Genomic DNA, 57671 nt, shown 5'->3' on the forward strand with positions numbered 1-57671 from the left:
CTGCAATGCGTGGAATTCATTGAGTTCACCGACAGACCATTGACCGTCCTCGCTGACCGTAACGCGCAGCATTTCATGGCGAACAAAGAGCGTGTGAACCGCCGCAGCCAGTCGCGTTTCATCGATCCCCCGCCCCTCAAATTCGACATACAAATGGGCCGCATCGCCAGCCCTTGGTGTGGTGGATTGCCTGCCGACCCAATAGGCCGCCTGTAACGTTGTCATCTCGTGCATGATGCTTTCAACACGCCTCTTGTTGTGTTTGGGTTCGTCGTGATTCACCATTATTGTTACAATTAAACACACGTAATGACAATAATTATCATTTACATTAACCGCACAAAACATCTCACCATAGCGACAAAGGGCATTAAAATCATGGCGTTAAAATTTAGTCGCTTGATTCACTTTCCCCTGTTTTCTCGCCTCAACATCACACTTCTGCGTGAATCGCCGCTTGACAACAAAACCAAGCGTTGTTGATAATCGCCAAACTCAAAATTGATAATAATTATCATTTTCACAATATAATAACGACCATTCCGCCCATATTTACTGCCCGTCTTGAGGGGGACGAATGCATATGCTCAACAACGTCATGCGCTCAACCACTGTCGGCCAACTGCCGTTTGTCGAAACACTGCTTGGCTCAATTCCCACCAACGCCACTCAGCAAGCGCTGATTCACCAACGCCGCCAAGCGATCGCCGCCATTCTGGAAGGCCAAGATCCACGCCTGCTGGTGATTGTCGGCCCATGCTCAATTCACGATCCACAGCAAGGGCTTGAATACGCGCGCAAACTCGCGGCTGTGCAAGCCGATTACGCCGACCAACTGCTGATTGTGATGCGCACCTATTTTGAAAAGCCGCGTACGCGCACTGGCTGGAAAGGCTTGATTGTTGATCCCGACCTCGATGGCGCGCACAACATGGCGAAAGGGCTGAGTGTGGCCCGCACGTTTTTACGCGACGTGACCGACTTAGGACTGGCGACGGCGACCGAATTTCTCGACACCACCGTTTATCCGTACATCAGCGATCTGATTTGCTGGGGCGCAATTGGCGCGCGAACCACCGAGTCACAAATTCACCGCCAGATGGCTTCCGCACTGCCCTGCCCGATCGGGTTTAAAAACGGCACCGATGGCAACGTGTCCATCGCGATTGATGCTATTCATGCCGCGCAGGCCGAGCACGTGATGAGCGTCGCGGGCACTCAAGGCGCGCCAGCCTTGGTGATGACACACGGTAACCCGCACGGACATGTGATTTTGCGCGGCGGCAAAGTACCCAACTATCACAGCGATGATGTGGTGTCGGTGTCGAAACAACTGGAAGAAAGCGGCCTCAATCCGCGCTTGATCATTGATTGCAGCCACGGCAACAGCCTGAAAAAAGCGCACAATCAACTCGGCGTGGCGCAAGATATCGCGCAGCAGTTGCTGGCGGGCGAAACCTGCATTGCTGGCGTGATGTGCGAAAGTTTTCTCAAGCAGGGCAATCAGAGCTTGGCGAACGGGGACTTGGAACCGGGGCTGTCGATTACCGACGAATGCCTGAGTTGGGACAACACGGTACAACTGTTAGATACGCTGGCAGAAGCAATGAATGGCGTGCTCTCGCAGCGCTATTCCACCGTTGCCTGATTGGGCCGTTTCACGCACAACAAAAACCCCGCGAATGCGGGGTTTTCTTATCTGTACGGGATTTTCTTATGGGTGTGAAAGGCCTCAGTTGTCGAGCGTCGCGCCGCCATCGACGCGCAAATCGTGCATGGTGATGTGATTGGCCGCATCCGAGAGCAGAAACAGAATGGTTTTGGCAATGTCTGCCGGCTCTGCGATTTTCTGCAGCGGGATCCCGAGGCGATAACTGCCCGCATCTCCAGCGATGGCATTGGCTTCGCCATAATGTTCATTCCACAATTGCATTTGCATTTCAGTGCGCGTGGAGCCCGGGCTAACAATGTTGCACCGCACACCAAATGGCGCCAGCTCAATCCCCATGCATTTCACCAGCATGTGCAGCGCCGATTTCGACGCCCCATACGCGCCCATATTCGGACGCGGCGTGTTGGCCGCGTTCGAGCCGATGACCACCATCGCGCCGCGTTTGGCCGCTTTCATCGACGGGCTGAGTGCCTGCATCACACTCAGAATGCCAAAGGTGTTGACCATAAATGTCTCCTGCACCTGAGCAAACGGCATGTCATTGAGAGCGCCCAAATGCAAAATCCCCGCGCAACTGACCAAATGATCGATCGGTCCGTGTTGCTGCTGCAGCGCCCCAATGACGGCCGCTGTTTTGTCCGTTTGGGTGACATCCAATTCGGCACATTGCAACTTCTCCCCATACTGGGCACGCAACGCCTCGGTGTGACTTAACAGGGTTTCGATGCGCACATCGGTGGCCACCACGCGCGCGTTTTGCGCCAGCAAATGTTCGACAACACAGAAACCAATCCCTCTCGCCGCGCCCGTGACCAAAACCGTTTGCTCATTTAATGACAAATCCATCGTTATAACCCTTTATTTAGTATGAATATAACCAGCAATTACTGACTGAACTGTGAATTATTCACAGCGTAAATCGTGATCTTGAATCAATAATGATATTTATTATCAAATAGTAATGATAAACGTTATCATTAAAAGTGGTATAAATGTATCGATTGCCCAATGAAATGGCAAATGATCTCGACCTCGGTGGTGGGGCGCTGTGCATGACGCGGCCGACCGCTGAGTCGCCTCAGAAAGTCATAAATAGTCACGTCAGAAAGTAAAAGAGGGATTCAAAATGCAACGTGAAGTGATTGGCTATACAAAAATGGAGAACGAACTGCTGAGCGATCAGCTAGACCGTGCGCCGTTTTTCTTCGCTTCTCCTAATAATACGATGCTGGGTATCGGCATCGAGCAAGAAATCCACCAGCCCATGCCCTTTGCTCAGTTGGCAGAGCGGGCGCAAACCATGCTGCAAGCCGCGAAACAACACGAATCGGATAATCCGGTGCTGTTTGGCATCGTGCCATTTCGTGAAGAAAACCCGACCCGATTTGTGATTCCGCAGCAGCTGTTTGTCTCCAGCAGCACACGCGGCTCCGCCAACGCGGCGGCCAACCAAGCGGCGCAGGCCAAGGTCATTTCCTCCCCGTCCGGCCAGCATTACCGCCAAGGCGTGAGCGATTTGCTCAATCTGTTCGCCACCACCGACCTCGCCAAAGCGGTGCTATCGCGTGCGGTGGAAGTGGAAACCGACACCGACATTCACCTGCCGGGCCTGCTGCGTAACTTGCTTGCGATCAACGCCAAAGGCTACACCTTTGCCGCCGACACCCTGCCGGGTGTGAAGCTAATGGGCGCAAGCCCGGAGCTACTGGTGGCGAAAAAAGGCAGCTACGTGGTGTCGAACCCGTTGGCAGGCTCACGTCCGCGCTCAGCCAGTGAGGCACAAAACGACGATTCGCGCCTGTCGCTGCTCAACACACAAAAAGATTTGCACGAACACGGCTTGGTGGTGGAAGAAGTGGAACGCGTGCTGAGCCAGTACTGCCACAACCTGTATGCGCCGATGATTCCATCGGTGATCGAAACCCAAACCATGCTGCATCTATCGACGCTGCTTGAGGGCCAAGCGAACGACGCCAACCTCAATGTGCTGAAGATTGCGGCCGATTTACACCCGACGCCAGCGGTGTGCGGCTATCCGCGCGCCAATGCTTATGAAGCGATTCGTAACATTGAACAGTTTGATCGCGGCTATTTCACCGGCATGGTGGGCTGGTGCGATTCGCGAGGAAACGGCGAATGGGTGGTCACCATCCGCTGCGCCGAAGTGCAAAAACGCCAAATGAAGGTATACGCCGGTGCGGGCATCGTCCACGAATCTGTCCCGCAAAGTGAACTGGATGAAACCGGCGCCAAGATGGGCACCATTTTATCCGCCGCTGGCATTCAACTGAACGAACTCCTCACCGCCTAGGACGCCCCATGAACGCACAACGAGAATTAGATTACACCCCTTGGCCGCAGGAACTGGCCGACCACTACCGCGCGCTGGGATACTGGCAAGAGAAAACGCTGTTGGATTACCTGCTGGAAACCGAAGCCAAGTTTTCGCAGCGTGAGGCCATTGTGTGCGGCCAACGCGCGATCAGCTATCGCGAACTGGTCGACAGCGCGGCGCAACTGGCGGCGGGATTTCGTCAGCTCGGTTTGCAGCGCGGCGACAACGTCGTGTTGCAAATGACCAACATTGCCGAGTTTTATCAGTGCTTCTTCGCCCTACTACAAATTGGCGTGCGCCCGGTGCTTGCACTACCCGCCCATCGCCAAATGGAAATCAGCTACTTCTGTCAGCACGCCGATGCCAAAGCGTATCTGATTGATGGCGAGGCGAGCAGTTTCAATTATCAAGCATTGGCAAGCGACATCGTGGCGCAGTGCCCGACCATTGAACATGTGATTGTTCGCGGCCAAGTCACGGTGGACGACCGCCGGTTCGTGGCGCTCGATGACTGCTTGCAACCTGCGCTACAAGAACAAGATGCCGATGCCAGTGAGGTCGCGTTTTTCCAGCTGTCGGGCGGCACCACAGGCACACCGAAACTGATTCCGCGCACGCACAATGATTACGCCTACAGTGTCACCGGCAGTGTAGAGATTTGTCATTTCGACCACATGACGCGCTTTTTGTGCGCGCTGCCAGTCGCGCATAACTTTCCACTCAGCTCTCCGGGCGCGTTGGGCGTGTTCTGGGCGGGTGGCTGCGTGATTCCCACCCAAGATCCAACGCCACAACATGCGTTTGAGATGATTGAGCGTCACCGTGTTACAGTCTCTGCGCTAGTGCCACCACTGGCACTGCTGTGGATGGATTACGCCGAGAAAGCCACGCACGACATTTCCAGCTTGGAACTGCTGCTGGTTGGCGGCGCTAAGTTTAGCGAAACGGCGGCGCGTGAGCTGCCAAGTCGACTACACTGTCGCCTGCAACAAGTGTTTGGCATGGCTGAAGGGTTGGTGAACTACACTCGGTTTGACGACAGCGATGAGGTGATTGCAAGCACCCAAGGCCGCCCGATTTCACCGCACGATCAAGTGCGCGTGGTCGATGAGGACGGGAACGATGTCGCCGTCGGCGAAGAGGGATTTCTGCTCACGCAAGGGCCGTACACCATTCGCGGCTATTATCGCGCGCCAGCGCACAACGAACGTTCGTTTACCCCAGACGGCTTTTATCGCACTGGCGATCTGGTCAAACGCACCGCAGCAGGCAACATCATTGTGACCGGGCGCGACAAGGATCAGATTAACCGCGGCGGTGAAAAAATCGCGGCAGAAGAGATTGAAAACTATCTGCTGCGCCACGAGGCGGTGCACGACGCGGCGCTGGTGGCGGTGCCGGATGATTATTTGGGCGAGCGCAGCTGCGCGGTGATCGTCAAGCGCGAAGGGTATCAGGTGAAAGGATTGGCGCTGAAACGCTTTCTGCGTGACTTAGGCTTGGCGGATTTTAAACTGCCGGATCAAATCCAATTCATCGATGTGTTGCCAAAAACCTCCGTCGGCAAAGTCGACAAAAAAGGACTGCGCGCGCTGTATAGCTAAGCCGTCAACGCAGGACAATCAACGCAGGCAAAAAGCTCGGTTAACCCGGGCTTTTTCATGCCTCTTCTTTCTCTCTATGCCACTATATCAGCAGCATTGGCTGCGTCTGCTCCGCCCTTATCTATTTCGCCGATAAAAAAGGGCTTTGCCAGTGGTAAACTCGCAAAGCCCATCAGCCGTTTTGGCTGCCATGACATTACGCCATCGCAGGTTCCGCCGCCGTTTGCGTGGTCGGTTCGCCGATGAGCGCCCACCACTCGTGCAACGTCACTTTCTCAATCAGTTGCGCGAACGTCACATTCACACCGTACGGACGCCACTTCTCCAGCAGCACCATGGCACGAATTGAATCTAAACCAAGAAACAGTAAGTTCTCGTTCACATCGACTTCATCAAGATCCAGCGACAGCGCTTCAGCCACATCGACACACATTTGATCCAGCGTCAGGGATGGCTTGCGAGTAAGCGCTTGCTCTACCGCGTGCACGGTTTGCACACTTGCAGCGCGACCGGCCAGATAGTTAAGAGTATGAATGTGATCTTGCTGGCTAAAATCGGCAATCGCATCGCCAATCACAAACGGTTTGATATCCAGCATGAACGCTTCGAGTGCGGTCGATAAAATGCCGATGTGGCCGTACACGCCGCAAATGATCAGTTGATCTCGGCCCTGCGCCTGCATATCGTCCAGCAGCGAGGTTTTCTTAAATGCGCTGTAGCGCCACTTCACGTATTCCACATCGCCGGCCTCTGGTGCTAACGTGTCCAGAATCGCGGTTTCTTCTTGCAGCCCCGGCCCCCAGAAATCGGTCAGCAACGCGCGCTCGGCCGGATCTTGATTGGCCGGTTGTGCGGTATACACCACGGGAATCCCCGCCTGTTTGGCCGCCGCTTTCAAACGTTGAATGTTGCGGATGATGTCGCTCATCGGCGACTGAGTGATCTCAAAGAAGTTAACGAAATATTCCTGCATATCGTGAACCAGCAACACCGCCTTGGCGGGATCAATCTGCCACTGCGTTTTGTTGAGCGGGTAGTGTTCGCTGGCAGGCAGTGTGTAACCTGCAATTCTTGGGATTGCCATTAATCCGAATCCTTAATGCTTGTGGACCTCGCCCCTTCAAACAGGCCGCGCGCTTCGCGGTCATTCAAATTGGACAGATCTCTTTTTTTAGACGCTGACGTTGTTAGCACGCCCGCCTTGTTGCCTTAAAGCATTCTTCGAACGCCTCAAAACTTCAGCCACAACAAGGCGGTGCGTTAAGCTGTGTGCATACTAACAATCGAACTCATTCATGTAAACGATATTCATTCTCATTATTGTTTGGCGTGAGTTCAAAGTGGCAATTTTGGAATCAGCATGGCGTTTTGGCGTTCACCCTGTTGCAATCACACGCAGGCATAAAAAAAGCAGCCACGGGGGCTGCTTTTTCGGATTTGAACGATTAGCGAATCGACGGGAATTTTTTCAACAGCACCAACATCAGCACCAGCGCCACCAGCGCAAAGCCGGAACCGACGTAACCAATGGCGTCGAGCGAGCTAAAGTGAATCACTTTCGCACCAATCAAGGCGCCAGCCCCGATACCTAAGTTGATGATCCCCGAAAACATCGACATGATCATGTCTGCCGCATTGGCATCAATATTGAGCACTTTCACCTGCATCGCCAAACAGACGATCATCAACGCGGTGCCCCACAGAAGCAGGAGCGTACTGATGCCCCACGGATTCGTCGCCGAAAACAGCAACGCCACCATACACAACATGACCACCGCGGTGTTGCACACCAAGAGTTTGCTGTTGGCCCGTTCGCCCCAGTAACCAAAAATCACACTGCCCAAAATCCCTGCGCCGCCAAAGAGCAACAGCAAGAAGGTGGTGAAGTTTTCGCTCACCTGCCCCACCACTTTCACAAATGGTTCAATGTAGCTGTAGGCCGTGTAATGGGCAGTAAATAGCAGGAAGATGAACAGGTACAAGCCAAGCAGCGTCGGTTTGCGCAGCAGCTCTGGCAGTTTTTTCATCGAACCAGAGAACAAACTTGGCAAGGTTGGCAACAAACGGAACAGCGCAAACATAATCAACAGCGCGGTGACCCCGATGACACCAAACGTCACGCGCCAGCCTAACCATTGACCGATAATCCGACCGAGCGGCACGCCCAAGACCATCGCCAGCGAGGTACCGGTTGCCAGCACACTCAGCGCCAACGTTTTCTTGCCCGGCGGGGCCACGCGAATGGCGATTGACGCGGTGATCGACCAGAACACCGCATGCGCAAACGCGATGCCAATCCGACTCGCCACCAGCATTTCAAAGTTCCAAGCAATCACCGAGAACCCGTGGCTGATGATGAACAAGGTAAACACGCTCAGCAGCAGCGTCTTGCGCTCCATTTTGCTGGTCAGCATCATCATCGGCAGGGACATCGAGGCTACGATCCACGCGTAGATGGTCAGCATCCAGCCCGCGGAGGCGAGTGGTACATCGAAATCTTGCGCGATGTCCGTTAACAAGCCAACCGGCACAAATTCTGTGGTGTTAAAAATAAACGCACTAAACCCCAGTGCAAAAACACGTAAATATTGATTGTGGCGCGAATTATCATTCGGTGCCGAAGCGGTTTGAGTCATATGCAAACAGAAATGTTCAACGAAAAGGACAAAGAGTGATCATTGTCTCGCTTTTCTTACATAAAGGAAAGAATTTATACAACTTATTTTATATCTATTCATTTTCTTCACATTGACCCGGCTGATATGAATTTTTCGCGAAAGAAACCGCTGTCAAATAGTTGTCAATTCTCGCCAAAACGTAAATATTCATTTGAATGCATTAGCAATTTGGATAACTATTTTAACACGCTCAATCACATCTAAAATTCTATGACCAGCCAACGTATTTTGATCCTCTACGCGCACCCTTGTCAGCACAAGAGCGAGGTGAATTCGCGCCTGTTTAAAGCGGCCCGTTACGCCCGCAACGTCACCCTCGTCGATTTGTATGGCGAATATCCGACGTTCAATATTGATGTCGACAAAGAGCAACAACGTTTGCTGGAACACGATGTGATCATTTTTCAATTTCCGATGTACTGGTACTCCACCCCGTCGATTCTCAAAGAGTGGCAGGATCTGGTGCTGGAATACGGTTTCGCCTACGGTCAGGACGGCGAAGCGCTGCACGGCAAAACCCTGCTGTGCATCACCTCCGCTGGCGGTAAATCGGAGAGTTATCAAGCCAGTGGCTATAATCGATATAGCGTGCGTGAACTGCTGCGCCCAATTGAGCAGATGGCCGCAATGACTGGCATGAATTACCTCGCGCCACTGGTGCTGTTTGATGCGCGATCCGCATGCGACGACGAACGTCTCGATGCGCACATCAAACGCTACATGCAGGTGCTGCAAGCATTGAGCGACAACACCATTGATGTAGAACGCGCCAGCGAGCTGCCCACACTAAATCAGTACTTCCGACCCATGGAGCTAAGACACTCTGCATGACCAGTTATTTTATTCAGGCTTTTATCTACCTCGTTGCGGCAGTGATTGCCGTCCCGCTTGCGAAACGCTTTGGCCTCGGCTCGGTGCTGGGATATTTGATGGCCGGCGTGGTCATCGGCCCCGTGGTGGGACTGGTTGGCGATGAAACATCCACCATTCAGCATTTTGCGGAATTTGGTGTGGTGATGATGCTGTTTCTGGTCGGTTTGGAGCTAGAGCCGAAAATGCTATGGGCGATGCGCACGCGCCTGCTGGGCTTGGGCGGCTTGCAAGTTGGCGTCACCACGCTGGCGACCATGGGCATGTGTCTGCTGTTCGACATCACTTGGTCAGTCGCGCTCACCATCGGTTTGATTTTCTGCCTCTCCTCCACTGCGATTGTGCTGCAAACCTTTAACGAAAAACGCCTCAATCGCACCGAAGGGGGACAAAACGCGTTCTCTGTGTTGCTGTTTCAAGACATCGCGGTCATTCCGATGTTGGCGTTTATTCCGCTGTTAGCGCTGCCCGAGTTGATTGAACAAGCGCAAACCGCCGCCAATGCCGCCGCCGCTCATCAGGAAGAACTCAACTTAATCGCCGATTTGCCGGGCTGGGCCTACGGCATCATCATCACTGCCGCAATTGCCACCGTGGTGGTGGGCGGTCACTATCTCAGTCGCCCGCTGTTTCGCTTTGTGGCCAGTGCCGGGGTGCGCGAAATCTTTACCGCCACAGCACTGATGTTGGTGGTTGGCATCGCCACATTGATGAATGTGGTCGGGTTATCCCCCGCGCTAGGCACCTTCCTCGCGGGTGTCGTACTGGCCAACAGTGAGTTTCGTCATGAGCTGGAAGCCAACATCGAACCGTTGAAAGGCTTGCTGCTGGGGCTATTTTTCATCACCGTGGGCGCGGGCATTAAGTTCGATATTCTGTTTGGCCACTTCTTTATTATTTTAGGCGCGACCTTGGGTGTCATGCTGCTCAAGGCGGTCGTGCTCTATCTGCTGGCGATGATCTTTCGCATCCAAGGCAGCAACCGCTGGCTGTTCACGTTGAGCTTGGCGCAAGCGGGTGAATTTGGTTTTGTGCTGTTAACCTTTACCCAGCAACGCCACGTGTTACCGGCGGATTTAGCGCAGATTCTGTCTCTGGTGGTCGCGTTGTCGATGTTCCTGACGCCGGGGCTGTTTATTCTGTTCGACAAAGTGATTCTGCCGCGGTTTGAACACGTCACCAATGAGCGCGACAGCGACACCATCGATGAACAAGGCACCGTGATCATCGCCGGGATCGGTCGTTTCGGCCAAATCGTCAACCGCTTGTTGGTCGCCAACGGCGTCAAAACCGTGGTGCTTGACCACCAAGCGGTTCAAGTGGACAACTTACGACGCATTCACACCAAAGCCTACTTTGGTGACGCCACTCGCCCAGATTTGCTTCACACTGCAGGCATTGAAGACGCCAGCCTACTGGTGGTGGCGATCGACAATCAAGAGAGCAGCGTGGAGCTGGTCAAATACGTTAAGCAAACTTATCCGCACGTGAAAGTGCTGGCGCGCGCGTTTGACCGAGGCCACGGCTACCGATTGCGCCAAGCAGGCGTCGATATGGCGGTTTCGGAAACCTATCATTCCGCACTCGAAGTGGGCGCAGCGGCGATGAAAACCCTCGGCTTTCACCCATTCTTTGTCGAACATCAGAAAAACACATTCAAGAAAGTGGAAAGCACGCATTCAGATGGTTTGTATGCCGCGTGGAATGCAGAGACCTTTGGCAAGGAGCGGCTCGATAACAACTACATCAAGCTGTTTGTGGAACTGGAAGAGCGCTTAAAAGCAGAAATGGCATTTGATCGCACCGACCGCCGCTTTGACAACGAGCGTCACTGGACGCCGCCACCCAAAGATTCTGCCATGCACGACCCATCGAAATAAGCAGACCTGACATCAAATAACGTTTAAGCCATGTTAATGCGCTTAAACGTTATTTTCATTGCCGCCCTTCAACACCCCGCTTGGTTTTATTTTCAGTACATCTTTCTTGATCGGTTTATTTCTCTATTGATTTATTCCTGCATTGATTTATTTGTGCATTGATATTGCGGTGATATCCATAGACATAAACACACTGTTAATCACGCGACCACTCAATAAAATTGATATTATTTTTGATTGAAAATCAATTATTAAGATTATTTCCAATATTTACACGGCGCTGCTTTTACAGCGAATGAAAGGGCAACCATACTCACACGAAAATTCATTTGATTCGCATCAACAAACTTATTCGAAATAATTGTTCATCATCGCCAAAGGCGTCGGTGCAACTCGTTGGTCGTTTACTGCTAAGTTAATAAAAAACCACTCGGAAAACTCATGATGAAAGCACGATTGAATGGATTAGATTCACTATTCGACAAAGACGACTTAGGCAAACTCATCCTACGCGTCAGTTTCGGCGTGATGTTCTTACTGCACGGTATTCATAAACTGTACGGTGGCACCGAGTTTATTCAGGGGCTGTTGGTGAACCATGGTTTGCCTGCGTTCGTAGCCTATGGCGTGTATGTGGGCGAGGTCATCGTGCCAATTCTGATCATTCTTGGCGTGCTCACCCGCGTGTCGAGTATCATTTGGATTGGCACCTGCTTGATGGTGATTTGGCTGATGCATGCCGACAACCTATTTACCGTGAACAAAGTCGGCGCATGGGCCGCCGAAGGCATTGGGGTATATCTGTTTGCAGGCATTGCCATCCTGCTGTTGGGGCCTGGCAAATACGCATTAGAATCGCGCAGCAACTAGCGCCCGGCACACGCGCCCATCATCCAAGCTTCGCTCAGGCGAAGCTTTTTTATTAGCCTTTTTATTGCCTTGTTTAATTAGCAGAAATTGTATCGATACTTCTGTTCATCTATGCCACCTCTTCCATCGGTTTCACCAATAAAGCCCATGCGGTTTGACCCATCTCATGATGAAGCTCACATTTTGTGGGTAACATGACGGGGTTTTTAGCGACCCTCGGAGTTTTTGACGTGTACACCGAACAAGTCATGATGCTACTCGCCGTGTTTGAACGCGCCGCTTTGATGCTGATGACACTCTTCATTTTGACGCGCACCCACCTGTTTCAGCGCATCGTCATCAAACGTCACCGCAGCCCCAAAGAGACCGCGATGATTTCGTTGCTGTTTATCTTTTTTGCGGTCTTTAGTACCTACACCGGCGTCAACGTGTATGGCTCGCTGGTCAACGTGCGCATCATCGCCATTTTATCTGGCGGCATTTTGTTTGGCCCGTGGGTGGGCATTCCGGCTGGGTTGGTCTCGGGCATTCACCGCTACTGGATTGACATGGACGGCCCCACCTCCATGGCGTGCCTTATCACCAGTATACTGGCGGGGCTTCTGGCGACGTGGATTCACCTACGCTGCCCGAAAAAACGCTTTGCCATGATGGGCATCGCCGCGGGCGTGCTGTGTGAAGTCACCACCATGTCGCTGATCATTGTGCTCAATGACAATACGGCGCTGTCGCATTCCATCGTCGAGCAGATCAGCATTCCGATGATCTTGGGCGTGATGTGCATTGGCTTAATCATCACCTTGGTGCAAGATCTCGACGATGAAAAAGACATGATCGCCGCGCTGCAAGCCAAACAAGCGCTCAACATCGCCAACAAAACCCTGCCCCATTTCAGACAAAACGACCGCGATTCGTTGCAAAAAGTGTGCGCCATTATTCGCGACGAAACCGAAGCAGATGCGGTGGCGATTACCGACACTCAAGATGTGTTGGCCTACATCGGCGTCGGTCAGGAAAACTACCTCGATGCGTACCACAAAATCAGCGACATGACGCAACAAGCGGTCAAGCTGGGCAAACAGATCATCAGCAATGACCTCAATGTGCATGAATTCCATTCATTGCTGATCATTCCGCTATGGGAAAACGGCAAAGTGACCGGCACGCTCAAGATTTTCTATTGCCAACCGCACCGCATTCGCGGCGCGCTCAAAGAGATGGCGATTGGTTTATCGCAATTGATTTCTACCCAAATCGAGATTTCACGCCTTGAGCAGCTCAAAACTATGGCGAGTAAAGCTGAGTTTTCTGCACTGCAAAACAAGATCAATCCGCACTTCCTGTTTAACGCGCTCAACGCCATCTCAACCTTAGTGCGCATTCAGCCCGATAAAGCGCGGCAATTGATCGCCAATCTCGCCGATTTCCTGCGTTTTAATTTGGAGAAAAACGACGGCCTGATCGACATTCAAGAAGAGATTCAGCAGGTGCGAGATTATGTGGCAATCGAACAAGCCCGCTTTGGCAGCAAACTCACCGTGACGTTTGATATCGATCCGATCCACAAGAAAGTGCCATCGCTGTTGATCCAACCCTTGGTCGAGAACGCCATTCAGCATGGCGTCGTGCCCGGCAAAGGCCCAGGAGAGGTGATCATTCGCGTGAAACAAGTGGGCGACGTTGTCAAAGTAACCGTTCGGGATAGCGGTGAAGGCATCAGCCAGCAGGTGATCGACAAAGTGAATCAAGGCACGATGGGCAGCCACCGAATCGGGTTGGTGAACGTCCATCAACGCCTTGCGCTGCTCTACGGCAAAGGACTCACCATTCAACGTCTGTCCCCCGGCACAGACATTTCTTTTGATCTCAATTGATGGTTATTTCCCTATGTTAAAAGCAATCATTGTGGAAGATGAATATCTGGCACGTGAAGAACTCAGCTACCTGATTCGCACATACAGCCAGATTCAAGTCATCGATTCATTTGATGATGGACTCGAAGCGTTCAAGTTTTTGCAAAGCAACAAGGTCGACATCATCTTTCTGGACATCAATATTCCGTCGATTGACGGCATGCTGCTGGCGCGCAACATTCATCAGTTTTCGCAAAAGCCGCAAATCGTGTTCACCACCGCGTACAAAGAGCATGCTGCCGAAGCGTTTGACTTGGAAGCCTTTGATTACCTGCTCAAACCGCTCAATGAGGAGCGTGTGAAACGCTTGCTGACCAAATTGGAACAGTTCGCGCTTCCGCAGCCGAGCGCGGCCAACCCAGTTGAACCAAGCATGGCGGCGAGCGCCGCGACCATCAACTTGGTGCGCGACAATCGCATTCGCGTCACGCCCATCGATGACATTGCCTATGCCGAAGCCAAAGAGAAAATCACATTGGTGTACACCCACGATGGTGAGTTTGTTGCGCCGTGTTCGATTAGCGAACTGATTGAAAAACTGCCAGCGCAGCAATTTTTCCGCTCCCACCGCTCGTTTTGCGTCAACACGCGCCACATTCAGGAAATCATTCCGTGGGTGAACAGCACCTACCTGCTGAAAATGTCGGATGTCGAGGGCGATGTGCCCGTCAGTCGCAGCAACATCAAAGCATTTCGCGAGCTGATGCACCTGTAATTCATGCCCGTATAATGCAACTCATGCACCGTGAGTTGCATTTCATTTTTTACTTGTTTCAAGCCCTTGTACCGTTGCTCAAACGCCGTATGTTGGGGGTATTCGGAATGAACACCCTGCTTCATTCCAACCCTGATTATTTTATCTGGAGCGTGCGTTATGAGTGTAACCGTAACCAAAACCCAACGGTTGATGACATTAGCCGGTACCATCATTACCCAGTTTGCACTGGGCTCTGTTTACACGTGGAGCCTCTTTAACTCACCGTTAGCCAATAAGCTGGAAGAACCCATCAGCCAAATCGCGTTCTCATTTGGTATTTTGAGCTTGGCACTGGCGGTGGCGTCATCCATTTCCGGCAAACTGCAAGAACGCTTTGGGGTTCGCAATGTCACACTGGCGGCAGGCGTGTTGCTTGGCGGGAGCTTGCTGCTCACCGCACATGCATCAAACCTGATGTTGCTTTACGTCTTCGCGGGTCTCTTGGTCGGTTTTGCCGACGGTACGGGTTACTTGATGACCCTGTCGAACTGCGTGAAGTTTTTCCCACAACGCAAAGGGTTAGCCTCCGCGTGTGCGATTGGCGCTTACGGTTTGGGCAGTTTGGGCTTTAAATACATCAACATGTACTTGCTGACACACATGGCGCTGGAACAAACCTTTGAAATTTGGGGCGCCATTGCGATGGTGATGGTGATTATCGGTGGCCTGATGATGACCGACGCGCCAAAACAAGTCAGCGCGACTGCGCAAGCAACGACCGACGACAACGACTTCACGCTCAATGAAGCGATGAAAACCTCACAATTCTGGATGCTGGCAGTCATGTTCCTGACCGTGTGTATGAGTGGTTTGTACGTGATTGGTGTGGCAAAAGACATCGGTGAAAACTACGTGCACCTGACCATCGCCACCGCCGCCACTTCCGTTGCCGTGATTGCGGTCGCGAACTTAGGGGGCCGTCTGGTGCTGGGTATTTTGTCTGACAAAATGGCGCGCATTAAAGTATTGGCCTTTGCCCTGTTCGTCTGTTTGGTCGGCACCGCATCGCTGCTATTCCTGCACTTGCACAGCCTGAGCTTCTACTTCGCCGTGGCATGCATCGCGTTTAGCTTTGGCGGCACCATCACCGTGTTCCCTTCATTGGTGAGTGATTTCTTTGGCCTCAACAACCTGACCAAAACCTACGGGGTGATCTACTTAGGATTCGGCGTCGGTAGCTTTGCAGGCTCGATGATCGCCTCCACCTTGGGCGGTTTCAGCGCCACCTTCTACGTGATGTTCGGTTTGTTGATTATCTCGCTGGTCATGGCCGCCTTGATCAAATTCCCACAACACACACAACCTCGCATGCATTCAGACCTGATGGCGCACAGCAACAGCTAACCCGCCATCCCAAGCTCAACACACGACAAAGGTCACCTCGGTGACCTTTTTTTATGGACGGCGAACCACGCTGTTAGGCAGCCACGGATTGATTTTCGATCCCATCGTGATAGGTGATCCCATCACGCTTGTGGTACATCACGCATTGAGATGTTCGGAACCGTTAAACGAAAACATGCGCACCTCATCGCGCGCGCACCAACCCAGTTTCTGATAGAACCCTTGTGCGCTGTGATTGGTTTGATACACAAACAGGTGGGTTTTATGAATCCCCAGCGCGGCCAGTGCATCAACGGTTGCGTCAACCAATCGCTCACCAATGCCTTGGCCGCGCAAGCGACTGCTGACCGCCAAATGTTGCAGATAGCCACGGCGACCATCGGTGCCAGCCAGCACCGTCCCAACGATCACACCGTCCTTGATGGCGACAAAACTGCAGCCCGGGTTGCGGGCCAAATACGCCGCGATGCTGTCGCGCGAATCGACATCACGCAGGGATAAATGCTCGGTTTCACGCCAAATCGCGATGACTGCATCGTAATCTGAGATGTCCATTTCTCGAATAGTGACCACATAAGCTCCTGATTTTCTGAAGATGCGCGTTTGCGCCTCAATGCATCATGGCATAATTCCACGCCATCAGTATAGCGTCACACCTTGATTTTATTGGGCTGCAACCTAGTTCGCTGGGAAAAAGATGCTCGAAATCACGCGCCAATGATGTTCAAATAGTGACCTTTGCGTGATCCATTCCACTTATTAAACAGAAAAACATCATTAGTGGAGACACGCCCCTTGCTTTAAGGGGGAAAAAGCCTAATAAAGGGGAAATGAGGCAGAAAACGTGCTTTTCATGAATTCTTGATTCACCGCATTACACCTTCTTCCCTGCCCGATTTAGTATTCGCTTCGGTATCGAAGCACCATTCAAAGGATCATTAATATGTCTGACCTGACGACGAGCATTGACTCTATCCAACCTGTTGTTGAATCTTCCGGCTCCTCTATCTGGGGCTACGTGATCGGCGGCATCGTCATCGTTCTGGCTGCTGGCTACTTTGGTTTCAAAAAAATGAACCAACCTGCTTTCGTGATTAAGCAGCTGCGTAAACGCAACCGTAAAGAGATGCAAAAACAAGGCGTTGAAAGCGCAGAATCGATGGCAGACCTGGATCTGCTCCTTGACGCGGTTCAAAAATACGCGACTGAGAAAAAAATGACCGGCACCGCGATGGTGCAACTGCTGGCGCCGATGAACGATAAATCGAAAGTGAAATCGGGCACAGATTTCTACCACGCACTGGCGTACATCGCGAAAAACATCGACGATCCGCAACTGGCGCGTAGCTTCCAAAACAAATCCAAACAAGTGAAATCCAGCTCTCCGCTGATGGCGGGTCTGCTGAAACGCGCAGGCGTGTAACCCTCACCGAAAGATGATTCGATAACCCGCCGCGTGCGGGTTATTTTTTACTTTCGTTTCAAGCGTATACCGAAGATCTATCACTTTCTGCATATCAAGCCCCAATTCCTCATGGCATTTCGAACGCTTTGCCAGTACCGTCATCATTCCTGCATAAGAAAAATGAAAAGGATGTCATGACCAGTCTTGTGAAACGCCTCAAATCCAGCCCGAAACATACCATTTGGATCACACTTGGTTTGCTTGCCCTGCCACCGCTCTTCTGGGCGGGGAACTTTATTGTCGGCCGCTCGGTGCGCGGCGATATTCCACCGCTCACGTTGTCGTTTGATCGTTGGTTGATTGCCAGCCTGATCTTGCTGCCGTTTACCTACAAAACTTTGCGCCGTGAGTGGCGGCTTTACTGGCAATACCGCACGCGGATTGTCATCGCTTCCATTACCGGCGTCGCGGCGTTTAACTCGCTGATCTATCTTGGTTTACAAACCACCACCGCCAGCAATGCGTTGATCCTGAACTCGTTCATTCCGCTGCTGATCATGCTGTTTGGCTCGCTGTTTTTTAAACTCACCCTCAGCGCCAAACAGTGGCTGGGGATGAGCATTTCGTTTGTCGGCGTACTGAGCATTATTTCGCGCGGCGAGTGGTCGAATCTCACCTCATTGAGCTTTAATCAGGGCGACATGGTTGTGTTTCTAGCGATGGTCAGTTGGGCCATCTACACGTTGGTGATTCAGCGTATGCCAAAAGAAATGAACCGGATTGGTTTGATGTCGGTGCAGATGTTCCTTGGCTTGTTGGTGGTGCTGCCGTTTTACCTGTGGGAAGTGCATTCTGGCGCGTTGCCAAACTGGAACAACCACACGCTGCTTGCGCTGGCTTACGTGGGGATTGTGCCTTCGGTGCTGGCGTATCTGCTCTACACTGCGGGCGTCGAACGTTTGGGGCCAGCTAAAGTCGGATTATCCATTCACCTCATTCCAGTATTTGGCGTGTTGCTCTCCATCGCGCTGCTCGGCGAGAGTTTGCATTTGTATCAAATCAGCGGCATGGCGCTGATCTTCCTCGGCATTCTGCTCAGTTAGCGCTGACAGGAAGATTTTGCCCAATAAAAAAGTCCCCGGCGAAGCCTCTTGCCGGGGACAAAGAGCTAAAAGTAAGCTCTATACTTCGGTTAAGCCCTGAGACCGGCTGCGGTCATCAAGGCTCGAAACAGCGTCGCGACAATGCCCAGCGCGGCCACACTGACACACCAAATGCCCGCCAGCCACAACCACTGTTTCCATGTCGTGGGCGTCTCAGACGCCTGATGTGGTTTGTTCAATGGTACGCCTCCCCGTCTTTCACTTTGCCGCCAAACACGGCATAGCTCCAAAAGGTGTACATCAAAATAAAGGGAATGATGAACAGCGCGCCCACCAGCATAAAGCCTTGGCTTTGCGGCGGTGACGCGGCCTGCCACAACGTGACCGACGGCGGAATGATGTTCGGCCACAGGCTGATGCCCAAGCCAACAAAGCCCAGCAGCACCATGCCCAGCGTGGCGACAAACGGCAGGCGATCCGCATGGCGCGCCAATGCGCGATAGGCCGCCCAAGCCAGTAACCCCGTAGCCAGCGGCACCGCAGAGAGCCACACTACGTTCGGCACACTCAACCAGCGCGTGGCAATATTTGGCTGTGCCAACGCCGTCCACGCACTCACCGCGATCATCACGGCCAATTGCATCGTCAGAATACGCGGCGCCATGCCAAAGAATCGCTGCTGCAAATGGCCCTCGGTTTTCATGATGAGCCAGGTCGCGCCGAGCAGCGCATACGTCACCACCAAGCCAAAGCCACAAAACAACGTGAACGGCGTCAGCCAATCAAACGCACCGCCCGCGTAGTGACGTTGTTCAACCGCAATGCCTTGAATCACGGCGCCGACTACGATGCCTTGGCAGAAGGTCGCAGCCACCGAACCGACCATAAAGGCGCGATCCCAAAACACGCGATGATGCGCCCACGCTTTAAAGCGAAACTCAAACGCCACACCGCGAAATATCAACGCCACCAGCATCAGCGTGAGTGGAATGGTCAGCGCATCAATGATCACGCTATAGGCGAGCGGAAACGCGCCAAACAGCGCCGCCCCGCCCAACACCAACCAAGTTTCGTTGCCATCCCACACCGGCGCGACCGAGTTCACCATGGTGTCGCGCGCCTCGCCGCGGATCACCATCGGCATCAAAATGCCGATGCCCAAATCAAATCCATCCATGACGATGTACATCAGCGTGGCAAACACGATGATGCCAAACCACACAATTGATAAATCAAATCCCATCTCAGGCTCCTTGAATTAAATGCGACCGGACAAAAACGGCTGTTCGTGTTCAGGCGAATGCGCAGCATCCGGCCCCTGTTTGATTTGGTGAATCATGTACAGATAGCCAAAACCAAACACCGCGCCATACACCAGCACAAACCCAATCAGGCTGATGCTCATGTGCAAATCGCCATGGGCGGACACCGCATCTCGCGTGCGTTGCAGCCCATACACCACCCATGGCTGACGGCCCACTTCGGTGGTAAACCACCCCGCTAGAATCGCAATTAACCCGCTCGGCCCCATCCAAACACACAACCGCAGAAAGCCACGATGTTGATTGAGTGTGCCGCGCCGACGCAGCCACACGCTCCAAAGCCCTTGCAGCAACATCAACATGCCGAGTCCAACCATGATGCGAAACGCCCAGAACACCACGGTGGCATTCGGTCGGTCTGCTTTGGCAAACTCCTTCAGCGCTGGAATCGGTTTACTCAGGCTGTGATTGAGGATCAGGCTGCCCAGATAAGGAATTTCCAGCGCGTAATCGGTGGTCTCGGTCTCCATATTCGGCATGCCGAATAAAATCAGCGGTGTCGGTTCGCCATCGCCGTTATCCCAATGGCCTTCCATCGCAGCAATTTTCGCGGGCTGATGTGCCAATGTGTTTAAACCATGCAGGTCGCCAATCAGGATCTGAATCGGCGTCACCACCACCAACATCCACAGCGCCATGGAAAACATTTTGCGTACCGCGCTGCTGGCATTGCCGCGTTTCAAATGCCACGCCGCCGATGCTGCGACAAACAGGGCGGTACTGAGAAATGCCGCCACGCCCATGTGCAGCAAGCGGTATGGGAAAGAGGGGTTGAAGATCACCGCCAGCCAATCGACTGGTACTACGCGGCCATCGACAATTTCATAGCCTTGCGGCGTGTGCATCCAGCTGTTAGACGCCAGAATCCAGAACGTGGAAATGATCGTGCCAAGCGCCACCATGCAGGTGGCAAAAAAATGCAACTGTTCCCCCACTCGTTTCCAGCCAAACAGCATCACGCCGAGAAATCCGGCTTCGAGGAAAAATGCCGTCAGCACTTCGTACGTTAGTAACGGGCCGGTGATCGAACCGGCGAAGTCCGAAAAACCACTCCAGTTGGTGCCAAACTGGTAAGCCATCACCAAACCAGACACCACGCCCATGCCAAAGTTGACCGCAAAGATTTTCGACCAAAAATGGTAAAGGGTTTTGTAATCGGGATTGCGGCGTTTCAGCCACAGCCCTTCGAGCACCGCCAGATAGGTCGCCAGACCAATCGTGATGGCGGGAAAAATAATGTGAAACGAGACAGTAAACGCGAATTGAATGCGAGCAAGCATGAAAGCGTCGAGACTGAACATAACTTCCTTCCAGTATCTTTTTAATTGTGGCAGGCATGGTATGTCGCCACAAAAATTGCGAACAGATACAGAAACTCGTCGCTTTTCTATAACAGTGATGAAAACCAAGTGTTATATTCCGAGTTTCAATGAAAGGGATGAGCGATGGCAAAATACGAACAGTTGGTGGCACAGATCAAGCATCAAATTGACGCAGGTATCTGGCAGGCGGGCGATAAGTTACCGTCGCTACGCAAGCAATCTGAGCACACGGGTTTGAGCCTGATGACGGTGCTGCACGCCTACCAAGTGCTCGAATCGCAAGGCTGGATTCAATCGCGCCAACGCAGTGGGTATTGCGTGTCGCCACAATTGGCCCCAGCGGCCAACACTGTGCCGCGCGCCATCGAATCGATGGAGCAGATCGACATCAACGATTTTATCTTTGATGTACTGCAAGCAGGGCGCAATCCGCACATGGTCACCTTCGGTCACGCCTATCCCGACCCCAGCCTCTATCCGCGCCATCAGGTCAACAAGTCGCTGATGGCAGCCGCGCGTAGCATGCCGGTGTCTAGTGCGCTCGATAACCTGCCGCCGGGCAACGACACGCTGCGCTCAATCATCGCCAAACGTTACGCAGCCCGTGGCATCAACATTTCACCGGATGAAATCGTAATCACCGCAGGCGCGCTGGAAGCGCTCAACCTTAGCCTGCAAGCGGTGACGCGCCCCGGCGATTGGGTGGTGGTGGAATCGCCCACCTTTTATGGCGCGCTGCAAACCCTTGAACGCTTAGGGCTGAAAGCGCTCTTCATTCGCACCGACCCGCAGCACGGCATCGACCTCGACTCCCTTGAACGGGCGTTGCAATCGCATTCGGTCAAAGCGTGCTGGTTGATGAGCACGCTGCAAAATCCGCTCGGATTTACGCTCAGCGCCGAGAAAAAGCAGCAGCTGGTACAGCTCCTCAGCCGCTATCAAGTGGCCTTAATTGAAGATGATGTCTACAGCGAACTCTACGCGGGTAAGGAAGCGCCGCTGCCTGCCAAAGCGTGGGATCGCAGCGCCAATGTGATGCACTGCTCGTCGTTTTCCAAATCCTTGGTCGCCGGTTTTCGCATCGGCTGGGTGGCCGCGGGTCAGCACGCCCTGCGCATTCAAAAACTGCAACTGATGAGCACCCTGACCACCAGCGTGCCGATTCAACTTGCGCTAGCGAACTACCTCACCACGCGCAATTACGAACAGCATTTGCGCCAACTGCGGCGCAAACTTCACGAACGGAAAAAGGCGATGCTGGCACAGCTTCATCTGGCGTTTCCGCCCGAAGTGAGTATCACCGATGCTGATGGGGGGTATTTTATCTGGGTTGCACTGCCGATAGGCATGGATGCGATGGCGCTGTATCAACGCGCGCTGCAAGAGAAGATCACCATTGCGCCAGGCAAAATGTTTAGCCCGGGTGAGCAGTTTGCCCACTGTTTTCGCCTCAACAGCTCGTTTGAACTGACCGAGCAGCGCCAGCGGGCGATTTCTCGCTTAGGGGAATTGATTCGCCAGCAAATGGTGGAAGATTAAGCCGCTGCTTTAAGCGGCGACTTCTAGGCCACTAAACGAAGCAACGACGTTAAGCAACGACAAGGCAGTTTTTGCCACGGCGTTTGGCCTGATACAGCGCACTGTCGGCTTTCACCAATAAGGCTTCGATGGTCTCGCCATGAGTCGGATATACCGCCGCTCCAATGCTGATCCCGATTAACGCCGGGGAACCGTCAATCACAATCGGGGTGCTGATCGCCTCAATAATCTGTTGCGATTTATAGAAACAATCATCGTCGGTGTTGCGCAGAATCGCGACAAACTCATCCCCGCCAAAACGCGCGACAATGTCTTGCGCGCGAACACTGTTTTGTAGGCGATGTGCGACCACTTTCAACACTTCATCCCCCATCGAATGGCCGTAGCTGTCGTTGACGTCCTTAAAGCCATCCAAATCCATGTAATAGAGCGTAAATGGCTGCCCCTGCGCACGCGCTTGGGCTAAATGATCATGCGCTAAATCGTAGAAATGACGGCGGTTCGCAAGGCCGGTTAACTCATCTTGCGTCGCCAGTCGCCGTTCCAACTCCACCACTTCTTGGCGTCGTTCGACTTCTTGCTGCCAATGCTCCGTCGCATCGCTGACGGCTTTGGTCACTTGCACGCGGTGCGTCAGAATGCGGTATAACCCAATGGCAATCACGCCAGTCGAGAGCAACAAATAGATCCAGTACCACGACGACAAAATAAAGCCAGTATGCATGACATACGCGGCTCGGCGACCATTCATCGACAGCACCCAGCGACTGTTACTCAGGGCAATTTCGGTGGAAAGAATCGGGTTGGCATCGGTCTCATCACGGCCAAAAATCACCGCATTCACATCGCCCACCGGATTCACCGCGCGCATCGCGAGCGAAAATTCGCGATCGAATGCGGTGATGGGCGTTGATTGAAGCAACGCCTCTAAATCAATGATGACTGTCGCAAAGCCCCAGAATACATCTCGCTGCGTCAAATCATGGGACGGCAGGTAAACCGGCGCACGTGCAATCAATGCCTGACCACCTTGGCGCAAGGTTAACGGGCCATCGACGATGGTGCTGCGCGAGGTAATCGCCTTCATCACGCCATTCTTGCGTTTCGGATCTTGCAACAAATTGTGGCCGACGGCTTTTTGATTGCGTTCGACATTCGTCACGTAGGTCACAATGCCTTGCGGCGCCAATTGCAAACTGGTGATGTAAGGGGTTTTCTCCAGCATACGTTCCGCAAAAATGGTGAACTCTTCTGGCGTAAAGTCAGGGCGAGACTGCACAAATGCTTCCAAGCTGTCGGTCAGTCTGAATTTGCTATCGAGCGCCGCTTGCAGCGAGATGGCCAGCCCTTGCAACCGCTGTTGGTACAGGTAGAGATCGTCGCGCTGCTTGGCCTCTTTCTCGATGTAGCGCACGCTCAGCGCTACCGTTCCCCAAATCACGCAGGCCAGAACCACAATGGTAATGTGCAGCGGATTGGCCTTGTAGAGCGAATTACTCGTGACATTCTGATCCACCAAAATGCCGCGATAAAGGAAGTAGTTCGACGCCAAACGGAACAGATGCCCCGCCGCGTTGGCATCGCCATACACCGAGGCGTATTGGGTAAAACAAAACTCCGCCCCCATCGTGAGCGCAAACGAGATCATCAAATAATGCACTTGCAGCGACTGGTAGCTGCGGCGGCGCATCCAAACGCCAATGGCCGCCAACAACACAAAGCTGATGACCACATATTCGCTGTAAATTTTAAACGGCGTGAGTCCTTGGCCATCAAGAAAAGCATCAGGGAAAATTTCGAGTGGATAGATGGCGCAAACACCAGTCGCGGTCGCCAGCACCAGCACCTTGATGTACTGCTCGACATAGCGACACTGAAATGGACAAAGGAACACCAGCGCCAAGCCCATGGATTCCACCAAACGGGCCAGAATCCAGAATTGCGTGGGCGGGTTGTTGCCCAGCCCTTCGGCAAAGAGCGAGCCTTTGTAACTGAGGGTATGTGCCAAATCGACAAACGCGACGCATAAATACAGGGTACTGAGTAACGCGAGCGGACGTGCATCCTTGTGGGTCGAGGCTTTGTAGCCTGCTAAGGCAATCATGCCGGAAACAAATACGGTGGTCAGTTCAATGATGGCGTGAAACGTCACGAAATCGTGACGTGACAGGATCCAGAGCAGCCCTAACACGGCGGCCAGCAGCAAGGATTGTGTCGACCTGACAAAACGACTTTTGTCAGTGAACTTCAAACTTTCCAACGCGTCCTATCCCATTGATTTGTTTTTTTAAGGGTGAAAGGGTCGTCTCTGATCATCTCGACCAGAATAAACAGCCACAGGAAATAATGGCCGGCACGGTCACTCTGGGTGAGCATCACCAGAATTCGGTGCTTCGTCTGTTTTTGACTTAGTGACTTTTTGAATAGTAACGTGGTTCATAAAAATGGGTCAATTCATTGACACCATAAATGCAGGGGCTATCGCCCAAAAACGGTCAATTAAACCTCATTTTCTTGATGGATATAACAAATAATTGACGCGAAATCAGTCTCATTTTCCTTCAGCGAATTGCGTGAAACAATGTGCAGTAGATTACTTAAAACTAGGTGCTGTAGATTCCTCGAAACTAGGTGCATTAGATTGCTTGAAACACGGTGACTAATATTACCCCTTCAGGAGTGTGGTGATTTTTGTGCGGGCGAGTAGAATCACATCTTTACCACTGATGATACTGACGCCATGAAACCCGATCGATTGACTGCCATGCAGCAGATCATTGATGCGGTGCAAAAGGAATTCCCGCTTTATCAACAAGACACCTTTGTCTGCGGCCCCGACAACACCTGTGTCGGCTGCCCGAAAAAACTGATGGAACTGGTCGATAGCGAACTCAGCTATTGGCAACACCAAGTGACACGCGGCCTGCCGCCTTCATTCGACGAACTCAACCGATTCGGCAAACTGTGCAAAAACGTGCGCCGCGCCTTGGTGCGCAATGGCCGAATCGCGGTCACTGAGTCGTAATCATTCACCGGTAACGCCACTCTGTTCACCAGCAACGTCACGGCTCATCGATACGACACCGATGAAGATGAAAAGGCGCAGCGGCATAAGCTCACTGCGCCTGTGTGGTGTAATGTGGCGTGGTAAGTCGTGTGTGATTTGGCTTGCTACGCTTTGCGAATCCGCGCTGGCAGGGATTGGCGAGCCGCCGCGCCGACCACCCAGTCGAGCAGCACGCCCGGGCTTTGCCGGGTTGGGTCAATCAAGCCGATATCGTTGATGTTGACGCCATCGCTGCGCTTCATGTTGACTGGTTGCTGCTTGTCGCCAATCCAGTGCGCCCGCTCGCCGAGTTCAGTATGGCCAAAACCGTGCTCGAAACCGAGCGTGCCGGGGCGAATACCCTCCAGCACCATCGCCACCGCCATCATCTGCGCGCTGGGGGTTTCAATCACAAACCGATCACCCGTTTCAATCCCCGCCGCCTTGGCATCGTGTGGATGCATGTAGACCGGGTTGTCACCTTTGATCGCGTTGAGACGGGGCGACAAATTCGACACCGCGCTGTGAATGTTGGACTTAAAGTTGGTCAGGCTGAACGGCCACTCGTGCGACGGATAACGCACTTCCAGCGGCGTGCCGTCGGCCAGTTTTTGCGGATACCAGGTCGGGCAGCCGCTGTAGCGTTCGCCGGTCATGGTATTGCGCGACGTCGCCAGCTTTTCGTTCCAGATCGCAACCGGATTGACCCATTTGTATTTCATGGTATCGCCTTTGTAGGCTTCGGTCGCATCCTCAAACCGACCGCCGCGCGCAAAAATGTACGCCACCCGCTTCATTTCGTCCGCTGTCAGTGCCTGCTGCATGGCGGGCATCAGGCGCTCCAGCCCCGACCATGCGATGTCTTCCGCCGTCACTTCCGGTACGCCGCCTTTGACATACGCCAGGTTGGCCGCCGAACGCAGGTAGAAATCCTCCGCGCTATGAATGCCGTGCCAGTTGCCTTGGGCATCGGCAATGGCGTTGTCACCAAAACCGCCGAGCTGCATTTTCTTCGCCACGTCGATCAAAAAGTTTTCCAGACAGATCGAGCGCCCATCCGCCGTTTTGGCCGTGCGCGGCGCCACAACCGGCCAGCGCGCCGTGACGGTTTTAACGGGCACGTCATGCCACGGGCCGGCCATGCCCCAGCTTTCGTACGTGACGGTATCCGGCACAATGTAGTCCGACAGCGTGGTGGTTTCGTTGATGAACGCATCGACCGATACGATCAGCCCCAACTGCTTCGGATCTTTGAGTTTTTCTTCCAGCAGCGCTTTGAGCCCCGGCACCCCGTAGATCGGATTGGCAATGTGGTTGATCCACGCTTTGATGCGATACGGATAGCCGTCCATCGCCGCCGACAAGTGTTCGGTCAGCAGTGGCGCGGATATCGGATACCACGGTGCACGCGTTGGGTAAGGTGACTCGCCGGCTGCTACGCGACGCCGGTATTCACTGCTTTTGTGATACGGGAATTTGCTTCGCGACAGGAAAATGCCTTTGGGCGCGACCTTACCGGCAAACTGGTTGAAGTTGTAACGCGGGCCATCGCCTGAGGTCGGATAACCGCCCGCTTTGGCCATTGCACCGCCTTTGCGGTTGATGTTTCCCACCATGGCATTGAGCATCATGATGGTGAACGCGTTGTAAAACCCGTTGCTGTGCATGTTGCCGCCGTGGGTGTCCACCACCGCTTTGGGGCCATAGCTGGTAAAGCGCTGTGCCAGCGCGATGATTTGCGCCTCGCTAATACCACACTGCTGGCTGTAATAGGCCAGATCGTATTTAAACGCCTGCTCTTTGAGGTGCTGCAGCGACGATTTAACCGTAACGGACTTGCCCGCCAGCATCACCTCGCGCGTGACAAACAGCGCCGCTTCGTCTGGTTCGGTATTGAGCGCAAACTCGTCGCTACTTGCACTCACCACCACATACGGATCGCTGTCTGAACGTGCTTCACCGTCAAACGGCAACCCGACATCCGATGCGCGCAGGAAGCTGCCGCAACGCGGATGCTGCTCGTCACTGATCACTAAATGGGTCGCGTTACACCAGTGCGCCGTGCCGGCACGCTGCATCGCGGCCACACCCGGCTGAGCCAGAAATGTCTGGTTGTAACGCTGATTGGCGATGATCCACTGAATCATGCCAAGCACCAGCGCAGAATCGGTGCCCGGTTTGATCGCCAGCCAATCGTTGCGATCGCCCGCCGCTAAGCTCGACGACCCCGCTGGCAAGCTGGGCGTGACCACAGTGTATTCGAGTTTGCCTTCGCTACGCGCATTGGCAAGCTGGCGCGCCTGACGCTTGAATGGGTTACCCGCCTGCGCTGGCGACATGCCAATAAACAGAATGTATTCGGCGTGGTCGAAATCCGGTTTGAGGTGAGCGTATTTATCCAAATCGTTGAGGAATGCGCCGCTGCCGGCACGAAACGCATAGCCGCAATACGAGCCATGATGGCCAAAGTTGCGTGTGCCGAAACTGTTAAACGCAAAGCGTTTGATGATGTCATCCCGCCCCTCGTTGCTGGCATTGGTCACCAGCAACTGGTTGGCTTTCGGACCATATTCCGGGTTATCGGCATCCAGCGGCGTGGTGAGGTCGCGAATGGCACGCAACCCCTCGACATGCCCTTCGCCAAACAGATCGCCCCCTTCGACAATCTCCTCAATCAACTGCTCGTAGCTGATCGGCTCCCAGCGCCCTTCACCACGTTTGCCGACCCGTTTCAGCGGCTGTGTGATTCGGTAAGGGCTGTTTTGCATGTCCAGCATTGCATTGCCACGCGCACATGCTGTTGAACGGCCTTGCAACCCCGCTTCGCCCGCCATACTCAGGTAGGCATCTTTGACTGGCGTCGCAAACGGAATCGCATTTTGCTGTGACAGCGGATGATACGGGTTACCGCTGATGCGCAGTATGTCATCGTTACGATTGTCGATGCGCACGCGCAGGCCGCACAACGTCCAGCAGCCAAAACACATCGAGGGCGCGACGCGCTGATTCGGATTGGGGATCAGACTGCCGTTGCGATTAACGCGGTATTCCGGCTCCAGCGAATTACCATGATGCGGATCGCGGGTAGCCTGCCCGGCTTTACCCTCCACAATCCCTTCGACCATGTGTTTAGTGGTGGTTGCGTACCCGACGGCAAATGCGCCCACACCACCGACGGCAAGGCCCGACTTCAAAAACTGACGGCGTTTGTTGTCCATGTTCTGTTTCTCCTACTCGTGGTGTGTCAGTGCGGATGAGGGATGGGTTTGCGCGCGATGTTGCACCAGTTCACTGCCCAGCAGTGCCAGCGCCAACCACAAACCGAACATGCCCGCGATGCCGAGCGCGCCATTAGCGCCCCAAGGCAATTCATACGGATAAGGCCCGACATCGAACTTAGGAATGGTCTGCACCTGCATCATGGTGACCCAGCGCACCAACCAAGCAGCGACAAGGCTGAGTGCCATCATGCCAATCAAGCCCAACCCGCGGGTTCGCTCATGCAAGCTCAAAAATGCCCATGCGATACAACCCAGCAGCGCCGCAGTCAGCAGCGCCAGATGCTGCGTCCATTGCGCATTTTCATACAGCGAAAACGTTGGGTTATTGGCCGCCCAAATCGGCACTAAAATCAGCGCCAGCATCGCACTGAGCGACACGGTTTTCTTCAGTAAACTGAGATCAAAGCTGCTCAGTTGCGCCGAAATGGCTTTCGGCACCAGCAGATAAACAAACAGGCTAAAACCGACGGCGGCCAGAAACGCGGTGATAAACCACAGCAGCGGCGCGGCGGGTTGATGCCACAGCGGACGTGCGCTCACGGCGGCAATTTCCGCGCCGGTATAGAGCGCAATCGACAGCCCCGAGAACATAGTCAGCGTCGCCACCAGCAGCATCAAACGGCGCGAGGTGCGCCATTGTCCGAGCGACAGTTGACCAACCCAACGCAGCACGAAACCATGGTTTTGCTGCAGCGCAATCAAATCGGCGCGCAGATAGAGCCAAGCCGTCGCCACCGCCAGCGCTGAAAACAGCGGCAGAAATAGCGAGCCCAGCGACATCCACGACCACGGCGTAATGTAAGCGTAGAAGTGCCACGCTCGGCCGGGTTGATGCAAATCGCCAGTCAGTGCCAACGGGCCAACCATGGCGCCAATCGCCAACGTAAGCACCAGCGCGGCACGCAAGCGGTGGCTGCTGCGCCCTTCAAACAGTAACGCAATCAAAAAGAGCATGGCCGCGGCGTACGCCGAGCCAATGTAGAAGAAATACTGCACCGCCCACGGTAACCAAGCGATCGCTTGCGGCGCAACCAACACTTCGGTGATGTTCATGCGTGGCCTCCTTGCGGCTCGTAAATGGCGGCTTTGCCTTGAATGTGCGAGGTAAAGCGTTCATCCATGCCGAGATAAAACACATGCGGCTGGGTATTGGCTTCCGGTTTCAGCACTTTCAGTTCGCCTTGATGCTGCGCCATCAACTGGCGAATCTGGCTATGCGGATCGTTCAAATCGCCGATAATGCGTGCGCCGCCGACACAGGTTTCCACGCACGCCGGCAGTAAGCCTTGTTCCAGACGATGCGCACAGAAGGTGCATTTATCCGCTGTCAGGGTCTGTTCGTTGATCACCCGCGCATCGTAAGGACACGCCTGCACACAATAGGCGCACGCTACACAGCGGCTGTTGTCCACCATCACAATGCCATCCTCACGCTGAAAGGTGGCCTGCACCGGACACACCGCCACGCACGGCGGGTTATCGCAGTGGTTGCACAAGCGCGGCAGCGTGAACGCTTTCACCTGCTGAGTCGCCTGCAAGCCATCCGTTAAGGTCACTTCGTACTGTTTGACGGTGGTGCGAAACTGGCCGATGGGCATCTGATTTTCGACACTGCACCCGACCGTGCAGGCCTGACAGCCCACGCATTTGCGCAGGTCTATCAACATTGCATAGCGTTTGCCAATTTGTCCTTTGCGGTTCGGCGCTTGGTTATTGCGTATCACGGTACTGGCCGTTGCCGTGCCAATCCCGGTCACCGGGATTAACGCAGCACCAGCGGTCACCGCGCTGAGAAAACGTCGTTTGGTGGAATCCATCACTCACCTACTGAATTGGGTTGGGTGAGTTGATTGTCAGCAATGCGCGACGCGGTCGGTATTGTGGTTTTCCACATACCCGGCGGTTCATTGATCTAAAACAAATGGGGCATGATGCGGGTTGCTGTTATCCTAGTCGCCAGTTGATGCATTCAGGGATGAAGACCGCATGTTCACTTCGTTAGTTTGCCGTTTGATGTTCCCCATCCTGCTGGGGTTGTGCTTGTTGAGCGCGCAAAGCATCGCGGCACAACAGGCGGCCAATCAAGTTAAGTCTTCCAAAATCAAGCCTGTCGTTGATGTTGGGGTGTTGGCGATTCGCGGCAATCTGGCAGCAAAGCAGCGCTGGCAGCCGACCATCGATTGGCTCAATCAACACATTCCGGATGCCGAGTTTGTGCTGCATCCGCTCGATTTAGACGGCATGCTGAATGCGGTGAAATCGCAGAGCATGGAGTTTATCGTCACCAACCCCGGTCAGGCGGTGCGCCTCGGCAGGCAGTACGAGCTGTCGTGGATGGCAACACTCACTAATCGCGCGCCGAGTCATTCTAACGACGCCATCGGTTCGGCGTTGGTGGTGCGAGCCGAGTCCCCTTATCAGCAACTGGCGGATATCGCCGGACATTCGATGGCGGCGGTCTCCGAGCGCGCTTTTGGTGGCTACCTCACGCTGCGCTATCAGGTGTTAGAACTTGGCTTTCATCCGAATGATTTTTTCGCCAACGTGCGCTTTTGGGGGTTCCCGATTGACGCCAACCTCTATCAGTTGCGTGATGGGTTTGTCGAGGCGGCAGTCGTGCCTGCGTGTTTGCTGGAAACCATGACCCGTGAAGGACTGCTGGAGGCCAATCGCTATCGCGTACTCAACGTCGACACCAACGCAGATTTCCATTGTCAGGTTTCGACCCACCTTTATCCGAATTGGTCGTTTGCCAAAACCGACCGCGCATCGGCGCCACTCGCCAAACAAGTCACCCGCGCGCTGCTTGCCATGCCTGCCGAAAGCCCGGCCGCCATCGCCGCTGGCGCGTCCGGTTGGACCTCACCGGTCAGCCTGCTCTCTATCGATAAACTCTATCAGGCGCTCGATCTGCATCCATTGCAGGAGCCGTGGTGGAAAGAGGCGATCCGCTGGTTACGTTTTCATCAGGAGTGGGCTTGGGCGCTGTTTATCGTCGTGGTGGTATTGAACGCCTACCACTTCTGGCTCGAGTACCGGTTTAGCAAAAGCCAACAAGCCCTGGAGAAAACGCAGCTGCGCCTCAAAGAGAAAAGCGAACAGTTGGAACACGCGCAGCGCGTGGCGATTGTGGGCGAACTCGGCAGCAGCTTGGCGCATGAAATCAATCAGCCACTGGCGGCGATTCGTAACTACAGTGAAGGCGGTTTGCTGCGCGTGGCAAAGCAGCGCCCGACAGAAGAGATCACGCCGGTGTTTGAAAAGATTCAGGCGCAGGTCGATCGCGCCGATGCGATCATCAATCGGCTGCGCAACCTGATCAAAAAACGCAGCCTTGAAAAGCAGCCGTGCAATATCGAAACCCTGCTCGACGAAACACTGGAACTGATGCACTACCGCTTGCAAAAATACGAGGTGGCAGTCAGCCGCAGCAGCGAAGGCGACGTCATTGCCGTGGCAGCAGACCGCGTCGGTATGCAGCAAGTGCTGGTGAATGTACTCAGCAATGCCATCGACGCCTGCCTGCTGTATCAAGAGCGTGAAGCATCCGGCAGTTATCAGCCCAAAATCGCGCTACATACTGATTATCAAGCCGAGACGCTGTACATTCGCGTGGTCGATAACGGCACCGGACTGGAACACGGCACCCCGAGTGAAGCGTTTGTCAGTCACAAAGCGCATGGCCTCGGATTGGGGCTGGCCATCTGTCGCGATGTGATGGAAAGCCATGGCGGGCAAATCAGCCTGATGTCCGTCGAGCCACACGGCTGCATCGTCAGCCTTTCTCTGCCCTATTGGGCGTAAATTCAGGAGCGCATGAATGAGTGAATCGAATCCACACCTGCCCGTCTATGTGGTTGATGACGATGAATCGGTGCGTGATTCTCTGCAATTTATGCTGCAAGAGCACGGTTTCCACGTCACCACCTTTGCCAGCGGCAAGGCGTTTCTCGACGGCGTCAATCCGCTCAAACCCGGCTGCGTGATTTTGGACAGCCGCATGCCCGAGCTGCGCGGACAGCAAGTGCACCAACGGCTCAACGAGGCCAACAGTCCGCTGGCGATCATCTATCTGACCGGTCACGGCGATGTGCCGATGGCGGTGGATGCGCTACAAGCGGGCGCGATTCACTTCTTTCAAAAACCCGTCAAAGGCGACGAACTCGCCGCCGCCATCACGCAAGGGCTGCAACAGTCAGCATCGAAGCTAGATCTGCTGGCGGCAAAAACCGCATTTGAATCGCTGACGACACGGGAGAAAGAGATCCTCAAACTGCTGATTGCCGGCAAACGCAACATTCGTATCGCCGACGAGCTGTGCATTGCGCAGCGCACTGTCGAAGTGCATCGCGCCAATCTGATGAAAAAGTTTGCTGCCAGTACCGTGGCCGAACTTGCCTACGTCTACGGTCAACTGGCCAAGGTGATGCGCTAAATCGTTCGAATTCGGTCGAATAGCGACCGCACCCTTTCGGCATCGTCCAAGTCGGCGCATACGCGCCACAAAACCCTCACAAAAAACAAGTCATTCATTCACCTAGATACCAAAATGACCAAATAACACATAAACTTAAGTTTATATTTCAAACATAAAATTTACACAATACAACCTTTTGATCACAGAATGATGTTCAGTTAATGAATATTCAACATTGCTAATGTGCTCGCGATTGCAGGTCTTGCATGACGAAAAAAACTGAAGGTGTCTTCAGCTAATCTTAAGTTTAGATTCGCATGATAGCGCCATCGTTTCATCGTCAGGTTTATTCTTCATGTCAAACTCAGGTCGTCTTTCATTTCCGCGTCTCCCCATGAGCATGACCACGCTCATTGTGGTTTTCGCGGTCTATTTTGGTACGGTGATGAATTATCCCGTGCTGAAGACTATTTTCCGTTTGAGTGCGGATGTCTCCAATCCGTTGTTTGCCTACACAGCGCCTGTTCTTCTAACTTGCGCCTTCATTATTATTTTCTCCGCATTTGCCTGGCCATACTTTTTCAAGCCGTTTATGGCATTTGTGGTGCTAACATCCGCTGCAGCGCTGTATGCCGAAGTCAATTTTCAAACGCTGTTCGACACCACCATGATGGAAAGCGTGTTTGAAACCAACTCTTCAGAAATATCGTTTTACCTCAACACGGCGACGCTTCTTTACTTGTTCGGCTTTGGTGTGGTGCCGTGTCTCTTCCTCGCCATGGTGCGCATCACGCCGCACCGCACTTGGATGCGCGCGATCGCATCGCGTGTGGGCATCGTCATCATCGCGGTCGCGGGGATTGGCTTGATTGCGGCCACCAGCTACAAAGACTACGCCTCCGTCGGTCGAAACAATCACTATCTGAACAAAATGATTATTCCCGCGCATCTCTACAACGGCGCGAAATACCTTAACAAAACCTACTTTGAAACCAAACTGGCCTACCAAACCTTGGGGACCGATGCCAAGGTTGCAGCCGCACCAAATGGCAAACCCACGCTGATGGTGGTGGTGCTGGGTGAAACCGCTCGTGCGATGAATTTTGCCTACAACGGCTATCAGCGCGACACCAACCCCTACACCAAAGACATGGGTTTGATCGCGTTTCAGGACGTCTCGTCGTGCGGCACGTATACCGCACTGTCGGTGCCATGCATGTTCTCGAACATGACGCGTGATAGCTACAACAAGCCACGTGCTGCCGCGCAAGACAATGCGCTCAATGTGCTGCAACACGCCGGGGTTGATGTGCTGTGGATCGATAACGACGGCGGCGACAAAGGCGTCGCGAAAAAACTGCCCTATCTGTCGATTGACGCCTCACTGAAAAATGACGACTGCAACGGCTCAACCTGTTTTGACGTGGCCATGCTCAGTGATGCGAAAAAGTTCATTGACGACGGCGCACGCAACAAACTGCTGGTGCTCCACACCATCGGAAGCCATGGCCCAACCTACTGGCAACGTTATCCCGATGCACAAGCGCCCTTCCAACCCGCGTGTAACCGCAGTGATATCGAAAACTGCAACGACCAACAAATTGTCAACGTGTACGACAACACCTTGGTCTACACCGACTACGTGTTAGCACAAGTGATCAATGAGCTGAAAAGTGTCTCTAACGATTACAACGTGATGCTGACTTACATTTCCGACCACGGTGAATCACTGGGGGAAAGTGGCCTGTATCTACACGGCACCCCTTACGCGATTGCTCCCGTCGAACAAACGCACGTGCCTTGGCTGCTTTGGATGCCAGAGCAATATGCGCAGCAGAAAGGCTTGAATACGCAATGCCTCAAAGACAAAGCGAAAACAAGCGCGCTGTCACACGACAACTTATTCCATAGCCTGCTGGGCTTTTATGGTGTGCGTACCGAGGTTCAGAACAGCGAGCTGGATATCACGCAAAGCTGCCTTTTAGATTCATAACCCCTATTTATAGAGTTCTCATTCAATGCAACAGGAAGTCATCATTAAACGCACCGGGGTGCACCGGATTGTTTATACCTTTGTCCACAGTTTTAACGGATTCAAGTGGCTGTGTAAGCACGAAGCCGCGTTTCAACAAGAGCTGATGCTCTTCGTGCCACTGACCGTGTTCGCGTTTTGGTTGGATCTACCCGCCATGCATACCTTACTGGTGATGTTAAGCATGGTGTTCGTGTTATTTGCTGAGATGGTCAACACCGCCATTGAAGCCGTGGTGGATCGTATCGGTTTGGAATATCACACACTGTCTGGCGTTGCGAAGAATATCGGGTCGGCGCTGGTTCTTTTAGCCATGGGATGTTCATTGGCTGTTTGGGGTACCGTATTATGGCTACACTAATTTCTGCGTTCACTGGCGAGCGCGCCAAATTTAAGTTGGGTGCGCTGCTGCCATTGCTGTGCTTTGTTTTGATTGATTTGCTGCTGCTGAGTTTGTCACGTCTGATGCTCTCAGTGTGGCAAAGCGAGCGCGTGTTTTCGACCACCGATTTTGGCCAGATTTTTATCGGCGGCCTGCGAATCGATATCTCGTCGGTCGGTTATCTGTTTGCACCTGCGCTGCTGCTGATCATCGCCGCCACGCTGCTGCGTGCGACGCGCTATATTCGTCTGCCGCTCAAAGTGTATTTGGTGGCGGGCAGCCTGCTGTTTCTGTTCTTTGAACTGATCACGCCCACCTTTATCCTTGAATACGACCTGCGCCCTAACCGCCTGTTTATCGACTACCTGATCTATCCCAAAGAAGTGTTCTCGATGCTGGCCTCTGGCTACAAAACCGAAATTGCGGTGACGTTTGTCATCCTGTTTTTGGCCGCTCGCTTACTGAGTAAAGTCTTTGATGCGTTGTGGAGCGCCGACGTGAAAGGCGCCGTGTTACCACAATTGGCGATGCAACTGGTGCTAACGTGTTTGGTGGTGCTGGGCGCGCGCGGAACCTTGGAACACCGCCCGATCAACCCGGCGTTGGTGGCGTTCTCAACCGATCACCTGCTCAACGATTTAAGCATTAACTCCGCCTATTCGGTGGCGTTTGCGTGGAAACAAGCGCAGAAAGAGATGTCGAGCGCCGACTTCTACGGCCCGATGGATCAGCAAACCTTGTTGCGTGAAATTCACCGCACCATGCAAAACCCCGCGGCGGATTTCGCCGATCCAAGTGCGCCGACCAAAACCATGCACACCACCAGCTTTCCCGGACGCAAAAAGAACCTAGTGATTCTGCTGCAAGAGAGCTTGGGCGCCCGTTATGTGGGCAAACTCGGTGGCCTGCCGCTGACCCCCAACCTTGACAAAATCATGGATGAAGGCTGGAACTTCACGCGGCTATACGCCACAGGAACACGTTCAGTGCGCGGGATTGAAGCGGTGGTTACCGGCTTTACGCCAACGCCAGCACGTGCGGTGGTCAAACTGGGTAAATCACAACAGAACTTCTTCACACTGGCGAGCTTCCTTGGCAATCAAGGGTATCGTACCCAGTTTATTTACGGCGGTGAAGCGCACTTCGACAACATGAAGACCTTCTTCCTTGGCAACGGTTTCCAAGATATCGTTCAAGGCAGCGATTTTGCCAAAGTCGATTTTACCGGCTCTTGGGGCGCATCGGATGAAGATCTGTATGATCAAGCCAACAAAGAATTTACTGAACTCCACCAACAAGGAAAGCCGTTCTTTAGCTTGGTGTTTACTTCATCGAACCATTCACCATACGACTATCCAGACGGTAAAATTACGCCTTACGACAGCGACAAACAGACGCGCAACAACGCCGCGAAATACTCGGATTATGCGCTGGGCGAATTTGTCAAAAAAGCCAAGCAGTCAGAATACTGGAAAGACACCATCTTTGTGGTCGTCGCGGATCACGACTCACGGGTTTATGGCGCAAGCCTTGTCCCCGTGCGTCACTTCCACATTCCAGCGGTGATTTTCGGTCATGATGTGCCGCACCAAGTGGATGATCGTCTGGCAAGCCAGATTGACCTTGGCCCAACACTGCTGTCGTTGATTGGCGCCTCTGGTGAGCATCCTATGCTGGGCAACGATTTCACCAAACCGCTGACGGCTTCTCAGCCGCGCGCGATGCTGCAATACGACAAAAACTTCGCGTACTTAAAAGCGGGCAAAGCAGTCGTCTTCCAGCCTGACAAAGCGCCACAAACCTTCCTGTTGGATGGGGAAAATCTCACCCCGACTCAAAGCGATGACGCGCTGACACAAGAAGCGCATGCCTACGCCAACTTCGGCAGCATGGCATATCAAAAAGGGTGGTATAAACCTTAATCACGCAGCGTGAGCGGCGGTGCATCAGCCGCAACTCATCAACGACACATAGTAAAACGCCAGATCATCACGATCTGGCGTTTTTTATTGCGAGCAAAGCGTTCAATTAACGATTGGCATCTGCATTTTGACGGGCACGTGGCGCGCCGCCATTTTGATTTTGGCCATTGCGGTTTTGACCATTGCCGCGGTTTTGGCTACTGCTGCGACTTTGGCTATTACGGCTTGGGTTACGGCTGTTTGGGTTCTCGTTGTTCCCTTTGTTCGCACTGTTGCCGTTGCGTGGTTGATGACGCTTCGGTTTGTTCGCCGCTGTGCCCGCGTTTTGCTCGCTGGCTTTACCGTTGCGAGCGCCGCTGCGCGGTTTGGATGTCGCCCCCTCAGGCTGATCGTTCTTGGCTGGCGCTCGGCCTTGGCGCGCCTCACCTTGACGCGATGGCTTAGACTTACCGCCCGCGTTTTGATTTGGCTTTCGGCCTTGCGAGGCCGGCTTTTCGCCTTGTGCATGGCGTTCGCCCTGCACCGCTGGTTTTTTCGGTTTCTTCGGTTTTTTCGGTTTAATTGGGCGAGTGTCCAGTTTTGATTCTGGCACAGTGTTGGTCGGCTTAAAGCCGTCCAGTTCTACGCGCGGCAAGACTTGCTGAATCAAACGTTCAATGCCAAACAGATCCGGCGCTTCTACAGCACACACCAAAGAGATCGCGCGACCTGCTTCACCCGCACGGCCCGTACGGCCAATGCGGTGCACATAATCTTCCGCTATGTTTGGCAGCTCAAAGTTCACCACTTGAGGCAGTTGCGGAATGTCGATGCCGCGCGCCGCGATGTCGGTCGCAACCAACACGCGCAATTCGCCCGATTTAAATTCGGCCAAAGCTGTCGTACGTGCGCCCTGGCTCTTGTTGCCATGAATCGCCGCCGCTTTAATGCCTTCTTCATTCAAAAATGCTGCCAGCTTATTCGCGCCGCGTTTGGTACGGGTAAACACCAGCACTTGCTGCCAGTTGCCATCTTTGATGAGTTTCACCAACATCGGCGCTTTCTTTTTCACGTCGGCTGGGTAAACACACTGCTCGACCGTTTTTGCCGTGGAGTTCGCTGGGCTCACCGAGATCTCCACCGGATCGTTCACCAAGCCTTTGGCCAGCGCACGAATTTCATCGGAGAACGTGGCAGAGAACAGCAGGTTCTGACGGTTTTTCGGCAACAGCTCAAGAATCTTACGAATGTCGCGAATAAAGCCCATGTCCAACATGCGGTCCGCTTCATCAAGCACCAGCACTTCCAGTTGATCAAACTTCACCGCATTCTGGTTGTACAAGTCCATCAAACGACCTGGCGTTGCAACCAGCACATCGGCACCTTTTCGCAGACGCAGCATTTGTGGGTTGATCTTCACGCCACCAAACACCACCGCGCTGCTCAGTGGCAGGTGACGGCTGTAGGTAAATACGCACTCTTGTACCTGAGCGGCTAGCTCACGCGTTGGGGTCAGAATCAACGCACGCACCTGATTAGCACGCACACGAGGGCCACCCGTTAAACGCTCCAGAATCGGCAGCGTAAATCCGGCGGTTTTACCTGTTCCGGTCTGTGCTGCTGCCATCACATCTTTGCCTTGCAGCACAGCTGGGATCGCTTGTGCCTGAATTGGAGAAGGTGTTTCGTACCCTTTTTCCTTGATGGCTTGAAGGATTGGCGCAGATAGACCTAACGAGGTAAAACCCATAGTTGATTCTCAATAGTTAATAGAACGGTGGATCGTCGCAGAATGCGACTCCAAAAGTCCGGCATTCTGAATCTTTTAAGCCTTGGGTTCAACCAGTAATTGCAAACTCCCGCCGCCCCACGCAGCCATGCGATTTAGCTGACTGATTTTACTAAAAAAAATGAAACCATCGCCGCCATACCCCGAATTGTCGCCACATTCATCCCAGCGACATAAAACATCGTCATCTTAAGCCTATGTTAAGTCACGCGCCCTATGATGAATATCATTGAAGTCATACGGCGAATGTATCGAGGCAGATGTATCGAAGCATCCGAATAAGCGGCTCATCAGAATGAATGATGATTCGACCTAGGCGACAAATCGGTGTTTGGCAAACGAAGATAGAGAGGGCAATGATGATGCAACTGGTCGGTGAGAACCCAAAACTGCGAATCAAAAATTACTTACGTAAATTCGATCGCTACCGTAAAAACAAAATGACCCACGTGGCCAACCTGCTGCTGTCGGTACTCGGAAACACCCGTGACGCGCAACCTGAGTTAGTCGCGGCCAACGACGTCAAACAAATTTTGATTGTGCGCAGCAACGACCGCGTCGGCAACACGGTATTTTTGATTCCGTTCATTCGTCAGGTTCAGCACCACTATCCACACGCCAAGATCACGTTACTGCTCAACAAACCATGGCAACAAACGCTCTTTGCCCATATGGGCATCGAGACGTTCGCGTTTGCCAACCTGTCGTTTTCCAGCCTGCCGGAATGCATCGCATCGCTGCGTGGTTTGCGACAACAGGTCTTTGATCTTTGCCTGTCGCCAAGCACATCGGCGCAATCGTCGATTTTGTGCGCCTTGATGAGCGCGCGCAATAAAGTGGCTGCCACCAGCCGTTACGATGCAGCATTCACCCACACGTTCCCTGTGCGTAAAGCCTATAGCCACGCGGCACTGTGTAACCTCAGCTTACTGCCGCAAATTCACTCATCAGCACAACAGGCCTCCCAGTGGAACAGCCATCAACTGAGCATCAGCACGGACGAGTGCCACGCTGGATTGGAAACCAAAACCATGCTCGCACCGGACGATTCGCTGTGTCTGGCATTTTTCCGCGGCGCACGCGGCGACAAAAAGTTAACCGATGTTGAATGGCTGAACGTTTTGCGCCAGTTTGAACGTGCCCATCATCAACCGATCACGTGGATCGAAGTGATGGGCCCTGAAATTGAAGCGCCGCTGTGTCGTGATATTCAAACCTATCGCAGCAAAAGCTTGCGTGAACTGGCCTGCTTCCTGCGCCATGCCGACGGCTTCATCAGTTGTGACACCGGCCCGCTGCACCTCGCCGATGCCGCCGGAGCCAGTTGCATTGGCCTATACACCCACACCGATCCCGCGGTGTACGGTTTGCTGGGAGAACGCTGTTTCCATATCACCGACCTCGAACACATCGACGCGGCGACCATATTGCATAGGTTAGAAGCTGCCAAATTCCTGCCGCAAGCGGCGTAAGGGAGGCTGCACGATACGTTTGTCTGAACGATGTGTCTGAACGATGCATCTGAACAAAGCGTCACCGCCCACCATGTTCCTGAGAAAAAGCAGCCGTCCTCGCTGCTTTTTCGTCAAGAATCTCCACCTCGTTATACCGTCATCTGAGAAACAGGCTTGACCTTCCCCTAGGGGGAAGCTTTATAGTCGCTGCACTTTTTATGTCATTGCCCTTTTTACATGCGCTTAAACTTCATGACGACATTCGGAATCACACTGTTGGCATTAGCTTCGCTGCTGATGTCCGGCTTTGTTGTTGGTTCGCCCGCCATGAATGTGACCCTCAGCAAGCACATGGCAATGCCATCTGTGATGTCGATGCCCCATCGCGTCAGCGCCAATTGCACCGATAACTCAAACGCAAAGCAACCCCACACCCAACATGCCCACGCCAGCGCCTCATGCGATGTCAGTCATGACATGAAGCACAGTTGCTGCGATACCACCTGCACCAACACGTTGGCGTTGATGGCATGTCTTGCGCCAATCCCATCTCGGATCAGCACGCAAACCCAATACCACGCCATCAGTGCCGGTGATGTCATTCATCGCACGCAAACCCTGTATCGGCCCCCCAGCGCTTAAATCCCAACTTTCGAACCTCGGTTTCCGCCTCGACTAACAGTTAACCGTTAACTGTTAACAGGCGGAGAGATTCTCGTGCGCGTCACGCGCTCAGTTGTGGATGAACAACGTGAAATTAAAACCATGCCTTTTGGCGCTGTCTGTCAGCGCTGCGGCTTGGGTGAACACGATGGCGATGGCGAGTGAAACCTCGCCTGCCAGCCCATCACCTCAGCCTGCACAGGCGTTGTCTCAATTGATTGAGACGGCGCTGTCGAACGACGGCATTCGTCGTCAGTATTACGCACAAGCGCAAGCGATGCGCGAAACCGGTCGTGCCAGTGCGACCTTAATGGATCCCAAACTCAAAATAGGCGTCACCGGTCTGCCCGTCGACAGCTTCAAGTTCGATGAAGATGCGATGACCAACATTTCCGTCGGCTTGATGCAGCAGTTTGAGCGCGGTGACACGCTCGATCTGCAACACAAAAAAGCCACCCAACAGGCACAAGGCGTCGACCTTCAGGTCGTCGGTCGCGAGCTGGACGTCGCCAACGCGCTGACCCAATTGTGGCTTGAACTGGGCTATCAGCAGATGGCGCAAACCATTCTGCTGGAAAATCGCAGCCTGATGAATGAGATGGTCAATTTCATTCAAACCAATTACGCGATTGGCAAAAGCGAAGCGCAAGATCTGCTCAATGCACAGCTGCAAGTCTCACGCCTAGACGAGAAGCTGCAGGCAAACGCGCAAATGCAGCAGCGCCTGACCGCGCAGCTCTCCGAATGGCTCGGCTCAGACTGGCTGCTTTCAGCCCATCGCCTTCAGGCATCGAACCAGTTGCCGTGGCCTAAGCTGGAGCAAACCCTCAACCACCCGTCGAACAACAACGCCTATTACACCGACCTCAGCCGTCATCCGGTGGTGCGCATGGCAGACGCCGCCATCGCCGCCAATCGCACGCAGGTCGATATTGCGCGCGAAGCCTACTCGCCGCAGTTCGGCGTGGAAGTGATGTATGCCTATCGCCAAGCCAACAACATGCGCGGCGAACCCGCATCGGACTTGGTCAGCGCCTATCTGACCCTCGACATTCCGCTGTTTACCGGCAACCGCCAAGACCGCAACCTCGCAGCAGCGCAGTATCAGGTCGGCGCGGCGCAATCGCAAAAAGACACCTTGCTCCGTCAGATGAACGCCAAAGTGAATGCACTGCGCGTCGATCGCGACAACCTCGCTCAGCGTCTGGCACGTTTTGACTCGACCTTGCTACCGCAAGCCAAAGCGCGCGTGCAGGCGACCGAGCGCGGCTATCAGAACAATACCGCGCAGTTTAACGACGTGATTTCGGCCAGTACGGATGAATTGGCATTGCAGCTTGAATATCAGCGCCTGCTCACCGATCGCAATCTGGTCAACAACAACCTCGCGGCGCTGCTCAGCAGTTACGAATACCAAGTCAGTCCGCCGCAGCTCTCCACGTCAACCGCCGAGCAGGAATAAGGTCACATCATGAAAAACAGTCATATTGCAATCATCGCGCTGGCCATTGGCGCAGCTCTGGGCGTAGGTGTCCAAACGTATCTCACGGGCATGAACGCCGAACATAACGCCATGAACAACACCATGAACAGCGCCGCCAGTGAAGGCAGCAAAGAGCCGCTGTATTGGGTGGCGCCCATGGACCCGAACTACAAACGCGACAAACCGGGCAAGTCACCAATGGGGATGGATTTGATTCCGGTGTATGCCGAACAAACCGCGAGCCAGAAACCGGGCACGGTCACCATCGACCCGTCGGTGGAAAACAACTTAGGCGTCAAAACCGCGCAAGCTGTGCGCGAGCCGCTGTCACCCAGCATTGAAACCGTGGGCTACATCGCCTTTGATGAGAGCCGTTTATGGCAAACCAACGTGCGCGTGGCAGGCTGGGTCGAGAAGCTCTACGTCAACGCGGTCGGCGATCGCGTGCAAAAAGACGACGTGCTGTTCACCCTCTACTCGCCCGAATTAGTGAAAGCGCAGGAAGAGTTGCTTAACGCCTATCGCACTGGGCGCAGCGCTTTGGTGAAAGGGGCGACCGAGCGTTTGGTGGCACTCGGTGTCGACCGCGCGCAGATTCAGGCCATCCTTAAACGCGGTAAAGCCTCGTCGTCTGTCGAGATCAAAGCCAAAGCCGATGGCATCATCGCCAGCTTAAATATTCGTGAAGGCGGCTATCTCTCGCCAGCGCAAGCGGTGATCAGTGCCGGCCCGCTGGAGAATGTGTGGGTCGATGCCGAAGTGTTTGAGCGCCAGTCACACTGGGTGACCGCAGGCAGTCAAGCGATGATGACGCTCGATGCGATGCCGGGACGCGAATGGCAGGGTGAAGTCGATTACGTCTACCCGATTCTCGACCCACAAACCCGCACGCTGCGTATGCGCCTCAAGTTTGCCAATCCACAGGGCGATCTCAAACCCAACATGTTCGCCAACATCTCGCTGCAACCGGTCACAGAAGACGCGGTATTAACCATTCCAAAATCGGCGGTGATCCATTCTGGCGGCATGAGCCGCGTAGTGCTGGCCGAAGGCAACGGTCAGTATCGCTCAGCGCGCATTGACGTGGGCCGTGAAGCGGGCGATCGCATTGAGGTGCGCCACGGGCTCAATGAACAAAGCCGCGTGGTCACTTCAGCGCACTTCCTGCTCGATTCAGAATCGAGTCAAACAGCCGACTTGTCGCGCATCGATGGCCTGCAAGCCGCCAGTGAAACGATTTGGGCCAAAGGTGAAGTGACCGATGTAATGGAAAAAACGCGCATGTTAACCATCAGCCACCAGCCTGTCGCGGCACTGAACTGGCCGGGTATGACGATGAACTTTACCCTCGCCAGCGACATCAACGTGGCACCGTTCAAGCGCGGACAGGCGATTGAGTTCGCGCTCAAAAAAGGCGATGACGGCCAATATCAAGTGGTCGATTACCGCATCGGTGACAACGTCATTCCCGGCGAGCTGTGGCTAACCGGTGACATCAGCATGCTGATGGCCGATTTTGGCATGATCACCCTCAAACACTTGCCGGTTGCCGAGTGGCGCTGGGATGCGGGCGAAATGAATTTCAGCGTCGGTGATGACGTTGACCTCAGCGGGCTGAAGGAAGGTCAGCCGGTTCGGTTTCTAGTGCAGAAAAATGGCACCGACTATGTGCTGAAAGCGGTTGAACGCCGCGGAGGTCAATCATGATCAACGCCATCATTCGCTGGTCGCTGCACAACCGCTTTCTGGTGTTGGTCGCGACGATTGCGCTCATCGCGGGCGGCCTGTTCAGCGTCAAACAAACGCCGGTCGACGCGATTCCCGATCTCTCCGATGTGCAGGTCATCATCAAAACCAGCTACCCCGGCCAAGCGCCGCAGGTAGTCGAAGATCAGGTCACCTACCCGCTGACCACCGCCATGCTGGCCGTGCCTGGCGCGGTGACGGTGCGCGGTTATTCGTTCTTTGGTGATTCCTACGTTTACATCATCTTTAACGACAAAACTGATATGTACTGGGCGCGCTCTCGGGTACTCGAATACCTCAGCCAAGTGGCGCCCAAACTGCCATCCAACGCCAAGCCGACGCTCGGCCCCGACGCCACAGGCGTCGGTTGGGTCTACAGCTACGTGCTGCAAGACAAAACCGGGCAACACGATTTGGCGCAGCTGCGTAGCCTACAAGACTGGTTCCTCAAGTATGAGCTGCAAACCGTGGCTGGGGTGTCAGAAGTTGCGACCGTGGGCGGCATGGTCAAGCAATATCAAATCCAGATTGATCCCGCTAAGTTGCGCGCCTACAACCTGACGCTACAACAGGTCAACGCCGCCATTCAAAACGGGAATCAGGAAACGGGCGCCTCGGTGATTGAAGTGGCCGAAGCCGAACACATGGTGCGCACCACCGGTTACCTGACCGGGATTGAAGACATTCAATCGCTGCCGCTCAAAGTGACCAGCAAAGGCACGCCGCTGCTGTTGGGCGATATCGCCGACATTACCTTGGGGCCACAAATGCGCCGCGGGATTTCGGAACTCAATGGTGAAGGGGAAGCTGTCGGCGGCGTCATCGTGATGCGCTATGGTGAGAACGCCAGCCAAGTGATTGCCAACGTCAAGGCCAAGTTGGACAGCCTGCAAGGCAGTTTGCCCAGCGGGGTGGAAATTGTACCGACTTACGATCGCTCCACACTGATCAATTCTGCGGTCGAGAACCTATGGAAGAAGCTGGCGGAAGAGTTCATCGTGGTCGCCATCGTCTGCGCGCTGTTCCTGTTCCATATGCGGTCATCACTGGTGATTGCGCTCAGCCTGCCCGTCGGCATTCTGTCGGCGTTTATCGTCATGCACTGGCAAGGCATCAATGCCAACATCATGTCGCTTGGCGGTATCGCGATTGCCATTGGCGCCATGGTCGACGGTGCGATTGTGATGATCGAAAACGTCCACAAGCACATTGAGCGCACGCCGCTGACTGACAAAAACCGCTGGCAAGTGATTGGCGATGCAGCGCAAGAGGTCGGCCCACCGCTATTCTTCTCGCTGATCATCATCACCCTCAGCTTTGTCCCGGTATTTGCGCTGGAAGGTCAGGAAGGCAAGATGTTCTCGCCGCTCGCTTTTACCAAAACCTACGCCATGGCGGCGTCGGCGGGGCTTGCCATCACGCTGGTGCCGGTACTGATGGGCTATTTCATTCGCGGGAACATACTGCCCGAGCACAAAAACCCGGTGAACAAGGCCTTGGTGAGCTTGTACCGCCCGCTGCTTAACCTCAGCCTGCGTTACCCCAAAACCGTGATTGCGGTAGCGGTAGCGTTGATGGCATCCGCCTACTACCCGACCAGCCAACTCGGCAGCGAGTTCATTCCACCACTGGATGAAGGCGATTTGATGTACATGCCGACCACTTATCCGGGCATCTCGATTGGGAAAGCGCGCGAGCTGTTGCAGCAAACCAACAAGCTGATCAAGACCGTGCCGGAGGTGAACACCGTGTGGGGCAAAATCGGCCGCGCCGAAACCGCAACAGATCCCGCGCCACTGACCATGATCGAGACCGTGATCCAACTGAAACCACGCAGCGAATGGCGTGAGGGCGTCACCCCAGCATCGCTGCGTAAAGAGTTCGACAATCTGGTGCAGTTCCCCGGTCTCACCAATGCGTGGGTGATGCCGATCAAAACCCGCATCGACATGCTGGCGACCGGGATCAAAACCCCGATTGGCATCAAAATCGTCGGGCCTGAGCTGGCAACCATCGAACGCATCGGCGCTGAGCTGGAGCCGATTTTGAACCACATTCAGGGCACTTCGTCGGTGTATGCCGAACGTGTGGCTGGCGGCCGTTATGTCACGGTCGACATCAAACGCCGCGCGGCGGCGCGTTACGGGCTGAACATCAAAGACGTGCAGCAAGTGATAGCCACGGCGGTTGGCGGCATGAATGTCGGCGAGACGATTGAAGGACTGGAACGTTACCCGATCAACGTGCGCTACCCGCAGGATTACCGCGATTCCGTGGTCAAACTGCAAAACCTGCCCTTGGTGACGCCCAACGGCGCTCGCATTGCACTCGCCGATGTGGCCGATGTGCGTTACGAAGATGGCCCACCGATGATCAAAACCGAAAATGCTCGCCCCAATGGCTGGGTGTTTGTCGACATAGACGGGCGCGATCTCGGCTCCTACGTGGCCGAAGCGCAGCGCGTGGTGGCCGATCAACTCAAGTTGCCAGCGGGCTATTCACTGACGTGGTCAGGGCAATATGAATACATGGAGCGCGCCAAAGATCGCCTCAGTGTGGTGGTGCCCATCACGCTCACCATCATCATGCTGCTGCTCTACTTCAGCTTCCGCCGGGTGGGAGAAGTGCTGATCATCATGGCTACCTTGCCGCTTGCGATGGTCGGCGGCTTATGGCTGATGTATTCGCTCGACTATCACCTGTCGATCGCCGTCGGCGTGGGCTTTATTGCGCTGGCTGGTGTGGCGGTCGAGATTGGCGTCATCATGCTGGTGTACCTCAATCAAGCTTGGCATTACACCAAACTCAAGGTTCAAGAACGCAAAGCAAATCTGACACGGCAAGACCTCAACGACGCCATTCGCGAAGGCGCCGGGCTGCGCGTGCGCCCAGTCATGATGACCGTGATGACTGTCATCATCGGCCTCATTCCGATTATGTACGGCGAAGGCACCGGTTCTGAAGTGATGCAGCGCATCGCCGCGCCCATGATTGGCGGCATGGCATCAGCATTGCTGCTGACGCTGCTGGTACTGCCCGCCATTTTTAAGCTGTGGAAACAGCGTGAAACACAACCCACACCAACCACTGAAAAGGAATAACTCATGAAAATCACTGTATTGGCTTTGGCACTAAGCCTCACTTCCCCACTAGCGCTGGCCGACATGACGCACGACGACAGCCAACAAGCCGGCATGGATCACAGCATGATGGCAACCGGTTCGATGTCGCATGACGGCATGTCGACCCCAGGTATGAATCACACTGGCATGATGAACATGGGCGAAATGTCCGATGTCGGAATGTCCGCCACAGGCTCCAAGCCAACAAAAGTAGTACATGTGCTACTTTCTGACGACATGAAGATCACGTTTAAAAAAGAGGTCGATATTCAACCCAACGACGTAGTGCAATTTGTGATCATGAATACCGGCAAAATCGACCACGAATTCTCCATCGGCTCTGCCAAAGAACAACTGGCACATCGCGACATGATGCGCTCCATGAATGGCCAACACATGCATGATTCCGGTAGCACGGTGACCGTGCAACCGGGCAAGGCCAAGCAATTGATGTGGCATTTCCAAGGTGATAACCACGTCGAGTTCGCCTGCAACATTCCCGGCCACGCCGAAGCGGGCATGGTGAAAAAAGTGACGCTGTAAACATCGCAACCTGCGATTGAGACACAAAAAACGCACCGATGGGTGCGTTTTTTCTTTCCATATCAAATAGTTTTTGTCACCGAGCGCAGCATCTATCCCGTGAGATCACAGCTCGCCGTTGGTGTCGCGTTCGTCCGGGAACAGGTATTCCATGTTGATGTTGCCTTCGGGGCTGAGGGTAAAGCGAATGTGGTCGTGGCCGATGCCGGACTGATTGATGTCCGAACACCCCAGAAACAGCTCCCAATCGTAGCTGTATTCGATTTGATAGCGGTTCTCCGCCAAATGATGCACCGACTGAATCTCGATGCCGTTGACGTTGTGCGCCATGTCATCGATGTAAGAGAGATCCGGGATCAGCTTGTCCTGAAAGGTGCTTTTATGGGCGATGAGGAAGTCTTTCAGCGCGTCGCACAGCGCCCGGCCATGTTCAATCGGTTGAGATGGGGGAGTAAAAATCACGTTTTGTTCTCCAGTTGAAATCGCGTAGGTTCAGTCAATAGAAAGGCGATTGAATACAAAGTCAGTTTAAATCCAACGACAAACGCAGCATGTCTTGATGCTGAATGCCCTGCTCAAAAATCGGCTCCGGATAGTGCTTGAGAAAGTGATCTTTCAGCACGACATCCACCCGAAAACCGAGCCGTTGATAATAGGTCAGTTGATAGCCAAAGGTGCCGGTGCCCAGCTCAACACGCTGCACGTTGCTATTTTTCAGCTCATGCAACGCAAACCGCAGCAGCTCAGAACCGATTCCCTGCTGCTGAAATGGCGCAGCGACCGACACATTGAAAATCTCAGCGGTGGTCTCATCCAGCGCTTTCACCACGCACGCGCCAATCACGGCGCCGTGGTGCGTGACGGCAAAACACCACGCGTCCTGCAAATACGTTGCGATGTTTTGCGGCGACGGATCGGCTTCCAACAGCAGTGACATCGGAATGTCATCAGGTTCAACACGTAAGTATTGCATGAGGCCTCAAATCAATGGTCGACAGGAAAAGTGCCCAACCGCGAGCATATGCAGCGGCGTGAATCTCACACTTTACTGCAATCGGCTGGAGACGGCACTCGTTTCATGGCCATCAAGTGTTTTGACATACCCTTTGGGCGAAATACCAAACTTATCTTTAAAGCGCTGGCTAAAGCGGCCTTCCGACTGATACCCACACAGGCTTGCGATCAATGCGACGTTGTTGTGCCCTTCTTGCATTAAACGAAGGGCATGATTCAAACGCACTTCAGCCAGCACTTCACGAAACTGAACGCCCTCTTGGCGCAGTTTTCGAATCATGGTAGCGCGGCTCATCGCAAAGTGTCGGGCCACATCGTCCAGCAGGTGGTCGTTGCTGGGCGAATGCGACAAATAGCGACTGAGTTTTTGAGTCAGTGAATCCTGCGACGTGGCAAAAAGGTGATGCAATGCGCCGCGCTCTGCCAATTGCTGATACAAGCCCAACACCCAATATTGCTGGGTTTCGGCGCTCAACACATGGCGGTCAAACGCATAGAGCGCATTGAGCGTGTCGCGCAAGGCAGTATCGTGAGGGAGCATGAACGAGGTGCCTGGCTCGGCGGCATTGCGCAAACTCAATTCAAGCATGGCGGGCGGCGGCGCGCAGAAAAAACTGAACATGCGCGATGAAAACCGCCCTTTGTGCGGCATGTTTTCAAAACTCAGCGACATACCTGAGCTGCACAGCAAGACTTGAGTCGCGGCCAGCTCACTCGGTTCATCCTGCCAAAAGAGTCGTTTACTGCCTGCCGTTATTTGAATCAGGCTCGGGGAATGGATACGAACATTACGCAGCGGCTGCTGCTGTCCGGCCCGAAACACGGTGACTTGATACTGATGATTCATCCATTCCCTCGCAAAATTTATTGACGCGTATACGTGGCGGTCAGTCTGGCTTTACCCAGCGCCATGCTGTTGAGGGTGAAACCAAATACGGCAGGCGGCGTGTTGGCATCCAATTGCAGTGATGCTTGCGGCAGCGCCCAAACGGTAAATTGATAACGGTGCATGCCGTCGTTGACTGGCGGACAAGCGCCACCAAAGCTTGCGACGCCATAATCGATACGCGCTTCTTTACCACCCAGTTTTGCGATATTGGCACCGCGCGGCACGGCATTCACCGATGCCGGAATATCAAACGCAATCCAATGCCAGAAGCCACTTTCTGTCGGAGCATCCGGGTCATAGGCAGTGATGGCAAAGCTTTTGGTGCCTGCTGGCGCATCTTTCCACATCAGTTGGGGTGACAGGTTTCCGCCATCGCATCCCCACCCCGCGTACTCAAAGGTTTTCGCCATCGGGTGGCCTTCCTGAATGTCGTTGCTGGTCAATTGAATGGCCTGCGCGGAACCCGCGGCCAATAGGCTGACGGTCATGATGCTATTGATGAAAAATTTCATTGCTGTTCTCCTTCGTTGGTCTGATTCAGTGTAAGCATGCATCACGACGATTGCCGACCTAAAAGTATCAAACAAACATAACAATCAGCAATATTTGATACTTAATGCTAAATGATATGGAGAGATCAATAAGGAATTCATCGCGCCGCAACCCAAGCCCCTTTACGCCGCTTCCATCAGTTTCGGCAGGCAATCCACGATCGCGTCTAGCGGGAAAATACTCTGATGTGCTCGGCACAGAACCACGGCGCCTTCAATGCTGGCGATGATGCCCAGCGCGCGGCTTTGCGCCGATGATTCCGCGTGACCTTGCGCCATCAAGTGCGCCGCAATCAATGCCTGCCACTGACTGAACACCTGCGATACCGCCGCTTTCACCGCTTCACCTTCTTCTGCCTGCGGCGCTTCAATGGCGGCAGCCACAATCGGGCAACCGGAACGAAACTGAGACTTTTTGAGGCGTTCCCGCCACTGAGCAACAAAAATGCGCAGACCATGTTGAGGCTCTGATTCAAGACACGCACGCAACTGCGCAGCAGCTTGTTCACCCGCCCAAACAATGGCTTCGGTCACAATTTGCTGTTTTCCTCCCGGGAAATTGTGATACGTCGACCCCAGCGGCGCCCCCGCAAATTTTGTCACTTCACGAATGCTGATCCCACGTAAACCGTGCAATGCCAACATCGCCGCGGCGGCCTCAATCACCCCTTGGCGTCCTTTTTCGCTACCTTTGGTCATGTGTTACACCCTTGTTATAACAATCGTCATAAGATAACATGCAGAACACAATTAAGACACTCGTTATAATAAGGAGATTATGATGAACCCAACGTCGTTTTTCACCGATGATCATTACCGGATCGGCGGCCAGTTATTCACGGCAACTGGCCCTCTTCAGGGACGCATTGTTGTGGCGGGCGCAACCGGTGTTCCGCAGGGCTTCTATCGCCGCTTCGCTCAGTTTGCGAGTGGGCAAGGATTTGAAACATTGACGTTTGATTACCGCGGTATCGGAGAATCAAAACCCGACACGTTGAAAGGCTTTGACATGGATTTGCTCGACTGGGGCAAACGGGACTTGGCCGCTGCGGTCGAGTTCATGAGTCAAGACGATGTGCCGCTGTTTGTGATTGGCCACTCTTACGGCGGACACGCATTTGGTCTACTGCCCAATCACCATAAAGTCGCCGGATTCTACGTGTATGGCACGGGGGCGGGTTGGCATGGCTACATGCCGCTGTCTGAGCAAATCAAAGTGCTGACTATGTGGCATGTGGTGCTGCCCGCGCTGACGTGGTGGAAAGGCTATTGCGCCTGGAACCGACTGGGCATGGGTGAAGACCTTCCCAAGCAAGCGTTCCATCAGTGGCGCTACTGGTGCCGTTTCCGTCACTACTTTTTTGATGATCCCGACATGGCAGGCATAGAAACCCTTTATCAGTCGGTGCGCACGCCGATCGTGGCAGCCAATGCGCTTGATGATCGATGGGCGATGCCTGAATCTCGCGATGCTTTCGTCAAACATTACAGTCATGCATCTGTCACCCGCGTGGATCTCTCCCCAAACCTGTTCGGCGGCAAAATCGGTCACATGGGCTATTTTCGCAAAAGCGCCGAACCTTTATGGCAAGTCACGCTCGACTGGTTCAAAACCCTTGCAGCGGAGCAAAAAGCAGCATGATGGTGTCGAATATTGTTCTGCATCACCTTAAATGACTCCTCACACAATTTGTATGAGACAAGGAGCGACATTGACCATTTCTTACTTCATGGGCTTAGAACACCGACACGCAATCATCACTGGACGGATAAAACCCAAAGATGATAGAACAGTCTCGCGCGTCGCACGTTCAGACTTGGGGTCAGGTCATGCGTCTCTTTTAGTCCAATGGCGGTCATCATGCAGCACAGTTTCACCTTCATCACGCATTCTCAATGGCAACACACCATCGATACCCCACGCTATTTTCGTGGTTCGATTCGCAGTGAACAGGCGTTAGATGCCGTTGTCGTGACCAATAGCGCAGGCGAGATTGTCCACCACCTGATCACGCGTGGTGCCAGCGAGGCCGAGATTTTTTGGCAAGTGCAGCACGCCGATGACTACACGTTTCATTTCACATCCCAATCGAATGTGGCGACTACCGTGACCCTCGAACTGCGGGCATTGGCATTGAAATCCGACCAAAGCGTGTTGCTCGAGGAAAACATCATCAGCACGCAATTGGCCAAGACGGCACAGCAAATCGCGCATCATGACACACAAGCGGAAGCGAACTTTTGGGCCAAGGTCGCCAGCACGGGCACACCGTTGGTTGAAGCGGATGAGGATGGGCAAACCGTGGTGACGTTTCTCTATCAGGGAGATGCATCGACCCACAATGTGATGGTGATTGGCGCGCCATATGACGGGCAAGCATATCTGACTCGGCTCGCGAGCAGTGACATCTGGTTTAAAAGTTATGTGCTACCACGCAGTAGCCGATTGTCTTACCGCTTGGCGGTCAACGTGCCGCAATTAGCGGAAGACGACTGGGTTGAGCAGTACTTTGCGGCCTACTCGACCCTGATGCTTGATCCTCAGAATCCACATCCCACGTTTGGGGATGATCAATCGCAGTTTGGCGCCGCCTCGACAATGACGTTGCCCGACGCGCCCTCTGATTCCCTGACCCACAACCATCACGCTCCCCAAGGACGTATCGAAACGCTAAACTATGCCAGCGATCAATTGGGGAACTCGCGCGTAGTGCGTATTTACCACCCCCACCCCGTTTACACGCCGCACGAGACTTCCCCGTTGCTATTGATGTTTGATGGCAACGACTATCTGACCAAAGTGCCCACGCCATTGATATTGGATAATATGATCGCGCAAGGCATCATCGAACCCATTCGCGCCGTGTTGATTGATCCACCCACCCCCAAACTGCGAGCGCAAGAACTCACCCCCAATACCGCCTACGCAACATTTCTCGCCACCGAGTTAATGCCTTGGTTGTGTGAACATCTGGCGATTCATCCGACGGCTGAAAACACCATTTTGTGTGGTTCAAGTTTTGGTGGCTTGGCGGCGATGCACATTGCGTTTCAATACCCCAACCAGTTTGGCAAGGTGCTTTCTCAATCCGGCTCGTTTTGGTGGTCGCCAGATCAGGCAACGCCAGCGTCATCAGAGGCGTCCCCTTGGTTTGCCGAGCAAGTCACCCCATCGCCACCATACGCCATCGATATCTATATGAACGCGGGCTTGTTTGAAATTAACCCCGCCTCTCATGAAATTCTGGAAAACAATCGAACACTAGCGGACATACTGCAACACCAAGGGTATGCCACCACTTTTGAAACCATCGCGTGTGGCCACGATTATTTCAGCTGGCGCGTCACCTTGGCCCACGGGCTCGTGGCCCTACTCAATCCAACACGCTGAGCTAACGCCTTTCATGGGCGAGCGCTTTGGCTTGAAATTTACCCGGCGTTTCACCAAAGCGCTGACGAAATGCTTCAATGTAAGCACTCACATTGCTGTAGCCGCTGCGCTCCGCCACTTCGGCGATCGCCATGCCTTCTTGGATCAACGTCAGCGACGTCACGATCTTTGACTGTTGCCGCCATTGGCTAAACGTCAACCCTGTTTGTTTGGTGAAAATTCGGCTTAAGGTTCGCACACTCACACCCCATTGCGAGGCGAGCTGCTCTTGAGTTAAATCACTCGATGGCGATTTCATCAGTTCATCGGCAATGTTGCGCGCCCGTCGGTCGGACGGCAGAGGCAACCCCAAAGGCAGTTCTTCCAACTGCTCAATGTCATACGCCAATAGCGCCAATAAATGCCCCATATAATTCGGCGGGGAATTCGTCCCATCAAGTTGACGAATGCGTTCAAGCAATGCGCTAAGAAATGCATTCATGCCATACACCCCTGGCTCCGACGGAAAACCATCGAGGTCGGAATAATCCAAATTGAGCACATACGCTTGAACGGAAGAGAAGATCTTCACCTTGTGGGAACACGCTTTGGGCGTCCACCCCACCGAGCCCGGTGTGATCACCCATTGTGCCTTTCCGGTTTCCACATTGATGATGCCGTTTTTTAGCCAATACAGTTGACCCCAAGAGTGCTCATGCCAAGGCGTCTCTTGCGTTTGGGTAAGATTGAGTGAGTCGATCTTGATAATCATGGCCGATGAACCGTATTAAATGTCAATATAACGATAATAATATCACCAATGAATCATGTACATTCCTTCCATAACGCTCAAAGATGAGAATGAGATGCATCTCTAGAATAAAGCGATGCCCTCACACAGCACACGGCGTCGCCAAATTTTATCGATCCGCTCACCCAAATTGAAAGGCTCCTGCACATGTCACGCTTCAACCCCATGTTTTTTCTGTTCATTGCGACCTTGATTTTTCCACGTTGGGGAAACGCGGCGAATGTGGCTCCATCTAGCTCTCATTCCGTCACAGAAAAACGCGTCATTGCGCTCACGTGGTCATCCGCCGAAGCCTTGTTAGCGCTGGGGGTAACCCCCGTTGGTGTGGCCGACCCGCAAGGCTATCGCGACTGGGTTCAATGGCCGTCCATGCCCAACACTGTCATCAACATCGGCACACGTTCGGAGCCAAATCTGGAGCTGATCCATACACTCAAGCCGGATTTGATTGTGGCAGGCCCCGCTCTTCATGACATCTTGAGCGCCACAGTGGATGCCAATGTGCTCATTCTTGATACCTTTCGCGCCGACCATGCCAATAGCAAGGCGATTGATGAAGACTTCCTTAAGCTGGCACACGCCATCGGGAAAACCAAGCAAGCCGAACACGTGTTACAGCAACGCGCACAGGCAATCCAAGGTTGGAAGCAACAACTTGAACAACATTTTTCCGGCCATCTCCCGAAAGTCACTATTGTGCACTTTTTAAGTACCACCACTGCGGCAGTATATGGGCAAAACTCCTCTGTCGAGTATGCGTTGACCCAATTGGGTATCGATGCCGCGATGCCGACATCTTCAACCGCTTGGGGACAGACGCCATTACCGATCCAGCAATTAACCGCCGTCGGTTCCCATGTGCTCATCTACATTCGACCGTTTGCAGACGAGAAAAAACTCTTTTCCAGCATCCTGTGGCAGCACATGCCCTTCGTAAAGCAAAACCACTTTCTCGCCATCGAACCCAGTTGGACGTTTGGCAGCGCGCTCTCCATTAAACGCTTAGCCCAAGTCACCGCACAAGCGCTGCTTACCCTAGACACGCCCTAGCGCCATTTGGCCCAAGTACCTTCTCGATTAAACCCCATAAAAACACAAGGAAATTGACTGTGAAATTGTTCACTTACGCTCCCATTGTGCTGAGTCTGCCTTTCATTCCCACACTTTCTCATGCATCTGGCGACGATTCGGTTGAAACAGTGACGGTAATTGGCAGCGAGCTGATGAGCCCCAAAGTCAGTAGCTCGACAGGGCTGTCATTAACACCTGAAGAAACGCCGCAATCGATCACCATTCTCGATGCCGATTACATTGAGCAACGCCATCTCTCTTCGATTGATCAGGTGTTGGATCGCGTGATTGGCATCGGCTCACTGAAAACCGACGACGTGAGAAACGAATTTCAATCGCGCGGCTTTGAGATTAACAGCTATCAGATCGATGGCATGCCATACAGCTGGGGAGACACCGCTGGATTCAGCGGCCAAACGCAGATCGACACCGCGATCTACGAACGTGTTGAAGTGGTGCGCGGCTCAACGGGACTGACCACCGGCGTGGGCGATCCTTCGGCCTCGATCAATCTGGTTCGAAAGCATGCTGATAGCACCGCACCGACCGGACGCGTGCAGGCGTCTGTTGGCAGTTGGAACACGCAGGAAGTCATGGTGGATGCCGCCAATGCGCTCAACGCAGACGGGACGCTGCGGGGGCGTGTCGTCGCGAAATATGCGCAAGGAGAATCGTATGTCGATCTCTATGAGAGCAAACGCAAAGTTGTGTACGCAGTCGTCGAGAAAGAACTGTCTTTCAATAGCCTACTGAGATTAGGCGCGAGTTATCAAGCCGATGATCGCGATGGTGCGGCATGGGGCGGTATTCCGGGCGTGTATTCTGACGGCTCGGCGACTCATTTTTCACGCGCCAAAACAGCGGCCACCGATTGGAACTTTTGGGACACTGAACACCTCAATATCTTTGCTGATTATGAATACCAATTCGCCAACGGTTGGCAATTGAAATCGAGCTACAACCACACGCAATACAGTCAGCGCGCAAAGCTCACCAACCTCAATATTGGCACGCTCAATCAGGATGGTTCTGGGTTGTATGCGTGGTCGTACAACAACGAAGGCGACAGTACACAAGACAGCATTAGCATTCACCTGAACGGCGATTACGCATTGGCGGGACGTCAACATGAGTTCATGCTTGGGGCCAGTTACAGCCATTTAAAAGACTTCAACCAATATTACGCCATGGATCCGGTGGCATTCGCCACGGTCGACGACTATTTAGCTTGGAACGGCAACTTGGCGGAACCAACATGGGAAAACGACAAAACCACCGAATACGATTTCACCACGCAACAACTGGCATTTTATACCGCCACTCGCGTTCATTTGTCGGATAACACCAAAGCCATTTTGGGGGCACGAATTGCAAACTGGCAGCGCAAAGGCACCAACTACGGTGACGTAACCTACGGCGACAATGGCATCATCACGCCCTACGCTGGCCTGTTATACGATCTCAGTGCTCAAAGCCGTGTTTACGCGAGTTT

46 protein-coding genes and 1 pseudogene (2 of these 47 only partly in view) are annotated in these 57671 nt (G+C 53.7%); 28 read left to right on the plus strand and 19 right to left on the minus strand.

Translation table 11 applies throughout. The features are described from left to right. On the minus strand, positions 1 to 234 hold the start of the coding sequence (locus ACS18Q_RS09240; RefSeq protein ID WP_441256978.1) for an amino acid adenylation domain-containing protein. 4380 nt of this gene lie to the left of the window's left edge; the window shows 234 of its 4614 coding nt (coding positions 1–234); it begins with the start codon at positions 232 to 234; the stop codon falls past the left edge of the window. A gap of 343 nt (positions 235 to 577) precedes the next feature. Here ACS18Q_RS09240 and ACS18Q_RS09245 point away from each other — a divergent pair, with 343 nt between their 5' ends. Then, positions 578 to 1648 carry a 3-deoxy-7-phosphoheptulonate synthase gene (locus ACS18Q_RS09245; RefSeq protein ID WP_055466109.1) on the plus strand — a complete coding sequence of 357 codons (1071 nt, stop codon included), beginning with the start codon at positions 578 to 580 and terminating at the stop codon, positions 1646 to 1648. Between the two features lie 84 nt (positions 1649 to 1732). Here ACS18Q_RS09245 and ACS18Q_RS09250 read toward each other — a convergent pair whose 3' ends face one another. After that, on the minus strand, positions 1733 to 2518 hold the full coding sequence (locus ACS18Q_RS09250) for a 2,3-dihydro-2,3-dihydroxybenzoate dehydrogenase (RefSeq protein WP_441256979.1): 786 nt from the start codon (positions 2516 to 2518) through the stop codon (positions 1733 to 1735). Positions 2519 to 2798: 280 nt separating this feature from the next. On the opposite strand from ACS18Q_RS09250, the gene ACS18Q_RS09255 reads away from it, so the two are divergent. Continuing rightward, positions 2799 to 3983 (plus strand): isochorismate synthase, encoded by a 1185-nt coding sequence (locus ACS18Q_RS09255; protein ID WP_441256980.1) that lies wholly within the window; start codon positions 2799 to 2801, stop codon positions 3981 to 3983. Positions 3984 to 4072: 89 nt separating this feature from the next. Beyond that, positions 4073 to 5611: pseudogene (locus ACS18Q_RS09260) on the plus strand ((2,3-dihydroxybenzoyl)adenylate synthase); the annotation flags it as partial. A 196-nt stretch (positions 5612 to 5807) separates the two neighbouring features. Here the strand turns inward: ACS18Q_RS09260 and ACS18Q_RS09265 are convergent. Beyond that, the gene (locus tag ACS18Q_RS09265) at positions 5808 to 6695 is read right to left on the minus strand and encodes an isochorismatase family protein (RefSeq protein ID WP_441256981.1); all 888 of its coding nucleotides are present in this window, start codon (positions 6693 to 6695) and stop codon (positions 5808 to 5810) included. Positions 6696 to 7056: 361 nt separating this feature from the next. Continuing rightward, entirely contained in the window at positions 7057 to 8247 is a 1191-nt protein-coding gene (locus ACS18Q_RS09270; RefSeq protein WP_014204788.1) for a sugar transporter, read from the minus strand. Between the two features lie 252 nt (positions 8248 to 8499). On the opposite strand from ACS18Q_RS09270, the gene ACS18Q_RS09275 reads away from it, so the two are divergent. The 6 genes from ACS18Q_RS09275 to ACS18Q_RS09300 all read left to right on the plus strand — a co-directional run bounded on the left by ACS18Q_RS09275 (position 8500) and on the right by ACS18Q_RS09300 (position 15923). Next, complete coding sequence (locus ACS18Q_RS09275; RefSeq protein WP_055466103.1) at positions 8500 to 9120, plus strand: NAD(P)H-dependent oxidoreductase; 621 nt, start codon at positions 8500 to 8502, stop codon at positions 9118 to 9120. After that, a complete protein-coding gene (locus ACS18Q_RS09280; protein ID WP_004725174.1) occupies positions 9117 to 11039 on the plus strand; it encodes a monovalent cation:proton antiporter-2 (CPA2) family protein in 1923 nt (640 codons plus the stop codon). The genes ACS18Q_RS09275 and ACS18Q_RS09280 overlap by 4 nt, the downstream gene beginning before the upstream one ends. A 441-nt stretch (positions 11040 to 11480) precedes the next feature. Continuing rightward, complete coding sequence (locus ACS18Q_RS09285) at positions 11481 to 11909, plus strand: DoxX family protein (RefSeq protein WP_441256982.1); 429 nt, start codon at positions 11481 to 11483, stop codon at positions 11907 to 11909. Between the two features lie 248 nt (positions 11910 to 12157). Next, positions 12158 to 13783: a LytS/YhcK type 5TM receptor domain-containing protein gene (locus ACS18Q_RS09290; protein ID WP_172562305.1), complete on the plus strand. Its 1626-nt coding sequence runs from the start codon at positions 12158 to 12160 to the stop codon at positions 13781 to 13783. Between the two features lie 13 nt (positions 13784 to 13796). Next, complete coding sequence (locus ACS18Q_RS09295; RefSeq protein ID WP_441256983.1) at positions 13797 to 14537, plus strand: LytR/AlgR family response regulator transcription factor; 741 nt, start codon at positions 13797 to 13799, stop codon at positions 14535 to 14537. A 159-nt stretch (positions 14538 to 14696) separates the two neighbouring features. Beyond that, complete coding sequence (locus ACS18Q_RS09300; RefSeq protein ID WP_004725170.1) at positions 14697 to 15923, plus strand: L-lactate MFS transporter; 1227 nt, start codon at positions 14697 to 14699, stop codon at positions 15921 to 15923. A 138-nt stretch (positions 15924 to 16061) separates the two neighbouring features. Here ACS18Q_RS09300 and ACS18Q_RS09305 read toward each other — a convergent pair whose 3' ends face one another. Beyond that, a complete protein-coding gene (locus ACS18Q_RS09305; RefSeq protein WP_441256984.1) occupies positions 16062 to 16496 on the minus strand; it encodes a GNAT family N-acetyltransferase in 435 nt (144 codons plus the stop codon). 370 nt (positions 16497 to 16866) lie between these two features. Here ACS18Q_RS09305 and ACS18Q_RS09310 point away from each other — a divergent pair, with 370 nt between their 5' ends. Then, positions 16867 to 17346 carry a hypothetical protein gene (locus ACS18Q_RS09310; RefSeq protein ID WP_004725168.1) on the plus strand — a complete coding sequence of 160 codons (480 nt, stop codon included), beginning with the start codon at positions 16867 to 16869 and terminating at the stop codon, positions 17344 to 17346. A gap of 176 nt (positions 17347 to 17522) precedes the next feature. Further along, positions 17523 to 18431, plus strand: coding sequence for a DMT family transporter (locus tag ACS18Q_RS09315; protein ID WP_004725167.1), 909 nt, complete (start codon positions 17523 to 17525; stop codon positions 18429 to 18431). 89 nt (positions 18432 to 18520) lie between these two features. Here the strand turns inward: ACS18Q_RS09315 and ACS18Q_RS09320 are convergent, their stop codons facing one another. From ACS18Q_RS09320 to ACS18Q_RS09330, 3 genes are read right to left on the minus strand one after another with little or no spacing between them, the layout of a single operon-like run. Beyond that, positions 18521 to 18670, minus strand: coding sequence for a DUF2474 domain-containing protein (locus ACS18Q_RS09320; RefSeq protein WP_238826022.1), 150 nt, complete (start codon positions 18668 to 18670; stop codon positions 18521 to 18523). Further along, positions 18667 to 19674, minus strand: coding sequence for a cytochrome d ubiquinol oxidase subunit II (cydB, locus tag ACS18Q_RS09325; RefSeq protein ID WP_206980429.1), 1008 nt, complete (start codon positions 19672 to 19674; stop codon positions 18667 to 18669). Before cydB ends, ACS18Q_RS09320 begins: the two co-directional genes overlap by 4 nt. A gap of 15 nt (positions 19675 to 19689) precedes the next feature. Beyond that, positions 19690 to 21054, minus strand: coding sequence for a cytochrome ubiquinol oxidase subunit I (locus ACS18Q_RS09330; RefSeq protein ID WP_441256985.1), 1365 nt, complete (start codon positions 21052 to 21054; stop codon positions 19690 to 19692). Positions 21055 to 21198: 144 nt separating this feature from the next. On the opposite strand from ACS18Q_RS09330, the gene ACS18Q_RS09335 reads away from it, so the two are divergent. Further along, the gene (locus ACS18Q_RS09335) at positions 21199 to 22614 is read left to right on the plus strand and encodes a PLP-dependent aminotransferase family protein (RefSeq protein ID WP_441256986.1); all 1416 of its coding nucleotides are present in this window, start codon (positions 21199 to 21201) and stop codon (positions 22612 to 22614) included. Positions 22615 to 22663: 49 nt separating this feature from the next. Here the strand turns inward: ACS18Q_RS09335 and ACS18Q_RS09340 are convergent, their stop codons facing one another. Continuing rightward, positions 22664 to 24874 (minus strand): MASE3 domain-containing protein, encoded by a 2211-nt coding sequence (locus tag ACS18Q_RS09340; protein ID WP_441256987.1) that lies wholly within the window; start codon positions 24872 to 24874, stop codon positions 22664 to 22666. A 480-nt stretch (positions 24875 to 25354) separates the two neighbouring features. Here ACS18Q_RS09340 and ACS18Q_RS09345 point away from each other — a divergent pair, with 480 nt between their 5' ends. Continuing rightward, entirely contained in the window at positions 25355 to 25639 is a 285-nt protein-coding gene (locus ACS18Q_RS09345; protein WP_081454426.1) for a hypothetical protein, read from the plus strand. A gap of 146 nt (positions 25640 to 25785) precedes the next feature. Here ACS18Q_RS09345 and ACS18Q_RS09350 read toward each other — a convergent pair whose 3' ends face one another. Genes ACS18Q_RS09350 through dsrO form a run of 3 tightly spaced genes read right to left on the minus strand, consistent with a single transcriptional unit; the run spans position 25786 to position 30758 of the window. Beyond that, on the minus strand, positions 25786 to 28878 hold the full coding sequence (locus ACS18Q_RS09350) for a tetrathionate reductase subunit A (protein ID WP_441256988.1): 3093 nt from the start codon (positions 28876 to 28878) through the stop codon (positions 25786 to 25788). A gap of 12 nt (positions 28879 to 28890) precedes the next feature. Beyond that, a complete protein-coding gene (gene nrfD / locus ACS18Q_RS09355) occupies positions 28891 to 29994 on the minus strand; it encodes an NrfD/PsrC family molybdoenzyme membrane anchor subunit (RefSeq protein ID WP_441256989.1) in 1104 nt (367 codons plus the stop codon). Further along, a complete protein-coding gene (dsrO, locus tag ACS18Q_RS09360; RefSeq protein ID WP_441256990.1) occupies positions 29991 to 30758 on the minus strand; it encodes a sulfate reduction electron transfer complex DsrMKJOP subunit DsrO in 768 nt (255 codons plus the stop codon). The genes nrfD and dsrO overlap by 4 nt, the downstream gene beginning before the upstream one ends. Positions 30759 to 30927: 169 nt before the next feature. Here dsrO and ACS18Q_RS09365 point away from each other — a divergent pair, with 169 nt between their 5' ends. From ACS18Q_RS09365 to ACS18Q_RS09385, 5 genes are all read left to right on the plus strand, one after another. Further along, a complete protein-coding gene (locus ACS18Q_RS09365; protein ID WP_441256991.1) occupies positions 30928 to 32745 on the plus strand; it encodes a sensor histidine kinase in 1818 nt (605 codons plus the stop codon). A 16-nt stretch (positions 32746 to 32761) separates the two neighbouring features. Further along, entirely contained in the window at positions 32762 to 33376 is a 615-nt protein-coding gene (locus ACS18Q_RS09370) for a response regulator transcription factor (RefSeq protein ID WP_020428950.1), read from the plus strand. A 382-nt stretch (positions 33377 to 33758) separates the two neighbouring features. Continuing rightward, on the plus strand, positions 33759 to 35351 hold the full coding sequence (locus ACS18Q_RS09375; protein ID WP_004725155.1) for a phosphoethanolamine transferase: 1593 nt from the start codon (positions 33759 to 33761) through the stop codon (positions 35349 to 35351). 25 nt (positions 35352 to 35376) lie between these two features. After that, on the plus strand, positions 35377 to 35751 hold the full coding sequence (locus ACS18Q_RS09380) for a diacylglycerol kinase (protein WP_004725154.1): 375 nt from the start codon (positions 35377 to 35379) through the stop codon (positions 35749 to 35751). Further along, the gene (locus tag ACS18Q_RS09385) at positions 35739 to 37694 is read left to right on the plus strand and encodes an LTA synthase family protein (RefSeq protein WP_038150957.1); all 1956 of its coding nucleotides are present in this window, start codon (positions 35739 to 35741) and stop codon (positions 37692 to 37694) included. Before ACS18Q_RS09380 ends, ACS18Q_RS09385 begins: the two co-directional genes overlap by 13 nt. A gap of 106 nt (positions 37695 to 37800) precedes the next feature. Here ACS18Q_RS09385 and ACS18Q_RS09390 read toward each other — a convergent pair whose 3' ends face one another. Beyond that, positions 37801 to 39423 carry a DEAD/DEAH box helicase gene (locus tag ACS18Q_RS09390; RefSeq protein ID WP_441256992.1) on the minus strand — a complete coding sequence of 541 codons (1623 nt, stop codon included), beginning with the start codon at positions 39421 to 39423 and terminating at the stop codon, positions 37801 to 37803. Between the two features lie 395 nt (positions 39424 to 39818). Here ACS18Q_RS09390 and ACS18Q_RS09395 point away from each other — a divergent pair, with 395 nt between their 5' ends. From ACS18Q_RS09395 to copI, 6 genes are all read left to right on the plus strand, one after another. Next, on the plus strand, positions 39819 to 40934 hold the full coding sequence (locus ACS18Q_RS09395) for a glycosyltransferase family 9 protein (protein WP_441256993.1): 1116 nt from the start codon (positions 39819 to 39821) through the stop codon (positions 40932 to 40934). Between the two features lie 258 nt (positions 40935 to 41192). Then, a complete protein-coding gene (locus ACS18Q_RS09400; protein WP_441256994.1) occupies positions 41193 to 41558 on the plus strand; it encodes a hypothetical protein in 366 nt (121 codons plus the stop codon). A gap of 100 nt (positions 41559 to 41658) precedes the next feature. Beyond that, positions 41659 to 43041, plus strand: a complete 1383-nt coding sequence (locus ACS18Q_RS09405) for a TolC family protein (protein WP_441256995.1) — start codon at positions 41659 to 41661, stop codon at positions 43039 to 43041. A 9-nt stretch (positions 43042 to 43050) separates the two neighbouring features. Next, entirely contained in the window at positions 43051 to 44769 is a 1719-nt protein-coding gene (locus ACS18Q_RS09410) for an efflux RND transporter periplasmic adaptor subunit (protein WP_441256996.1), read from the plus strand. Further along, positions 44766 to 47909: an efflux RND transporter permease subunit gene (locus ACS18Q_RS09415; RefSeq protein ID WP_441256997.1), complete on the plus strand. Its 3144-nt coding sequence runs from the start codon at positions 44766 to 44768 to the stop codon at positions 47907 to 47909. The genes ACS18Q_RS09410 and ACS18Q_RS09415 overlap by 4 nt, the downstream gene beginning before the upstream one ends. A 3-nt stretch (positions 47910 to 47912) precedes the next feature. Next, positions 47913 to 48473 (plus strand): copper-resistant cuproprotein CopI, encoded by a 561-nt coding sequence (gene copI / locus ACS18Q_RS09420; protein WP_441256998.1) that lies wholly within the window; start codon positions 47913 to 47915, stop codon positions 48471 to 48473. 105 nt (positions 48474 to 48578) lie between these two features. On the opposite strand, the gene ACS18Q_RS09425 is transcribed toward copI, so the two are convergent. The 5 genes from ACS18Q_RS09425 to ACS18Q_RS09445 all read right to left on the minus strand — a co-directional run bounded on the left by ACS18Q_RS09425 (position 48579) and on the right by ACS18Q_RS09445 (position 51626). Further along, positions 48579 to 48935 carry a hypothetical protein gene (locus ACS18Q_RS09425; RefSeq protein WP_394624705.1) on the minus strand — a complete coding sequence of 119 codons (357 nt, stop codon included), beginning with the start codon at positions 48933 to 48935 and terminating at the stop codon, positions 48579 to 48581. A gap of 61 nt (positions 48936 to 48996) precedes the next feature. Next, positions 48997 to 49446, minus strand: coding sequence for a GNAT family N-acetyltransferase (locus ACS18Q_RS09430; RefSeq protein WP_441256999.1), 450 nt, complete (start codon positions 49444 to 49446; stop codon positions 48997 to 48999). A 72-nt stretch (positions 49447 to 49518) separates the two neighbouring features. Beyond that, on the minus strand, positions 49519 to 50334 hold the full coding sequence (locus tag ACS18Q_RS09435; RefSeq protein ID WP_441257000.1) for a helix-turn-helix transcriptional regulator: 816 nt from the start codon (positions 50332 to 50334) through the stop codon (positions 49519 to 49521). Between the two features lie 17 nt (positions 50335 to 50351). Further along, entirely contained in the window at positions 50352 to 50888 is a 537-nt protein-coding gene (locus ACS18Q_RS09440) for a YbhB/YbcL family Raf kinase inhibitor-like protein (protein WP_441257001.1), read from the minus strand. Positions 50889 to 51050: 162 nt separating this feature from the next. After that, positions 51051 to 51626 (minus strand): TetR/AcrR family transcriptional regulator, encoded by a 576-nt coding sequence (locus tag ACS18Q_RS09445; RefSeq protein ID WP_417868573.1) that lies wholly within the window; start codon positions 51624 to 51626, stop codon positions 51051 to 51053. A 79-nt stretch (positions 51627 to 51705) separates the two neighbouring features. On the opposite strand from ACS18Q_RS09445, the gene ACS18Q_RS09450 reads away from it, so the two are divergent. Together ACS18Q_RS09450 and ACS18Q_RS09455 are read left to right on the plus strand one after the other, a co-directional pair. Next, on the plus strand, positions 51706 to 52569 hold the full coding sequence (locus ACS18Q_RS09450) for an alpha/beta hydrolase family protein (protein WP_238529591.1): 864 nt from the start codon (positions 51706 to 51708) through the stop codon (positions 52567 to 52569). Between the two features lie 219 nt (positions 52570 to 52788). After that, a complete protein-coding gene (locus ACS18Q_RS09455; RefSeq protein ID WP_441257002.1) occupies positions 52789 to 54318 on the plus strand; it encodes an alpha/beta hydrolase in 1530 nt (509 codons plus the stop codon). 1 nt (position 54319) lies between these two features. Here ACS18Q_RS09455 and ACS18Q_RS09460 read toward each other — a convergent pair whose 3' ends face one another. Beyond that, positions 54320 to 55069 carry an AraC family transcriptional regulator gene (locus ACS18Q_RS09460; RefSeq protein WP_014204753.1) on the minus strand — a complete coding sequence of 250 codons (750 nt, stop codon included), beginning with the start codon at positions 55067 to 55069 and terminating at the stop codon, positions 54320 to 54322. A gap of 186 nt (positions 55070 to 55255) precedes the next feature. On the opposite strand from ACS18Q_RS09460, the gene ACS18Q_RS09465 reads away from it, so the two are divergent. Then, positions 55256 to 56158, plus strand: coding sequence for an iron-siderophore ABC transporter substrate-binding protein (locus ACS18Q_RS09465; protein ID WP_014204752.1), 903 nt, complete (start codon positions 55256 to 55258; stop codon positions 56156 to 56158). Between the two features lie 59 nt (positions 56159 to 56217). Then, positions 56218 to 57671, plus strand: partial view of a TonB-dependent siderophore receptor gene (locus tag ACS18Q_RS09470; RefSeq protein ID WP_441257003.1) — the 5' portion only. The gene runs 640 nt beyond the window's last position; only the first 1454 of its 2094 coding nucleotides appear in the window; it begins with the start codon at positions 56218 to 56220; its stop codon lies beyond the right edge, outside the window.

The sequence above is a fragment of the Vibrio sp. Vf1514 genome (assembly GCF_052076135.1).
GTDB lineage: Bacteria > Pseudomonadota > Gammaproteobacteria > Enterobacterales > Vibrionaceae > Vibrio > Vibrio furnissii.

What these genes read in the sequence shown, in the direction of transcription:
- ACS18Q_RS09370 (WP_020428950.1), top strand. Translation starts at nt 32,762, where the DNA reads ATGAGTGAATCGAATCCACACCTGCCCGTCTATGTGGTTGATGACGAT.
- ACS18Q_RS09450 (WP_238529591.1), top strand. Translation starts at nt 51,706, where the DNA reads ATGATGAACCCAACGTCGTTTTTCACCGATGATCATTACCGGATCGGC.
- ACS18Q_RS09415 (WP_441256997.1), top strand. Translation starts at nt 44,766, where the DNA reads ATGATCAACGCCATCATTCGCTGGTCGCTGCACAACCGCTTTCTGGTG.
- ACS18Q_RS09385 (WP_038150957.1), top strand. Translation starts at nt 35,739, where the DNA reads ATGGCTACACTAATTTCTGCGTTCACTGGCGAGCGCGCCAAATTTAAG.
- ACS18Q_RS09330 (WP_441256985.1), bottom strand. Translation starts at nt 21,054, where the DNA reads ATGTTCAGTCTCGACGCTTTCATGCTTGCTCGCATTCAATTCGCGTTT.
- ACS18Q_RS09335 (WP_441256986.1), top strand. Translation starts at nt 21,199, where the DNA reads ATGGCAAAATACGAACAGTTGGTGGCACAGATCAAGCATCAAATTGAC.
- ACS18Q_RS09310 (WP_004725168.1), top strand. Translation starts at nt 16,867, where the DNA reads ATGTCTGACCTGACGACGAGCATTGACTCTATCCAACCTGTTGTTGAA.
- ACS18Q_RS09455 (WP_441257002.1), top strand. Translation starts at nt 52,789, where the DNA reads ATGCAGCACAGTTTCACCTTCATCACGCATTCTCAATGGCAACACACC.
- ACS18Q_RS09435 (WP_441257000.1), bottom strand. Translation starts at nt 50,334, where the DNA reads ATGAATCATCAGTATCAAGTCACCGTGTTTCGGGCCGGACAGCAGCAG.
- ACS18Q_RS09445 (WP_417868573.1), bottom strand. Translation starts at nt 51,626, where the DNA reads ATGACCAAAGGTAGCGAAAAAGGACGCCAAGGGGTGATTGAGGCCGCC.
- ACS18Q_RS09300 (WP_004725170.1), top strand. Translation starts at nt 14,697, where the DNA reads ATGAGTGTAACCGTAACCAAAACCCAACGGTTGATGACATTAGCCGGT.
- ACS18Q_RS09290 (WP_172562305.1), top strand. Translation starts at nt 12,158, where the DNA reads ATGATGCTACTCGCCGTGTTTGAACGCGCCGCTTTGATGCTGATGACA.
- ACS18Q_RS09295 (WP_441256983.1), top strand. Translation starts at nt 13,797, where the DNA reads ATGTTAAAAGCAATCATTGTGGAAGATGAATATCTGGCACGTGAAGAA.
- ACS18Q_RS09315 (WP_004725167.1), top strand. Translation starts at nt 17,523, where the DNA reads ATGACCAGTCTTGTGAAACGCCTCAAATCCAGCCCGAAACATACCATT.
- ACS18Q_RS09365 (WP_441256991.1), top strand. Translation starts at nt 30,928, where the DNA reads ATGTTCACTTCGTTAGTTTGCCGTTTGATGTTCCCCATCCTGCTGGGG.
- ACS18Q_RS09245 (WP_055466109.1), top strand. Translation starts at nt 578, where the DNA reads ATGCATATGCTCAACAACGTCATGCGCTCAACCACTGTCGGCCAACTG.
- ACS18Q_RS09405 (WP_441256995.1), top strand. Translation starts at nt 41,659, where the DNA reads ATGAACAACGTGAAATTAAAACCATGCCTTTTGGCGCTGTCTGTCAGC.
- ACS18Q_RS09410 (WP_441256996.1), top strand. Translation starts at nt 43,051, where the DNA reads ATGAAAAACAGTCATATTGCAATCATCGCGCTGGCCATTGGCGCAGCT.
- ACS18Q_RS09460 (WP_014204753.1), bottom strand. Translation starts at nt 55,069, where the DNA reads ATGATTATCAAGATCGACTCACTCAATCTTACCCAAACGCAAGAGACG.
- ACS18Q_RS09285 (WP_441256982.1), top strand. Translation starts at nt 11,481, where the DNA reads ATGATGAAAGCACGATTGAATGGATTAGATTCACTATTCGACAAAGAC.
- cydB (WP_206980429.1), bottom strand. Translation starts at nt 19,674, where the DNA reads ATGGGATTTGATTTATCAATTGTGTGGTTTGGCATCATCGTGTTTGCC.
- ACS18Q_RS09390 (WP_441256992.1), bottom strand. Translation starts at nt 39,423, where the DNA reads ATGGGTTTTACCTCGTTAGGTCTATCTGCGCCAATCCTTCAAGCCATC.
- ACS18Q_RS09255 (WP_441256980.1), top strand. Translation starts at nt 2,799, where the DNA reads ATGCAACGTGAAGTGATTGGCTATACAAAAATGGAGAACGAACTGCTG.
- ACS18Q_RS09440 (WP_441257001.1), bottom strand. Translation starts at nt 50,888, where the DNA reads ATGAAATTTTTCATCAATAGCATCATGACCGTCAGCCTATTGGCCGCG.
- ACS18Q_RS09275 (WP_055466103.1), top strand. Translation starts at nt 8,500, where the DNA reads ATGACCAGCCAACGTATTTTGATCCTCTACGCGCACCCTTGTCAGCAC.
- ACS18Q_RS09430 (WP_441256999.1), bottom strand. Translation starts at nt 49,446, where the DNA reads ATGCAATACTTACGTGTTGAACCTGATGACATTCCGATGTCACTGCTG.
- ACS18Q_RS09465 (WP_014204752.1), top strand. Translation starts at nt 55,256, where the DNA reads ATGTCACGCTTCAACCCCATGTTTTTTCTGTTCATTGCGACCTTGATT.
- dsrO (WP_441256990.1), bottom strand. Translation starts at nt 30,758, where the DNA reads ATGGATTCCACCAAACGACGTTTTCTCAGCGCGGTGACCGCTGGTGCT.
- ACS18Q_RS09375 (WP_004725155.1), top strand. Translation starts at nt 33,759, where the DNA reads ATGACCACGCTCATTGTGGTTTTCGCGGTCTATTTTGGTACGGTGATG.
- ACS18Q_RS09395 (WP_441256993.1), top strand. Translation starts at nt 39,819, where the DNA reads ATGATGATGCAACTGGTCGGTGAGAACCCAAAACTGCGAATCAAAAAT.
- ACS18Q_RS09265 (WP_441256981.1), bottom strand. Translation starts at nt 6,695, where the DNA reads ATGGCAATCCCAAGAATTGCAGGTTACACACTGCCTGCCAGCGAACAC.
- copI (WP_441256998.1), top strand. Translation starts at nt 47,913, where the DNA reads ATGAAAATCACTGTATTGGCTTTGGCACTAAGCCTCACTTCCCCACTA.
- ACS18Q_RS09270 (WP_014204788.1), bottom strand. Translation starts at nt 8,247, where the DNA reads ATGACTCAAACCGCTTCGGCACCGAATGATAATTCGCGCCACAATCAA.
- ACS18Q_RS09345 (WP_081454426.1), top strand. Translation starts at nt 25,355, where the DNA reads ATGAAACCCGATCGATTGACTGCCATGCAGCAGATCATTGATGCGGTG.
- ACS18Q_RS09280 (WP_004725174.1), top strand. Translation starts at nt 9,117, where the DNA reads ATGACCAGTTATTTTATTCAGGCTTTTATCTACCTCGTTGCGGCAGTG.
- nrfD (WP_441256989.1), bottom strand. Translation starts at nt 29,994, where the DNA reads ATGAACATCACCGAAGTGTTGGTTGCGCCGCAAGCGATCGCTTGGTTA.
- ACS18Q_RS09380 (WP_004725154.1), top strand. Translation starts at nt 35,377, where the DNA reads ATGCAACAGGAAGTCATCATTAAACGCACCGGGGTGCACCGGATTGTT.
- ACS18Q_RS09250 (WP_441256979.1), bottom strand. Translation starts at nt 2,518, where the DNA reads ATGGATTTGTCATTAAATGAGCAAACGGTTTTGGTCACGGGCGCGGCG.
- ACS18Q_RS09350 (WP_441256988.1), bottom strand. Translation starts at nt 28,878, where the DNA reads ATGGACAACAAACGCCGTCAGTTTTTGAAGTCGGGCCTTGCCGTCGGT.